This is a genomic window from Cryobacterium sp. Y50 (assembly GCF_002929805.1).
GTDB lineage: Bacteria > Actinomycetota > Actinomycetes > Actinomycetales > Microbacteriaceae > Cryobacterium.
Map to the genome: position 1 here is coordinate 1 of NZ_PJJM01000076.1, position 57,408 is coordinate 57,408.

A 57,408-nucleotide genomic window follows, 5' to 3' on the forward strand; every position below is an offset into this window, starting at 1 on the left:
GGCCGAGGCCTCGGCGGAAGAACTGGCGACCGTGTATTCCGAACGGTGGGAGATCGAGTCGGTGTTTGACGAGTTGAAAACCCACCAACGCGGCCCGCGCATGGTAATGCGATCCAAATCCCCCGACCTGGTCAAACAGGAAATCTGGGGCCACCTGTGCTGCCACTACGCGATCCGCACGCTCATGGTCGAGGCCGCCCAGCACGCGCACCGAGACCCTGACCGAGTTTCTTTCATTGCCGCACTCCGAATCGCCCGCCGCTCAGTCGGTCAGGGCGCTTTTTCCCCCTCCGCAGCCTGACCACGCCACAGCAGTCTGGCGTCATGCGGTCCGCGCCCTCGTCCGGAGACTGAATCCTCCACGCCGACGACGATCAAACCCTCGCGTCATCAAACGCAAAGTCTCGAAATGGCCCGCCAAACGCCTCCACCACGCCCACTGGCCACAACCCACTCACGAGCCAGAAATCACCATTCAACTACTTAACTGAACAGTATTGAGGCTTAGCCCCGCGACGACAAAGTCGAGCATAAAAAATAGTTTATTAGGGCACGGCACATACTTGCTAATCCGATGACGCCGGGGTGGTGCGTCGCGGTGGGTGACGATGGGGTGTCAGATGGTTGTCGATATCAGCGGCATCATCGTGGCGAACACCGATGGTCGCGGACGAATGCGCGGGACGGGGTCGTCACGTTGATCCTGGCCGGGCTGGTCGGCAAAGTGCTGTCGACCGCGACATCCTCAACACGAGGTGGCCCTTTCCCCCGGTCGGGTGTGGTATTCAGGAGCTACTGGTGTGACCCCGCCGTGCCCGCTGCTCGCTGCAATGGTTCTGCGGCGGGCGGACACGACCGAGGTGATCGGGACCAACCTGGCGGCGAAGGTCCGCAACGATGGGTACCGCACGATCGTGGTCCGGTTATCAGAAGAGGGCGTGCAGCACGCCTACCGAGCCGATCCTGACATCCTGAACCGCGACGTAGGTGCACCTGGCCACGACGTTAGTGACTTAAGTGGTTGAAAAAGGGAGGTCCTCCGGTGCTTAGCGGAGATGTTCAACGTCTCACTTCGCAACGGAGGTCCTCAGGTCACACATTAATGCCAGGTTGAACCCTTCGAGGAAGGGCTCTTCTGGTCGAAAGGATGTTGGGGGGCGTCCGGTCGCGCACGTCGCCAAGGAACTCGGCATCTCTTGGCAGGGTACGGTCGACGGGCTCGCAGCTCGTGAGGATGCCTGGTGATGAGGTCGAGCTTGGAAACGATCGTGTGCGGACAGTGTCCGAAGTTGACTGCAGGAGTGTCCGCAGTCGGCTGCACGACTCAGAGGTTGCGTAGTCGTTGTCTGGTGAAGCGACGACCCACGATAGCGAGGGGGTGTTGACACTGTCTTGACAAGTTCGCGTCTGCGGCGAATCGCCTGTTCGCCTGCGGAGTCACTCCCGATCAGCAACCACTGTGTACACTCGACCTGTACGACAGGGGAGCGCCGTGAAAGGGCGCTGAGAGTGCGCAAGCAGACCCTCGAACCTGAACTGGTTAGCACCGGCGGAGGAAGTCGTGTGGTGACCGTTCGCTTGTGAACATCCACCTATGCGTTCGCGCATGCGATTGCACCCGCCGGACATCCTCCCCTGTCGACGCGCCCTGCCAAGGACGGCAGCGCACAATCTGACAGAGGAGATGCTCATGACCGACGTTCACCGATTTGCACCCGGCATCGCCACCATCACCGTCGATCCGAACGGCCACATCGTGAACCTCCGCGCCGCGGTGGCTGAGGCGTGGGACGCCGCCGTCGACCACCGCTTCGTCAGGGAGCTCTCCGCCGGCACGATTGACGACGAGGTCCTCATCGGCTACCTCGTGCAGGACCATCAGTTCTTCGACACCTTCCTCTCCATGCTCGGAGCCTGTGTCGCGTACGCGGACGAGGTGCCCGCCAAACTGCGTTTCGCCCGCCAGCTTGGCATGCTCGCGTCGGACGAGGAGGGCTACTTCCAGCAGTCCTTCGACGAGCTCGGAGTTCCTAAATCCGAACGCACCGCACCTGAACTCACTCCCACCACTATCGCGTTCAGGCAGGCGATGACCGAGGCGACCCGATCACAGTCGTACCCTCACCTGCTCGTTCTCCTCGTCATCGCCGAATGGCTCTACCTCGATTGGGGGGAGCGCGAGGCGCAGATGCCCGAACGCTTCGTCCACCGTGAGTGGATCGACCTCCACCGCGGCAGCGACTTCCAGGAATGGGTGCAGTTCCTCGTCGACGAGCTGGATCGCGTCTTCCCCCAGGATTCTGCCGAGCGGGACCGCCTCACCGCGGTGTGGGAGTACGTCGTCGATCTCGAACTCGCCTTTTTCGACACCGCTTACGCGTGAGGCGCGGGTAGGTGACGGTCGTGGTCCCGTCATCGGACTGAACGATCAGCGGAGATCGCGTGACCGAACCTGCACGCTTCTGCCCGGCGTACCGCCAGCGCCTACCTTGCATCGGGGGCCATCAACAGACCACGCTCAGGAACCCGGTCCTCATCGACGGCTTCGGCGTGCAACGGACTATGGAATAACATGCCAGTCGTCCACACGGGTACGGAGACGCCGGGAGATCAAACTCCGGTGCACACTATGTCGAACGCGCAAGTCACCCGTGCAGACGACTTCGGACATTCACAGCTGCCTGGTGAGACGACACCATGGCGAGGGCCCTGCGGCGGCGAAAAACGCCACAACGGAGCCGGGCGCCGGTAACAGCCCGTTAGGACCGTCCGAGGCGCGACCTTTTGTGCGTGGCCGGAGCCGAGGGCACGGTGCAGCTGTTAGGCTGATGAGCGACGCGGGGTGCTGTGCTGGCACGGCTGAGATCACACCCGTTGAACCTGATCTAGGTCGTACTAGCGAAGGGAACGTCGCCGATGTCGGCACCTTCTTCCGTCTCTGCTGTCCCATTCGACTCTGCCGTTGTGGGCGAGGCCTTGGCCGTGATGCGCGGGCACGCCCTGCTGGTGCAGTGCCTGCGCAACGTCGCCGCCGTACGGGCCCCGCGCACCGGCTCCCTCCTAGAAGGCCACGCGCCGGGCCAAGACCTGGCTCACCACCACCCTGCGGGTCGCTGACGCGCTTTACATCGGCCACGGACCCGGCCCCGTGCACCACTGCCACGACATCTGGAAAGACGAGAACGATTGGAAGGACAGCGAACGATGATCAGCCCACACACCACCATGCCCGACACGATCCGCGACCACGACGACACCGGCGTTTTCAGTGCCGTGGCATGGCGCCGAACGGCCACGGTCCGCGAGGCGATCGATGCGCTGCCGTTGCTGCACCAGCTGACCGACGCGACCTTGGCGGAAGAGACGTTCCGGCACTACCTTGCCCAGGACGCGCTCTACCTGGCCGACTACGGCCGGGTCCTGGCTGCGGCGGCCGCTCAGGCCAACGCGTCGGAGGAGATGGCGTTCTGGGCGCAGGCCGCGCGGGAGGTGGTCGAGGTCGAGCGGCAGCTGCACGCCGCCCATGTCACCGACCTCAACGCTGCCGAGCCCTCACCGACCACGGTTGCCTACACCTCCTACCTGTTGAGCCTCGCCACATTGGGAAGCTACCCGGTCCTCGCGGCGGGGATCCTGCCCTGCTTCTGGATCTACGACGACGTCGGCACCCGGCTGAAGGCCACCGTCGGTGACCTGAGCACGCACCCGTACGGGGACTGGATCGCCACCTACGGCGATCCTGACTTCACCGCCGCTACCGATACCGCCCGCGACATCGTGGACCACCTCGCCGACCAGGCCGACCCCGACACAGTGGCGCGCATGCACACCGCGTTCCACCGAGCCACTCAGTACGAGTGGATGTTCTGGGACGCTGCTCACCGGCAGGAGACCTGGCCCATCTGAGGTCAATCTTCTGTGCGCCCATGGGAATGCGCTCCGGCTCACCATGTTCCTTCGAGAGCTGGCCGTCGCCTGGAGTCTCCTACCGCCCCGACGGTGTTGCCCGAACGGTCGTAGTCCGGCCGCGGGCTGATAAGGGTGCACGGTGCGCGCTGGCAGGTGCTCGGCCCGAGAATCGCCAGCGCTTTCAGATACCACCTGCCCCGAAAGAGGCGCGTCCTGTCAATCGATGAGTCCGGTGTCGTCTGAGAGGGCGTCAGTGAGGGTTAGGGTCACGCAGCCTCAAACCTCCTCCCATCATTATCGTCAGGGTTGGGTGAGGCCAGTAGCTAATAGTAAGTCCGCCGTGTGACGTAGGGCGAGAATCAGGAATCATCACTATGTCCAGTCCGTCTGTGATCGCCGTGCGCGACGATAGTCCTATGAGTTGTCCCGGTCCCCGAGCTGGTGGTCCGACCTCGAGAAGGTCGTTCACCCCTGCGCAGAAGCTTGCGTACCTGGCCGCGTATGACGCGGCCATCAAGGACCATGAGGGCGGCGCGTATCTGCGCACCGAGGGGTTGTATTCGTCGCAGATCACGGAGTGGCGAAAGCTTCGTGATGCGGGTGTTCTTGCGGGGAAGAAGCCCGAGGAGAAGATTGGCCGGTTAACTCCGGAGCAAGCTGAAATCGCCCGGCTGCGCCGCCAGTTGAGCAAGACCGAGCAGCGCCTGGAAACGACGGGGGTGGCGTTGGAGATCATGTCAAAAATGCACGAGCTACTCGAAAGTCTTTCGAAGAGCTCGCGGGACGAAACACCGTGCGCGTTGCCGTAATGATCGCCTACCGCGAACTGGTCAGCCGAGGGATCTCGACTCGCGTCGCCGCCGACTTGGTCGGTATCCCTCGGGCAACAGCGACCCGAAAACGACGAATCCCGGTGGTCGGGCCGGCGCCGATTCCGGCGAACAAGATCGGTGACAGCGACCGTCGGCAGATTCTCGACGTCGTCAACTCGAAGCCGTTCGTTGACCTGCCGCCGATCCAGATCTACGCCCAGCTGTTGGACGCGGGCACGTACTTGTGCTCAATATCAACGATGTATCGGGTATTGAACGAGAACAAGCAGGTCAAGGACCGCCGCATCATCTATGTAGGTGGCTACACTCCGAGTGTCCTCACAAGGCCGACCCTGGTCAACATTCAACGACTCGATAGTGCCCGTCTACATTCCCAGCAGATACCCACCGACAGTTAACCTGGTGCTTACCTTGGGGGCGAAGGATGAAGTCATGATCACCATGACAGCCCTCGTGCGCCCCATCGAATCACTTTGCAGCTTCCCGGTACTTGGTCAGAATCTTCGCCGGCACTACGAACACACTTTGTTGTTCACGGATCAAATGTTTGTCATCTTCCCCGGCCTCGGAGCGGTCCTCGTGACCGAGCACGCCAACAACTATCGCTTCGATATCGTGGGAAATGATCAAGCAATTGCCGATCATCGCGTCATGAAGCTTGAGGCCTATGTTCTGAACGAAACGGGCGGCCAGCGCATCCGGTTTGACTGGGCCCAAGCAGCCCACGTCCCTGTTCTCTTCCGTTAGCCCATCACCTCGCGCGAAAGACTAACCGCCATCGCACCATCGACAACAATTTTAACGCATCAAGTCGTTAAACCGTAGGGCACACTGCCCACAAACGGGACCTTCAGCGAGGCGCACCCCAATGGCCTTTCGAGCGCGTGAGCTCCTCAAGGAGACTCACCGTTTTCTCATTAGCGTCTCGAATCCGGCGAAGTGCGCCAATCAGGCTGATACTCGCAAACAGGACGATCAAAATGAGAATAAGTTCTGCCCAGTACATCCCGGCAGCGCCCGAGCGGCCGGCATCAAGGACACCGCTACGCGCTCTGGAAAAACCCGGAGAATATCGCGATGCTCAGCCTCGGAGGTCACAAATCAGCTTGTCGCGGCCGCCGACAAGGCGCCTATGTCAATATGACGGGCGTGGAAATGAAGGCCATCGCTATGGCAGCTGTGATGGTCGTGGGAGGCGCACGTGTTGTCGGCTGCACAGCGTCGAAACTTCCTGTCGCAGTCGCCAATCGATTCGCGGTAGCGTGTTTCATGGGTGGCGACGCGACCTTGGCGACTCTCGTCAACACAATCGCATCCATCGCTAACAACGGCAGCTACGCAAACACCACCTGCTATCAAACGCTGATTACTAGCTCGCAACCGTTCGTGGCGACGTCCGCAAGTAACTGCAGTTAGGTGAGCGCATGATCACAAGAATCGCAATGATTCCGGGCATTCTGGTTGTCGGTGGGCTCGCGTATTTCCTTGATCTCGACGTCTTGGTCACGATGGGAATCGGTCTGCTCATCGCGATCGTTGTCCTGTCGGCTGACGCCGTCAGGGACCGCCGGCAACGGGCAGAGCACACATAGCGCGAGATTCGGGCAGGACGGCTTCGACTTGCCGAAATTGCTCTGTTTTCGGAAAGCTCCGCCAGGGAGGTTGCGCAGGTCGGCCTGTCTGTCATCACCCGGAAGCCGAACCCCTAACGGAACGCTTTCAGTGGTTGAGAAGTTCGTGCGAGAGGACGACGGTGGCGAACTCGTCGTGAAGATTGATCGCGGTTACTCGGGAAAGTTCCGCCGCGCTGATCATTCCGCCTTCGAGGTCTGTCCTGTCAAATGTGTGAGTTGCATCTACAGCAAAGTAGACGGTGTATCCCAGGTTTCCGCCAATGCGTGCTGTTGTTTCGCAGCAGTGATTGGTGGTGATGCCGCAGATCACTATGGTCGAGATAGCATTTTCTCGAAGCCAGGAGTCAAGATCGGGTGTGCCGTGAAAACTCGAGTTGACCGTTTTCTGGACCAATAGATCTGGAATGCCGGACATGTAGCTTTTCAGCGCATGGCCGGGGTTGTTGGGGTGAAGGGGGGGGAGAGCGGATTGGAGGAATCGTGTTGCACGAAGACGACCGGTCGCGAAAGCCTGTGCCACTCGTTCACTAACGCGGCGATGTTCTGATCACAGTCCGCGTTGTTTCGGGATCCCCACCATTCGACTTGGTCAAATCCTTGCTGAGCGTCAACGACGATCAGGGCGGTGTGATCATCGATCGATCGAGGGTGGGTGGATCACGATTTATGGCTCCTTATTGCTTTCAGATCAATGACCAAAATGGTTGATCCCAAGACACAATGTAGGACCGGGACCAATTCAGCATCCCATGACGGCTGCACTGCGCATGTTCGCGGCCAGCAGTTGGGCGCAGACGCTATCCCCAAAGCCGGAACTCCAATACTCCAGAGCGATTGACACAGCCGGCGGCACGCCGGTCACTCAAAGCTCCCGCATGAGGAACGCTAAACGAGACAGGGTGTTGGCCATCGAGTCAGACGATCCGCATGCGAGAAACGAACGACATTCGATCAAACACGAGAGCGCGCAGGCCCGTCTTCAGACGGTGCATCGTGAGAGTTCGCGCTTTAGCTAAAGGCGTTGGACCAGTGACGAGGCGAGAAACGCCGAGCCGGTGATCGCCAGCACGGCTCGAGTCGTGTTTGCAGGACTCCAACCTGCGTCGAAAGACCGCCATGCGTCAGCGGCGTCCCCCTCGGATGGCCTGATCCGGGCCAGCGCGTTGTTCCGCGGCACGTTAAACAGGATTGTCGTGACGAAGGACGCCACTGTTAGGCCTGCGCCGATGACGCGAACGGGAACTATTCCGGCGCTATTGCCCTGGAACATAGCAATGACGGCTGTCGCGCACGCGGCCAGGGCGCCCCCGAAGAAGACGATCATGAATGGGGCATGGACGGCTTTTTCGTTGACCCGTTGCATTACGGCCACGGCCTCAGAGGCGGAACGCAGGCGCAGGGCCGGAGACACAATTGTGGTGAACGTGAAGTAGACCCCTCCGGTGACACCAGCCCCGACCGCCGCTGCGACCGTCACGGCGGTTCCGAACAGTTCCATCATGAGTGAGCCGCTGATCCTTCGTCCCACAGCCCCGTCGCGGCAACACGCCGCGCATAAAGCGCGAAGTCGGTCGAAGGCCGGCCGAGTGCCCTTTCCAGGTCCTCGGTCAGCGATGCATTGCGACCATCGAGCACTTCCTGGAACAAGTCGGCGAGCGGTTCTGCTTCAGGAGCGGGAATGCCGTCCAAAGCGACATCCGCTACGAACTCCGCCGGGGTGCTCGGCTGGTAGCAAATCTGTCGCCCGGTCGCAGCGGACAGCTCGGCCGCGACGTCGGCCATTGACAGGAGTCGCGGTCCGGTGATCTCGTAAACGCGACCGGCGTGTCCCTCGTCGGTCAGCGCGGCGGTTGCCAGATCGGCCAGGTCATCAAGATCGACGAACGGTTCCCGCACGGCGCCAGCTGGAAGTACCAAGCGGCCTCGTTGTACCGGCCCGAGCAGAAAATGCTCGCTGAAATTCTGGGCGAACCACGACGATCGCACGATCGTCCAATCGATGCCGGACTGCTGGATCGCACGCTCGCTGGCGCGTGCGCCCTGTTCGCCGCGGCCCGACAGGAGGACCAACCGGCGCACCTTGTGAGCGCGTGCTCGGTCTGCGAACTGCGCGATGAGGTCCGAGACGCCAGGGAAGGCGAGGTCTGGGGAGTAGCAGACATATGCCGCGTAGGTGCCGCTCAGTGCGGCCGGTACCGCCGAGAACAAGAACTGGTGAATTCGTCATATCCATAGCCAACACGGCGGTATGTAGATTGTGAATGGCTGAGGGAGTTGATTACATTCGTGATGGTCTACTGTGAGGGTGTGGATGCACTCACTCATCTCCTCAGCGGCCCGCACGCGCAACGGGCGTTTGCGTTGCGCGTCGTCATGGACCAGCCATGGTCGATCGATGTTCAGGATCGCGCGCCACTGACTCTCATAGCGATACTGTCCGGCGAAGCATCTCTGGTCACCGAGCGGGCGCAGGTCAGCCTGAAACCCGGGGATATCGCCATCGTGCGCGGACCGGAACCGTATCGTCTTGCAGACGACCCCGAACGCGAAGGGCTTATCGTCATTCACCCCGGACAGGTCTGTACGACTCAGGGCGGCGAACACGTCAGCTTCAGCATGGCGCAAGGGGTGCGCACCTGGGGCAACTCGCCCACAGGGACTACGACCATGCTGATTGGCACGTAGGGCCGCGACGAAATCTCCGTTGACGCGCCCGGACAGGGCGGCGTAGTCGACCGACTCCTCGACGTCCTGCTCGTGCACGCGCTGCGCGGCTGGGCACGTGAACACCCAGAATCCGCGTCCGGGTGGCTCGCCGCGGGCCGTGACCGTCTCGTGTCTAATGCCCTGACGCTCCTGCATGATTCACCCGGCGCGCCCTGGACCATCGAATCGCTCGCCCAACACTTATCCGTCTCGCGAGCCTGCTGCCGCGCGTGGTCGCGGCGCGCGGGTTCGAGGATGCGCAGGACATCGCGGCGGTGCTGCAAGCGAGGGTCGCAACGATCGTCTCGCGGGATACCGGCGCCGGTCGCACGCGCCGGACGCCGCGCCTCGTCGCCGGGCTCATCCCTCGTGCGATCGGGCCGATGGATGCTGCCATGCACCAGGCGTTGGTCCAGCGCGCCGACCTGATCGAGTCGCGAGCGGCCGCAGTGCTCGACCAGGCGTTGCTCGCGGGAGAGCCCTGGACTCGAGCTCTTGGGCCGGAGTCGCGCGGTTCGGCCGACGCCGCGTGGCACCAAAGCGGATGCACCGTCGCGGCCTACCGAGAACGCTACGGCATCACCGGCGCTAAGCCGCTCGGCGCTGTCTCGGACTCAACCGCTCAGAAACTCGATGCCGTCCGTGCGCGTGCCGCTCTCGAGGCGGCGAAGGGACTCTCCTCGGACCGTCGCGCCTACGATTTACCGCGGCAGACTCGCGCTAGCCAAGCCACGGTTTGGACATCCAGACGATGAGCATGGCTGGCGAGCTGGCGTCGAGAGGGGCCAAAGCGATGCTGGACTTTGACCAGGAACAGCCAGCTGTTTGGCAGTCATTTCTCCCTAGCCGGGAATCACTGATCAGCCGGCGAACACCTCTCGGAGGCCGTGCGCCCAGGCGTCTGCGCGGCAAAGCACAACCGCGCTGGTGATCGGGGCCTCCAGCTCGACGACTCCACGGCCATGTGCCGAACCGTCTCGCGTGTCAACCCACTCGCCTTCGGGCACGTAGACCGACCAACGGTCGACTCCCGGCGCGACGACGGGCGCTACCAGGAGGTCATTTCCGAGGGTCCACTGCAGCGGATAATTCCACACCTCGGCGTCGCCGGGCGAGTCAAAGTACAGCGGGCGCATCAGCGGAGCACCCGTCGCGATTGTGATGCGCGTCTGTTCGGCTAAGTACGGTCGCAGGCGTTCCCGCAGCTCCACTATGGAGCGGGTCACGGGGATGATCCGTTCATCGCCCGTGCGCTCAGCTATGTTCCAAGGCGTGCGGTCCACTGAGGGTTTCCTGTGGTGGTTGAACTCGGAGTGGTACTGCATGATCGGCACGAACGCAGATGCAGCCATGGCCCGCAGGTACAGTTCGGCATCCGGGATCTCACCCGAGAATCCGGCGATGTCCCAGCCCCAGTAGACGATTCCGGAGGCCGCGGCCGAGAGCCCAGCCAGCATCGACCAGCGAAACGCTTCCCAGGTGGAGTTCTCGTCGCCCGCCCAGAATGCGCCATGCGCCTGGGACCCCGTGAAACCGGCGCGGCTGAACGTGACCGGAGCCTTGCCCGAGGAGCGCAGGAGGTCACCGTAGGCCTTGGCATAATGCACAGGGAACAGGTTGTTCTTCTCGTCGCCGCGGCGACCGTCGAGGTAGACGAGCTCGTCCCCCCACGCGTGCTCACCGCCATCCGTTTTGAATCCGTCAATACCGACCTCGTCGACGAGATAGCGCCGCTTTTCCGTCCACCATTTCGCGGCGCGCTCGTCAGTCAGGTCGGGCATCAGGGACAGCGGGAACCACCATCCGCGGTTGCGGTATGGGCGCGTTGCGCCCGCAGTATCGGGCTGGGTGATCACGACGTTCTGGCCGATCGCCGACCGTGCGTCCGCGCTCGCCTGACCGCGCGGATGCGGGTGCAGCTTGACGAGTGGAATCTGCCACAGGTGCACACGAACGCCTTCGTTATGAAGCGTGTCGACCATTCCCTTCGGGTCGGGCCAAGCTCCCTCCGCTGCAAAGCTGAAGTCCGCGAGGCGATGCGGAGCGCCGTCTTCATTCACCTCATAGGTGGAATCGCGAAACGCCGTGAAGGTGCTTTCGTCGCTCCACGCTTCGATGACGACGGAGCCGACAGGGATCCGATGTTTACGGTGCAGGGCGACCTGTCGCTCGACCTCTGCCTGCGTGTTCCATTCATTGCCGCTCGCCCAGAGCGAGAAGACCCAATCCGGGAGTTCCTCCGCGGTTCCTGTCTCGGCGAGGAACTGGGAGAGTACGTCGGTGGGTGCGCCGGAGAAGAGCGAGAGGTCGACGACAGTCGCGTTGGCTGATGGGGTGTCGACTGCAACTTCGACGGCGAGGAGGTCGGGTTCGGTCGCCCCGATGTCGAACCACACCCGGCGGCTCGTTCGAACGTGGAAACCCCACCCGTCCCCGCCGATCACGTGCGCAAACGGCATCGGCAGGTAGGTCTTTCGCTCTGCGCCCTGGCTCTGGTACTGCTCAAAGACGACCGAGTCGAGGCACTTACCGCGGTGTTCGGTGGCATCGAACCGCTCGCCGAAACCGGTGACATGCTCGGTGTCGGCGAGTGGCAAGGTGAACCGCGCCCGGGTGATCCGCTCACCATCGTCGAACACGCGGATGTTCTGCGGTGTGATGTTTCCGGCTCCGCCGGACACGGCGACGGTCCCGGGCGCGTCGCGCCACGCGCCAACCCGGGCGCCGAAAGATCGGGTGTTCCCGGGCATGCCGGTGTCTGAGGTTCCGGTGAACTTATAATCGATGTGGTCCCCAGCCCCGAGGCCCTCGACGAGCACAGACCAGCCCCCGTGAGCGCGAGACAGCCGTGCTTGAGCGGATGCGAGATGTCCGCCGTCGACGGTGCGGCCACGTGAGGAGTTGGCGGTGGGAGACAGGTTCAGCTGGCGTAGCCTTCGGTGGCCATCCGCAGCTGTGATGCCGAGCGTGCAGCTCACAGCGGTGATGTCGGATGACGCACGAACACCGAGTCGCAAGGGCTCCCCGGCAACCGGGGCGAACGGCTCGCGCTGGTCGGTGTCGCTCGAGTACGGGTGGCCAGACCCTCCCGGGGTATGCCGGATCATGACTGCGCTTCTGCATCGTGCGTTGCCAGCTCAGCTTCGAGCCGCAGGAACATCGCGTGGCTCCACAGGAGCGGAGTGGCCACCGGTCCCCACTTGTCGATCCAGAATTGCTCGAACTCGGGGTGCAGCAGGTGGCCGCCGACCTGCTCCGGGAGGCGTCCGTCGGGAAGCGCGGTCGCCGCGGCCCAGTCAAGTGCGCGATGTGCCCCGGGCACATCGCCTCGCTCAAACAGGCAGAGGCCAAGAAAACAGGTGAGCAGCGGCCAACGACCGCCGCCGAAGAAGGTGTCGTCGGTGAAGCGATGCAGGCCGCCGTCAACCTCAAGCTGATAGCGAACCGCCTCGATTGTGCGCGCGGCGAGCTCGGTCGACGGGTCGATGAACCCGAGAGGCGCAATGATGGCGAGGTTGCTCGCATCGACCGCCGGGTCGTCGAGCCATTTCACCAGATGGCCATCATGTGTGCCGCGTTCGTCGATGAGCTGCCGAATACCGCGCACGGCCTCGGCAGACGCGTCGGCCAGGGCAGGCGAGAGCAGCCCGGAGGCGATCCCCGCCTCGAGGCCGGCTCCGACGCACCCGAGGGTGGAGACGTGGAGGCGTTCCGGGTGTTCTTCCCACCAGTCCCAGCATGCGCGGTTCCAGGAGCTTGCGAGGTACTCACAGCTTGTGACGATTGCGTCCGCCCACGGCTCGACCGAGAGAGTGTGTCGGGTGGCGTGCGCGAGAACCGACCACACCCACGTTCCGTAGCCGTCCAGCTGAAAATTGCCCCATTCTTCCGCGCCGACGGTGCCGTCGAAGTGGAACCGTGCCGGCATCATGTGTTCCCCGGCCATGGCATTCGCCCCGCCCGCCCGCCCGACGATTTCGGTGACCGTCGGGCGGTACCGGCTGAGGATGCCGGAGCACCAATCGAAGAACCGACTTGCGGAATCGACTTGCCCCGCCGCTGACATCCCGTCGGCGATGAATGCGCCATCGCGAAACCAGCTGTAACCGGTGTACGCGGAAAACTCAGGCGAGGCCGGATAGGCACCGCTTGGCCGCTGCAGGCTGGAGATGATGGTGATCGACGTATCGACGATGAATCTGTGATCAGTGGGCGGGGCAAGTGTCATGAGAGCTCCAGGAACGATGATGAAGGGTGATCGGGGGCGGCGTCGGTCAGCCGATGACGGCGTCAACCCGTTCCGCGGCGGCAGCGATAGCCTCGTCGACGCTCTTGCGGCCGGCGGCTGCTTCGGTCAACTCTTCGGTGACGATGTCTTGCATTTCCGTCTGTCCGTCGGTGACGATCGGCGGGAGTGCCACGTCCTCGAGGGCGTCGAACACCGCTTGGCGGTTTGCGGGGGCACCCTTTTCGAGGTACGGAGCGAGGAGTGAATCATCGGAGACAGGGGGGAGTTCCCAGCCGGCATTGAGACGTGTTTCGACCATCGTGCTGGAGGAGGTGAGGAATTCGGCGAAGGCCTGCGCCGCGACCTTCTCCTCGGAGCTCGACGACACGGCGATGGCGTTCGAGAACATCGCGCTCGCGTTCTGTGCGTCACCGGGTTCGACGGCCACGTCCCAGGTGAACGAAGCGTCAGCCAGGGCGCCGAACATCCAGATTCCGGAGTGCCACATGGCGAGCTTGCCATCGAGGAACAGGCTGCTGTCGAAGTCCGGAGTGCCGGCGCCCTGCTCGGGAGTGGGCATCACGGTGCCGCTCTTGCCGACGAGCCATTCGGCCGCTGAGATGCCCTCCGGCGAATCGAAGGCCACGGACTTTCCGTCGTTGGCGAGGAAGTCCCCGCCGGCCTGGGCAACGGCCTTGTAATACTCATAGAAGCTGATCGGCTGATAGTCGCCGTATACGCCGGCCGCGGTGTCAGCCAGTTGGTCCGCGGCCGCTTTTTCGTCCTCCCACGTCCAGTCCGAGGTGGGGTAGCTGAGACCTGCTGCGTCGAACAGGTCGGCGTTGTAATAGAGAACCACGTTTGAGAATGAACTGGGAAGTGCGTATTGAGCCCCGTCGGACGAGTAGGCGTCGGCAAGTGACGTGCGGTACACGCTCGTGTCGACCTCCTCGAGCGGGGCGATCACCCCGTCGCGTACATAGGCGCCGAAGTTCGCGTACTCGATGTCGAACACGTCGGCTTGGGTTCCGGCCGCAAGATCTGTCTGCAGGGTGGTGAAGTAGTCGGCGTAGGGGAGGGTGGTGACGTTGACGGTGATTCCGGGGTTCTCGGTCTCGAAGGCGGCAACGATGGCGTCGAGGTTCTCTTCGTTACCGCCATTGGAGATGAAGTTGGAATAGTTGATGGTGACGGCGCCGGAGGCCGCGTCGGACCCCTCGGCGGAACATCCGGCAAGGGCGATGGCGACGGCCGCGGCGGCGGTGAGCGCGGCGAACTGTGTGAGGCGGGACATGCTGGGTAATCTCCTTTGATTAGCGGTGATGCGGTTATTTGATTCCGGTATTGGCTACGCCCTGAATGACGTAGCGCTGGGCGAAGATGTAAATCAGCACCATGGGGATCACGCTGATGACCGAACCAGCCATAAGCACGTCCCACTGGGTCGTGTACTGGCCCTGCAGCCCAGCAAGGGCGATGGGCAGGGTCTGTAATTCAGGGGTGCGGAGCACAATGAGTGGCCAGAGGAAGCTGTTCCAGCTGCCCATGAAGGCGAACACCGAGAGGGTCGCGACGGCCGGCCCGACCAGCGGCAGAACGATCGTGCCGAAGATGCGGAAGTGCCCGGCGCCGTCGATCTTGGCGGCCTCGTCCAGCTCGCGCGGCACGGCGTTCATGGCCTGTCGGAGCAGGAAGACACCGAAGGCTGATGCGACTCCGGGCAGCAGCACGCCGACGTGCGTGTTGAGGAGTCCGAGCATCTTGATCTCGATGAACAAAGGTACGATGAGCACCTGGACGGGGATCATCATCGTGGCCAGGTAGATCGCGAAAACGACGTTGCTGCCGCGAAACGGCAGCCGGCTGAAACCGTAGGCGGCGAGTGAACCGGTAACGAGTTGGGCCGCCGTCGTCGCGACCGCGAGCCCGAGGCTGTTGGCCATCACCTGCAGGAACGGGGTGTTCCCGAACAGTTCGGCGTAGGCCGCCAGCGAGGGATCGTCGGGGATGAGCTGCGGCGTTGCGGCGAGCCCGGCGCCACTGGAGATCGAAGTGATGATCGTCCAGAGAAATGGAAAGAACATCGCTGCGGCGCCGATCGAAACCGCGATGGTGAGCGCCAGAACTGAACGCTTACGCATAGTTCACCCACTTTTTCTGGCCACGAATTTGAATGAGAGTGACGGCCAGAACCACGATAAAGAGCATCCAGGAAAGAGCGGATGCCTCGCCGGCGCGGCCGTAGCGGAAGGTCAGGTCGTACACCTGTTGAACAACCACTTGGCTGGCACCCGCTGGGCCGCCTCCGGTCATTGCGTACACCTGATCAAAGACTTGAAATCCGTTGATCAGGGAGATGACGATCACGAAGAATGTCGACGGCGACAGCATGGGAAGTGTGATCGACACGAGCTTGCGCCAGCGACCTGCGCCGTCCACGGTCGCAGCCTCGTACAGGTCGGCGGGAATCGCTTGGAGCCCGGCGAGCAAGATCACCATGACGAATCCGAGATCCTTCCACGCCGACGCGAGGATGATCGAGGGCATCGCCCACTGGGGGTCGGTCCACCAGCCAGGGCCGTCGATTCCGACGAGACCGAGCACATAGTTCACGACGCCATACTCCGGATTGAGCAGCCAGCGCCAGACGAGCGCGACGACGATCCAGCTCGTGACGACCGGGAGAAAGTAGATTCCACGCAGGAAAGCTCGAGCGGGCATGCGCGAATTGAGAGCGAGGGCGATCGTGAGGCCGCCGATGTACACGAGCGGGAGGTACCCCACGATGTAATATGCCGTGTTCAGGAAGGCACGGTGGGTGTCGGGGTCGACGGCGAGCGACGCGTAGTTGTTCAACCCCACCCACTTCATCGCTCCGATGAGGTTCCACTCGTGCAGGCTCACCCAGAGGGCCCCGAACATGGGGACGAGGGTGAACAGTGCCAGCGGAATGGCGCTGGGGAGAAGGAAGGCCGATATGACGAGCGCGTAGCGAATTCGTGTCCCGCGCTTGGCCCGGCGTGGAGCACGAAGCTGTGCGGGCCCGATGACGATTGGCGTCGGATGCGAGGTTGTCGCGCTGGGTGGCGGCTGAAGAGTAATCATACTTTCTCCACAGTGCCTTCCGCCATGACGTCATCGGGGCCGGGACGCGTGCCACCCTCATCGATAACGGACGCGTTCAACCGCTGCCGCACGAGCTTGCCTTGGCCGCCCGTGCTGCCCGAGACGTCGAACGGGGTGGCGAAAACGAGTGCCGCTGCCCCCTGCGCCCATCGATCGTCCTGCCAAGACTCGACGACCACGTCGATGTTGCGCTTCGCGTTGAGCAGCGAGGCGCGGAACGACGGCTCAAAGCCGAAGGCCCAGTGCGGCCACGCTGTGACACCCTCGCCGAGCAGCAGCACGGCTCCGGGGTCGAGAAGATTCACCACCCCGGCGAGCGCCCTGCCGAGGAGGTGACCGGCATCGCCAAAGACTTTCTGGGCGACGGTGTTGCCTGCATTCGCCTCGGCGAGCAGGGACGCCATTCCGGAGAGGCGCCCGATTACGCCGAGCGTACGCGCCTGCACAACGAGGGCTGACTCTCCGATGATCGCCTCCAGGCACCCGCGATTGCCGCACTGGCAGAGCGGGCCGTCCTCGACCGTCGGGATGTGGCCAATCTCGCCTGCAGCGCCCGTTTGCCCCCGCAAGACCGCCCCGTTGAAAACAAGGCCACTGCCGATGCCGGTGCCGATCGTGACCACGAGGAAGGACGAGACGGTGCGGCCTTCTCCATACAGCAGCTCGGCCATACTCAGCGCCGTCACGTTGTTGTCTATCAGAACGGGCAATTCGAGTGAATCGCGCAGTGCGGCACCGAGTTCGACGTGGTGCCATCCAAGCTGCGTCGAATCGACGATTCCCTGGCCTTGGTCGTCTACCGTTCCCGGGAGGCCGACGCCGATGCCGAGAAGAGGCCGTCTGCTTGCGTTTGCGATGAACCGACGGAGTAAATCAACGAGAACTGGAATTGCATCGGCGGATGCCGCGGCAAAAGGCTCTATGGCACTTCGCACGACGGAACCGTCGATGCTGGCCTCGACGAACGCGACGTGGTCTGCCGCAATCTTCACGCCGATGGAATGACCGGCCGTGGAGGCGAGACCCAGCAAGCGTCCGGGACGACCTCCGTGAGACGCGGTCGTCTCCAACTCCACGATCAGTCCGTCGGTGATGAGTCGACGGGTGAGCTGGGTCACGAGAGCGGGAGAGACGTCGAGCGCCCGAGCGAGTTCTGCGCGAGACGCCGAGCCCTGCGCACCCAGCCTGGTGAGGATAGCCGAGCGCCGCTCGTCGGCCGCTCGCGAAATTCGTGTGCTCATCACAACCCCTTTATTCATATATAAAGAAACATACTTTGCCTGCTTACGCAACCAAGAACTGTATATTCATGGGAGGAATCGTGAAATCATCGCCCAACCTGTTGTTGACAGGAGAGCCAAACACCGACTATGACTTGTCTTTATACACATCTGAACAAAGGGGTTCGAGCATGTCGTCTTTCGGGCAACACGCCACCCGTCCATCCGCTGAACCGAGGTTTCGCTCACGGATCCTCACCGCGGTGATGCTGGTCATCGCCCTGAGCGCGGGGGTGTTCGCAGTCCCGCCGGCCCAGGCGGCTGGGGGCCTGGATGGGGTGTTCCATGCGCCGTTTGGCAACGACGAGCTCTATTCCTCCCAGCTGACTGAGCGGGCGCCGCGAGACCCGATGGCGGGTCAGGCCGTGCGAATTAACGCCACAACATGGCCGATTGCCCCCGGCCAATCGGTCTGGGTGACCTGGAGCCGGAACGGCGTGGAACAGTCTCCTGTCGGAGCCCAGTTCTCGTACAACACAGGCAATAACAGCTACTGGAACATCGCCCTCGGCAGCTTCGACCGCGACGACCTCATAACCTATTCCGTCAACGCCGACGTGAACGGAGGGGGCCAAAAGAGCACAGCACCGTTCTCCTTCGCGACGACGTCATGGAGCCAGGTCACCAACGTCACCTCGGTCGTTGACAACGGCACTTCCGTCGACCTGGTGACCGGCGACAGCGCGGGGGACTTTACCCCTCGCGTGCGCTACGCCTTCCCGCGGCCCGATGGCTTCGACACTCAGATCGCCCCGACGGGAGGTGGGCTCACCCTCGTAGGGACCGCCCCGTATCAGGTCAGCCAGAATGCGACGACCGTGACCATCGCCACCGCGGGGCTGCAGCTCAAGATTCAGAAGTCCCCGTACCGGCTCGCGGTGTACCAAGCCGATGGAACGACACTCATCACGCGCCAGTATGATCCGGCGCAGTTCCGCAACATCGGCTGGGCGAGCGACGGCACATCAACCGTCACGAAGATCGAGGACCACCTGCTCAGTCCGACCGGTGAGCGGTTCGAGGGATTCGGCGAGCGCTACGACCGGCTCGACCACCGCGGCTCCGACGTGCTGAACTACGTCTACAACCAGTATCAGGATCAGGGGTCCAGCAAGCGCACATACCTGGCGGTTCCCTATTTCACGAATTCCGCCGGCTACGGGATACACGTACCGAGTACCCGAAACGCGATCTTCAACCTGGCCACCTCTCGCTCCGACATGGCGGGATTCACCGTCGATACGTCAGGCGCGCTCGATTCGACACTTACGTACCAGTTCTTCACGGGTACCCCCGCGGAGATGCTCAACGACTACACGGCATCGACAGTGCGCCCAGCACTCCCGCCGAAGTGGGCATTCGGGCTGTGGATGTCGGCCAACGAATGGAACACCCAAGCCAAGGTTGAGGCCGAGTTCGCCAAGGTAGCCCAGACCGAGATCCCCCACACCGCGATTGTGCTCGAACAATGGAGCGATGAGGCCACGTTCTACCTGTGGAAGGGAGCAAACTACACGTCCAAGCCAGGGAGCGAGAAATTCTCGTCGTCGGATCTGTCGTTCCCGGCCAACGGTCCATGGACTGACCCGAAGGCGATGATCGATCAGGCACATGAACAGGGAATCAAGGTACTGCTCTGGCAGATCCCCGTGCTCAAGGAGAACTTCAGCACCAACCCGGCCACGGCGCCGCAGCAGCACATCAACGATACGGCGCACGCCACCGAGCAGGGGTTCGTTGCGAAAAACAGCGACGGCACTCCGTACCGAATCCCCTCCGGCCAGTGGTTCGGCGACAGCCTGATTCCCGACTACACCAGCGACGCGGCAACCCAATGGTGGATGTCCAAGCGTGACTATCTCGTCGACGAGATGGGAGTCGACGGGTTCAAGACCGACGGCAGTGAGGCCGTCTTCGGCCGGGACGTGCAATTCGCTGACGGCCGGACCGGCGATGAGATGCACAACGCTTACCCCAACGAGTACACCGGGGCCTATGCCGACTACGTCTCCGACAAGGTCGGATCGGAAGGGGCGCTCTTCAGCCGCGCTGGAACATCCGGGGCACAAGGGAACTCGATTTTCTGGGCCGGGGACCAGGCATCGTCGTTCGGAGCATTCCAGGAGGCGGTTCGCGCCGGTCAAAGCGCGGGGCAAAGCGGTATTCCGTTCTGGTCGTGGGACCTCGCCGGCTTCACCGGTTCGTTTCCTACCGCAGAGCTCTACCTGCGCTCCGCAGCCCAGGCCACCTTTTCACCCGTGATGCAGTACCACTCCGAGAAGGCTGACCCGGCACCGTCGGAGGCCCGCACACCCTGGAATGTACAGGCGCGGACCGGTGACTCGTCAGTGGTTTCGACTTTCGCCAAATTCGCCAATGTGCGAATGAATCTCCTGCCGTACACCTACACCGAGGCATCGAACTCCGCAGCGACCGGTGCGCCGATGATGCAGGCGATGGCGTACGCGTACCCGGGTGACAGCGAGGCGGCGGCCCGAGATCAGCAGTACCTCTTCGGGCGAAACCTGCTGGTCGCTCCGATCACCACGGCAGGCGCCACTACCAAGGAGCTCTACCTTCCCGCCGGCGAGTGGTATGACCTGTGGAATGGCGGTCGGGCGCTGGGCGGAACGAAGTCCTATAGCGCCGGATTGGACACGATCCCCGTGTATGCGAAGGCGGGCGCAGTGCTCCCGCTCAACCTCAACGCCGATTATGAACTCGGCGGAACCATCGGCAACTCGGTCAACGACTATACGAATCTGACCTTCCGCGTGTATCCGTCGTCTGTTGCCAGTTCCTACGGCTACTTCGACGACTCGGCGGGAGCCACCAAGCAGATCACGCAGGTCGCCGATCGGGTCGCGAACACCGTCACGGTCGGCCTGCCCGCGCTCGAGACAGCGAGCACGATCCAGGTCTCGGGCACCAAGCCGTCGGGAGTGAGCAGTGGCGGCGCAGCGGTCACACCCGTAGCTTCGGTTACAGCTCTCTGGTCTGCTTCCGAGGGCTGGTTCTGGGACGCCGAGCAACAGCTCACTCTCGTCAAAACGACAGCTGCGGCATCCGCTCGCACGATCACTCTCGCCGGCGTCGATAAGGCCGCGCATGAGGCCGAGTTCGGAGTCGGCACGGCTGTCACGACGAATACCGATCACGCTGGCTTCACCGGCACCGGATTCGTCGACGGGTTCTCGACAGTGGGCGACTCCGTCGAGGTCGACGTCTGGGCCGAAACAACAGCGAGCCACTCCATCGTGCTGCGCTACGCCAACGGATCAGGCTCGAACGCGACACGCACAATCTACCGAAACGGCATAGCCGTCGGTACGATCACCCTCCCTCCGACCGCCACGTGGGATACCTGGGCCACCGCGAGTCTGCCGGTGTCCCTCACCGTCGGTGTGCAGAAGATCACAGTCGGCTTCGCCACCGGAAACGCGACCGGCATCAACCTCGACAGCATCGGAATCTCACGATGACGCACCAGACGGTCGAGACCACGCGAACCAGAAATGTCACCCGCATAACCCGCTTCCTGGCGATCGGAACCGTGATCGCCATCGCCCTCACCGGAATCGGCATAACGGAGGCGACCCAGTCAGCCGCTGCCGCGGGGGTTCAGCGCGTCGAATTTGTCTCCGGATCCAGCTACCTCATCGTTGAATTGCTCGACGACGATCTCGCGCACTTCGAGATTGCCGCCACGGGTTCGTCGCCGGGAACCGCGACCGCCCTGTTCACGACCGATCAGGTTTCGAAGAACGACTACAACGGCCCGACGACCTACTCCCGCTCGGGCAATGTGCTCACTACCGGAGCGATGTCCGTGTCGGTGGATGCGACGACGCTGTGCTCGACGGTGACCGACACAACCCGCACTCCCGCGCTCGTGCTGCACACTGTTTGCCCCCGCAATCTCGGCCAGGCATGGAAGGGCTTGTCCATTACAAAATCATCAATTCAGAATGCCTACGGACTCGGCGCTCAATTCTTCATGGGTGGAAGCGCCGACGGCGATTGGGTCGGCCGGTCGCGCACCCCCGGCGGTGAATTCGGCAACGCCATGGTGTTCGACAGCGATAACGGCCCGGTAGCGAATACGCAGATTCCCGTGTTGTTCGCCGTCGGCGCTGCAAGCGCCAACTACGGGATGCTGATCGACCACGTGTACAAGCAAGAATGGAATTTACAGGGCGATCCATGGACTATGGATACATTCGGCGATCAGATTCGCTGGTTCACCATGACAGGTGCGGACCTGCCCGCCCTCCGTAAGGACTACCTTGAGCTAACCGGACGACCGCCGGTACCTCCCAAGAAGGCGCTCGGGTTGTGGGCGTCTGAGTTCGGCTACGACGACTGGAACGAGGTCGATCAGACCCTTGCCGGACTTCGAAACGCGGACTTCCCAGTGGACGGGGTCATGCTGGATCTGCAATGGTTCGGCGGTGTCACGGCAGGGTCGGACTCCACACGTATGGGAAGCCTGACCTGGGACGACGCGAAGTTTCCGAATGCTGCGGCGAAAATCGCGGATCTTGCTGCGACGCAGGGCGTGGGGGTGATTCCGATCGAGGAAAGCTACGTCGGTCGGGCGCTGCCGGAACATCAGGATCTCCAGAATCGCGGTTACCCGGTTCGTGCGGGTTGCGCCACGTGCGCGCCGGTCTACCTGACCTCCAACGCGTGGTGGGGCACCGGCGGGATGATCGACTGGACGAACGAGGAGGCATCCGCTTACTGGCATGACCAAAAGCGCCAGCCGCTTGTCGACCAGGGGATCACCGGGCACTGGCTCGATCTCGGAGAGCCGGAGATGTACGACGCCGGCGACTGGACGGCCGGTGTACTCCCCGGTAAACACGCGCACGCCGACTACCACAACGTGTACGGGCTCAAATGGGCACAGAGCATCTCCGACGGGTACGCCCGCAATGGTGAGACGGCCAGGCCTTTTCTCCTCACCCGCACCGGGGCGGCCGGCATCCAGCGTTTCGGCACGGCGATGTGGTCGGCCGACATCGGGTCGACGTTTGCCGCGCTCGCCGCGCAGCAGAATGTGCAGATGCACATGGCGATGTCCGGAATCGACTACTACGGGTCTGACATCGGGGGTTTTCGCCGTGAGATGGCGGGCGGGAACGTCGATGAGCTACACACCCAGTGGTTTGCCAACAGCGCCTGGTTCGACACCCCGGTTCGCCCGCATACCGAGAACCTGTGCAACTGTCTTGAGGTCACCCCCGACAGCATTGGCGATGTCGCCAGCAATCGGGAGAATATTCGCCAGCGGTACGAGCTTGCTCCGTACTACTATTCTCTGGCTCACCGGGCGAACCTTTTCGGCGAACCGATGGTGCCGCCGCTCGTATTCAACTACCAGAATGACCAGAATGTGCGCGAAATGGGGCACCAGAAGATGATCGGCAAGGACATCATCGTGGGCGTGGTGGCTGGAGCGGGGGAGCGGCAACGGAATATGTACCTCCCGGCCGGAGAGTGGGTCGACTATCACTCGAACGAGATCACGACGAGCACCGGTCAATGGGTCGAGAATGTGCCGCTCTACCGCGAGGGAGTATTCACGCTCCCCGCCTATGTGCGGTCCGGGGCCATCATTCCCAAGGCTTTTGTCGACTCGGAGACGATGAACATCATGGGCGCGCGGTCAGACGGGACCACCCGCGACGAACTGATCGCCAGAGTTTACGCGTCATCGACGCCGTCCGCGTTCACTACTTACGACGATGACGGAAGCTCCACGGCCTATGAAAACGGCGCCGTGCGCAAGACCGTGCTCTCCCAGCAGCGGTCAGGATCGATCGCAACTGTGACTGTGGGCGCAGCTACGGGCACCTTCGCCGGGGCGCCCAGCTCGCGCGCCACGGTCGTCGAACTCGTCGTCGGCGATACGCAGGCCTCCACGGTCACGCTCGGTGGCCAGCAGCTCACCCGCCGTGCCAACAAGGCGGCATTCGATGCGGCGGGCGCTGGTTGGTACAACGCCGGCGGCAACCTCGTCGTTGCAAAGGCCGTCGCCTCGTCAGTGACAGCATCGAAAACGTTCGCGTTCACCCTCGGCGAGCCGACGGCGAAGGCGCTCTTCCAATGCACGAACGGGACGACCACATCGGGCCAGTCGGTCTATGCCGCGGGCAATATCCCGCAGCTTGGATCGTGGAACGCCTCGGGTGCGGCCAAACTCGATGCGATGGCTTACCCAACGTGGACTCGGGCGATCGATGACCTCCCGCCGAACACCGTCATCGAGTGGAAGTGCATCACGCGTGCCGAGGCAGGCTATCCCGCGACCGCCGATCGATGGCAGTCCGGCGCCCATAATAGTTTCACAACGCCCGCGTCGGGAGGGAACGCGACGTCCAGCGGGAGGTTGTGAGTCTACGCAGAGGCAAGTGATGCCCGGCGTGCGATGGGCGCCCGAACACGGTTTGGGCGGATCTGACACTAACGGCCGTTAGCGGTCCCCTCCACGCAGGTGGGGTTGGCTTGCGGTCCCAACTCCGGGGCGTCTGGTCTCTGAGTCAGCCCGCGTTGGCCAGGTCTAGTTGCACTCGGCTCGTCCTGAGGTCGGAGCTGATGGTGTCGACGTGCTTCGGGCGCGCGTTGAGCGCAACGACCTGATCGAATCGCGTCAGAGCACTACCGAGGCGATGGCGGATGCCGCCTACGCGGCGTGGCGCGCGGACATCCTCTCGGGCAAGTCGACCGTGCTGATCAGCGACTCGAACGAGGCCGTCGCAGCGCTGCACGTGCGCGCTCGCACCGAGCTGATTCTGGAGGGTCGGGTCGACGCGCTGCGCGAGGTCACCCTGCACGACGGAACCCGCGCCGCCGTCGGTGACACGGTCATCACCCGCCGGAACGATCGGCGGCTCTATGCGTCGCACAGCTGGGTGCGCAACGGCGACCGGTGGAACGTGATCCGCGTGCACCGGAACGGTTCGCTCGAGGTGCGGCGGCAGAGTGGGCGGCGGCGCAACACGGTGCTGCTGCCCGCGTCGTACGTCAGTCAGCACGTCGAGCGGGGCTACGCGGTCACCTCACACCGGGCGCAGGGAATCACGACCGACACCGCGCACGTCGTCGTCGCACCGAGCATGCCGCGCGAGAACCTCTATGTCGCGATGACGCGGGGACGCGAGGCGAACACCGCCTACGTTGCCGTCGACCGCCCCGATGTCGCCCATGTGGGGCCGCGACCTGGTGACGATACGGACGTGACGGCGCGCAACATCCTCTGTGGCATTTTTGCAGCACGTCGGCGCCGAGCTGTCAGCGCACGAGACTCTGGCGGCCGAGCAGGATGCGTGGGGATCGGTCGCACAACTCGCGGCGGCCGCGCAACACGACCGGTGGGCTTCTCTCGTGCGCGCGAGCGGACTGTCGCCTTCGCAGGTTTTAGATGTTGTCAACTCAGATGCCTTCGGCCCGTTGACCGCAGAGCTGCGGCGCGCTGAGGCGCACTTTGTCGACGTGGCGACGCTGCTGCCGCGAGTGGTTGCGGCGCGCGGGTTCGAGGATGCGCAGGACATCGCCGCTGTCTTGCAAGCCCGAGTCGCAGCCGTCGTGTTGCGGGACAATGGAGCCGGTCGCTCGCGGCGGACGCCGCGGCTCGTCGCCGGGCTGATCCCTCGTGCGATCGGGCCGATGGATGCTGCCCTGCACCACGCGTTGGCTGAGCGCGCCGACCTGATCGAGTTGCGCGCGGCCGCTGTGCTCGACCAGGCGTTGCTAGCGGGGGAGCCATGGACTCGAGCGCTCGGCGTCGCGCCGCGCGGTTCGGCCGCTAGCACGTGGCACCACAACGGATGCGCGATCGCGGCCTACCGCGACAGGTACGCCATCATCGGTGCGAAGCCGCTCGGCGCTATACCACAGTCGACGGCCCAGAGGCTTGACGCATCGCGGGCACACGCCGCGCTCGTTGAAGCCCAGCGAGTGGCTGATGTTCACTCCTTCGATGCACACGGACCGACTGTCATTACAGGTCTTCCACCTGCAGGCATCCGGATCTAAAATATTTCTTGGCAACCTCTATAACGCGCCATCGCTCGTTGTGATGAAATGACTTTCAGTCCCTACAGGTTCTTGTTGCCGAACATCTGAAAGGCCGCGCCATGTTCGAATTCATTTTGGCCGCCACGGCCCGCAGCTACTTTTTCGTGCGCTGGTTCATGCCGACCGCCATTGTGATCGACGCGATCAACACGCGGCGTGGGCTGAAGTGGGGTGTGCCGGCGATGCTGCTCGCCGTTCCGTATGTGATTGCAGCCATCTATTGCCGATCGCAGGTCGAAGCTGGTGGGCCAGGTTGGCTGAACCTGCTCGTGATCTTGTGTCTCTGGAACACGTTTAAGTTTCTGTTGATCGGGCCGATCAGCCTGCTGAAGTTGATGATGGTGCGCGTTCGAGAAGTCATGGGCCGTCGGCGCATGACCGGGGCGCTTCTCGCTGACGGCGTCCAGCACGTCGACGAGCCAGTGCTCGTGTCGAGACACGGCTGACGCCACGACACAGCCGGCCGCAACCTGCAGAATGACATCGCGTACTGCTTGGAGCCCGTCGCCGGGATCGGAGACGAGGATGCCAAGCGGCTCCGAGTCATGGTCGGGCGTGTGATCACAAATCCGACGGCGCATCGCTCTGAACTGCTTGGTTTGGTCATCGAGCTGGCCCCGCCGCCTGCCGAATAGTCGCGATCATGAACGCCTCGTCCGATGAGAACAAAGCGCCGGTAGAACAGCCGTCTGACCCAGACGCGGAGAAGCGGCGCCAGTATATGGCGGCGAATCGCGACCGGATCCGCGAGCTGAATCGGCTCTGGCGTTCGCAACACCTCGACCGGGCTCGTGAGCTCAATCGTGACTCGATGCGTCGGGCCGCGGCTCGCCGGCATCGTGAGGCGGACGTGCGGGCGCGAGGGAGGGAGCGTGCGAAGCGCTGGCGTGAGGAACATCCGGAGCGCAGGCGTGAGTATCAGCAGCGGTGGGTTGCAGAGAATCGCGGGAAGGTGCGTGAGTACTACAACCGCTACTACGAAGCTCATCGCGACGAGGTGAACTCCCGTGTCGCGGCCAGGCGGGATGCGGACCCCGAGCGCACGAAGCAGATTACCCGGCAGTGGGCCGAGCGCAACAAGGAACGGCGTGCCGACTTGCAGCGCAACCGGCGCAGCGACCCGGAGATCTACCAGTCCGAGCTGGAGGCCAACGCTGCCGCGCGTCGCCTCAAGCGCAGCCTGAATCGGGCCGGGCTCCCGCCGAAGCTTTTGCACGCGACGACTGCGGCCGAGCGCCGGACGAACGAGCGCGAAGCCGATGCCTATTTCAACGATCCATCGCGGCCCGAGCATCTGCGGCAGTTCACGGTCTTCGCCGAATCACTCACCGAGCACATGCTTAAGAATGGCGCCCGCATGCGGGAGTTCGCCGACGCTTACGTGGAGACCAGAGCACGCACGGGACTCCCGCCTGTTCCGGTGGAGAACATCGTTTACGCCCGAGCTGTCGAGATTGTCGCAGACCGGATGAGCCGGGTCGACTTCCTGACCAGCCGCGACGTCGCTGCGGCCGTGCGAGCTACGAAAGCCGAGGTCCGGCGCGAGGAGCGGCAGCGGCAGTTCGACGGACTCGTAAAGGGCGTCATAGCGGAGGTGCACCGCTATAGGGGCCGGTACGTCGTCGCCTCGACGATGGAGAACCAGGCGAGGGTGCAACGCGGTAAACCGCGTGCGTCAGTCGAGAAGCTGGTGGTTCAGCTTGCAATGCAGGAAGTCGTCGAGCGCGTGCCCACGGGCCTGCTGACGATCGAAGATGCCCACAGTGCTGCCCGCGTCGCGACGCTTCGGTCTGGTGTGGTTTTCAGGTCCGGCCAAGGCGGGGCAGTAGATCGCTCTCACCGACCGCCACTGGGATAGCACTTCACCTTTAGGTCCAGCCAATAAGTGGGTTTAGCCTCCCGATCGTCTCGAACGGGAGATGAACTGGCGGCCTCGAAAATTCAGGTTTGCACTGCGCGGCACGCCAGATGGAGCGCCAATCGCGCCTCGGGATCTGCCATGTCCACCCCGAGCAACTCCTGAACCCGTTGGATGCGAGTCGATACGGTGTTGCGATGCAGACCTAGCGCTGTTGCTGTCGCGGCGATCCTGGACTCGTTATCCAGGTAGGCCGACAGCGTGGATAGGAGTTCGTCGCTGCTCTCGCGCAGGGGCGCGAGGAGTGATTCTGCCGCGGGCACGAATGTGTCGTTGCGTGTCCAGGCGAGGAGAAGTTGTTCAAGCCCGAGTCCATCGACGCGCACGAACCACCCCGTCGCGGATCGGTTGACTGCAATGCGGGCGGCATCGGCTGCTTCGCTCAACGAAGCTGCGAGACCATTTGGTCCGTTTTCCATCGAGCCGACACCGGTCGCAACGTTGAACAGGCGACGAGCGCCAACGTGCAGTTCCCGGAGTGCGGCGATGTGCGTCTCGATCTGCTGCGGCGTCGGCATTTCCGTGAAAGTATGCCAGCCGCTGATACCGCGGCCGCTCGTGGTGGCATGTGCGTGAAAAGCGACGGTGCCGAGGTTTCGAGTGACGAAGCGCAGCAGCTGGAGAGTGTCGAGCCGGGTCCGCCCGATGATGCGAAACGCGAGGTGATAGCCGGTTGTGCTCCAACCGCGTTCCAACATGCGGCGCTCGACATCGCGGTCGGGGGTTCCGCTGAGGTCGAGAAAATCGCGAAGCAAGCCCGACGAGACCGAGGTGTCGCTCAGGGCTGCTACTTCATCGATGAGGATGCGCGCCGCGACGGCTGGCATGGCTACCTCGGCGGCGACAGCAAGGGCACGGAGCTGAGGGTCGCTGAGGCCATCACCGAAGAAGGCGATGCGTAGACCCTCGCGACTGGGACTGTCTACGCGAACGGATGCCGCGGTGCCACCACCAACGCGCGTGACGTCCAGCCACGGGGCGAAATCGATCGCAGTGTGCACTGACGGGTCGAGGTGTCCGCCCGCCTCGAGCAGCACCGTCTCAGAATCGATCAGAGCGATACCGTGGCCCACACTCGAGGACAGGTGTCGCAGGAGGTCGGGCAGGGCCTCGACATGATGTTCGATGGATTGCGCGACCTTGCGTACATAGCTGAGGGTGAGGGCGTCGTGGGCCTCCAGCAGGTGCCAGCACGCCTTCGCGAGCATCATCGGCCTGTCCACGTTAAGTAGGGTGAGGTTGAGGCGCGCTGCGAGGGCGCGAGTGCCGGTACCGAATCCGTCGGCTTCCTGCACGGCGAGGGCACGAAAGCCACGGTCGGCCCTTCGCCGGATCAGGGCATCCTGCTGCCACGGTGTGCCCGGAGGCGGTGTCGTCAGAACGGCGAGTAGTCCCTCACCGTCTGCCGGCAGCTCGGACTCGGTCGCTTCGATGACGACATCGGTCAGCTCCGTGTCCTCTGGGCCCGCGACAATTCTGAGGCCGCCATTCGAAGGATTCGCGAGAAGGGCGCTCAGCCACAGTTGTTCCTTCATACGCCACCGTCCAGTTCAGCCAGTCCGTAGGCCGATGGCACCACGTGTCGTATCCGCTCCGCGGAGCCGGACCACCAATCGGGCCCGGGCAGCCCAATGATGGTGATATTTCGGGCGATAGTGAGGTCGGTCACCTGCAGGATGTCGCGTGAGATCGCGTCGAGCACCACGATGATGGTCGGCGTGGATGCTTGCAGGAGACCGTCGGTAATGAACGCGAGTGACTCGGAGCGGGTGATGATGCGGTGTATCTCGCCAGCCTCTCCATCGACCAGAACCGCGCTCACGTGCGGATCGTTGGCATCCAAGTCGATCGCCATGATTCGACCCTGCCCAAGCACCCGACCACCGAGCACCTCGGCCAGCTCTGATAGGGGCGCGTCTGCAGCGGCTTCGAACGCTGTACCAAGGTGAAGGGCCCGGGCGATGCTGCCATGGATGGCATGCTCAGCGAGGTCACCGACAGTGAATCCCGCGAAAACGGCGCCACCGGCGCCACCTGCTTGAATAACGGCAGAGCGAATCACTCGCTCAAGATCGATTGGGCGATCAGTTTGCACGAGCAGCACCCCGCCCACGCCGGTGTCGCACGTCGCGAAGACACCCGGCACCCGGTCCACGAGAAGTGACATCTGGTCGAGATCAGGTACCGCGCGACCGGTGAGGTCGGCGTCGACCACCCTGTGTTTACTGGCGAACACCAGTGAGGTGAGGCCGTTGAGTCCGCCACCCTCGAGGGAACAGACAATTGGTATGCGGTCGCCGAGCCACCTTTCAGCTGCATGGATGAGGGGTGCGAACGGGGCCTCGCCAGGCAGGCGCTCGCCGAGGAGCATCGTCGAACCTACGAACGCGGCGCCGAGACACGGCAGCGCCGGGTCGAGATCAGCGAGGTCATAGAGGGTGATGGGCCAGGCCGAGGCATCAGCTAAGGCCAGTTCCAGCAGTGTCGTGGTTCCGCCGCCGCCCGAGCCGAGCAGTGAGAACCCGCGGGCGATCGCAGATAACTTCGCGTGCTCGAGAATTCTCACCATTCGCCAAGCTTAGGCGCGGGACTCCACTGGCACGAAAGGGTCAGTGAGGCCGAAGGCGGTCGGTCCGAACGCGGCGAGTGCTTCTGGCGTGCGCATCATTTCGGGTGTGGAGATTCCGAGAACTCGAACTCGCTGGCCGTACCGTAGCCCCTCGGTAGTGATTGGCTCGGCGGTCTCATGGTCGACGACGCAGATAAGATCGGGGACGATGGCTACGACTTCGCCGCCGCGACGGGCGATGAGATTCTCGTTCTGGAACACGATTTCAAGCGTCTCAGGATTTGCCTGATCAAGCGCCGAGATCACAGCCCGGCCCTTGGCAAAGCCGTCGGTGGTGCGACGATCGACGTCGGTGACTTTGCCTACGAAAAGCTCCCTCATGTTCGAGTACAGCGTCGGTGCTAACGTCTCACCGATAGCGTCGAAGGGCGAGCGGTGTTCCTCACGAGCCAAACGGATGGCACGGCCAAGATTGAGCGCCATCGATAAAGTGCGTGGAACCGCAGTGCGCTTTACGTCTGCTCCGCTCATGGCATATTCGGCGATGTGGCCAACGCCACCGAGACGGATCGTGATGCCGCGAGCGAGCCATTCCATCTGCCGGTCGTCGTCACCCGTGTCGATGATTACTCGTTCCCCGCGCTCACCGGCGAGGGCCAGGGGGGAACCGTGAACACCGTAGACAGCAAAGGTCTCCATCGAAAGTTCAGGGAACGCGCGGCCCATTCCGTCTGCGTCAACGACGGGAAGCCCCGTCTCTGCGGCGACGATGAGCGGGATCATCGAGTTGATTCCGCCGCATTCGATTGGCATCGTCGCATCCGCTCTCCTGCCGAGGTGCTCTTCCAAGGTGCGTAGTGCGAGCGTGGGTTCTGTGCCGGCCGGGATCTTCTCGATCATCACGGTCGGAGCACCCATTTGCGCGGTCGGAATGACGAAGAGGTCGTCAGCGATTTCATCGGGGTCGAGGATCGTGATCGAGCGGTCATCGAGTACCTGTTTGACGAGCATCAGACCGATGTAAGGGTCGCCGCCGCCGCCGGTTCCGAGGAGCGTCGCACCGCGCGCGAGGTCGGGGAGGTCGGCTGCTGTTAGCTGCCAGCTCATAGCACTGCCTCGACATGCGTGACGGTGCCGTCGAAGCCGTGGGGCGGCACGTCATAGCCAAAGTAGCCGGGACCTACCATGGCAAGTGCTTCGGTCGAGTGCCATCGTGGGTCGCTTGGGGCGCTGATAACTCGCACTCGCTGGCCGTAACGCAAACCTTCCGTCGTGATCGGTTCACCCGAGTCGTGCTCGACCACCATGATGAGGTCTGGTGTGGTTACGAGCGTGCGTCCGTCGGTTTCGGCGATGAGGTGTTCGTTCTGAAATGACAGAGTGAGGGTGGTGTCCGTTCCTTCAATGCGCGCGCGACCACGCGCGAATCCCGAAGTGGTGTTGCGCTGAACATCGACTACCTTGCCGGCGAAGAGCTCGCGGCCGCGGAGCAGGTCGACGATTCGCTCTACCGGGTCTGATTTCTCCTCGCGGGCGGCCGTAATGCCACGGCCGATTTCGACGCACTGCGTGAGCGAGCCGGGTACCAGCGATTCGCGTGCTTGAACGCCGGACATCGGGAAACCCGAGATCATCACCGAGCAGCCCATCTCCACGCAGGCGACCCGGGCGATGCGCTCGGTCCAGTTGTTGCTGATGGTCTGGAGCACGCCGACGTTTCCCTTTTCATCGCTGAATGCGAGCGGTGACGCGTTGATTCCGTACAGGGTCGGAAGGACCATCTGCAGCTCAGGAAAAGCCCGGCCCATGCCGTCGGCGTCGAGCAGAGGAAGCCCGAGGGCCGCCGCAGCTGCGATCGGGATCGTGGAGTTCACACCTCCGATTTCAGCGCAGGCGATGTGCGTGACCGGGCGGCCGAGGTGCGTGCCGAGAGCGAGTACGGGCGAGATGACCTCGTCGAGACTCGGAAGCTTCTCGACCATTACGGTGGGTGCTCCCATCATCGCAACGGTGAGCACGACTGCGTCGGCGGGCAGCTCATCCAGGCTGACGACGGATACGTCGCCGTATTTTCGAAGGGCCGCGGTGGCGAGCAGCGCACCGATGTAGGGGTCGCCACCGCCGCCCGTCCCGAGTACTGCGGCGCCGCGAGCGAGGTCCGTGATCTCCGTTGGAGTGATCGTCCAGCTCACAGTGTTCCTCCCATGTCGAGGTCGCCGACGGCCTTCGCACGGATGCGAGTGGCGTTACCAGGCAGATAGGGGATCGGCACTTCGTCGAAGTCGACGATGACAACTGACTGGGGAGAAGCGCCAGCAGAAATGGCCTTATCTACAGCTTCGGCGCGTACTTCTGCGAGGGTTTCCTCTCTTCGTCCCGGTTCGATCGAGTAAACCTTGTCGATCTCGCCGCCAACCTGTGCAATGGATGCACCGATCGCGTTCGCGACCGCGTAGTTCTCAGGGAGGTGCACGGCACCAAATAGGGGTAATTCGTCTGGCAGCAAGATAGAACCTCCGCCCACTGCCACAACAGGGATGGGCTCGGGGGACGTGCGCATGCGATCGACTGCCTCGGTGATTCGGTCAGTAATGCGGTCGAGCACTCGCTGCACGAGCGCGGGATCAAGGTGAGCGACCTTGGAAGGGTCGCCGATATCGGCGCGCCCGGCTGCCACGGCTATGTCCGTAGCTGTGAGCGTTGAACCGCCGAAGACCAGCGCTTCGGTGGTGAGTTTATAACCGACCGACTCGGGCCCGACCTCGCCGGTTTCGGTATTGACGATGCTGCCACCGCCAATGGCGAGCGAGAGCACGTCAGGCATCCTGAAGTTCGTCCGGATACCCGCGACCTTCACTTCATTGGCTGTTTCGCGCGGGAAACCATTGATAAGCAGGCCAATATCTGTCGTGGTGCCTCCCACGTCAACGACGGCACAGGATCCCAGCCCGCTGGTAAGGGCGGCCCCTCGCATCGAGTTGGTTGGTCCAGAGGCAAACGTCGCTACGGGGTAAAGACGCACGTAGTCCTCGTCCATCAGCGTGCCATCGTTCTGGCTCAGGAAGATCGGCGCCTCGATGCCCTGCTTCCGCACCGCGGCAGAAAGGCCGTCGATGATTTCTGCCGCCAACTCACGTAGCGCAGCATTGATGATCGTCGCATTCTCGCGTTCGAGCAGGCCAATTCGGCCGATCTCGTGGGAGAGCGATATAGCAACGTCTGGGCCCATCTCCTCGGCAATGATCGCAGCGGCCTGGACCTCAAGATCGTGGTTGACCGGGCTGAACACGGCAGAGATCGCAACTGAACGGATGCCGTGGGCCTTCATATCTGCTGCATGTTCCCTTAGCTCAGCAGGGTTAAGCGGCGAGATCGGCCGGCCATCGAATTCATAACCGCCGTGTGCGAGGTAGCTGCGGGCGTCGAGCGCTTCGATTAGTGTCTCCGGCCAGTCCACTAGGGGTGGCAGAGCCTTTGTTGCGGGTAGTCCTAGGCGGAGCGCTGCGGTCGGTGCGAGTCCCTTGGCCTGAACGAGTGCGTTGATGAAATGTGTTGTGCCAATCATCACAGCTTCGATCTGGTTCCCCTCGAAGTGGTGGCCAGCGCGGAGATTTTCGAGAGCCCGGACGATACCGTCCGTGACATCCGGAGTTGTGGAGTGTTTCACGCCTACGAGGGTGCGCGTGCCGTCCATGAGAACTGCGTCGGTGTTTGTTCCGCCAACGTCGATGCCGATGTGCATGTGAGTATGGTGTCGCTTTCGTTTGGAGTGATTAGCGCGTGAGCTCGGGGACAGGCTGTTGCGCCTGGATGGTCCGGACGGAGCCGACGCCACGAACCCAGCCGAGCTTGCCCGCGATGATGTAGAGCACCATTGATGTGAGCAGCGCGAGAATTGGCGGGATGCCCCACGTCACGAAGTAGCCGATCCCCGCGGAGACGACCCAGATGATGATTGTCGCCGGTACGATTCGCGGCGCCGACGTCGGCAGTGTTCCCGCCTCGCGGGTTGCGTCGAGATCGCCGCGCCACTTCTTCACGACGAAGTACTCAGCCACCATGATGCCTGCGATCGGCGGGAACGCGACGCCCAGGATGATGAGGAAGCCTGTGAACTGCGACAGGATGCCTGCTGCGGCGAGGATGGATCCGACGACGCCCAATACGACGGTGATTGTGACCCGGTTCAGATTCTTGTTGAACGTTGTGGAGATGAAGTTGATCAGTCCAAGGCTCGACGAGTAGAGGTTCCAGTCGTTGATCTTGAGCGTGCCGGTGATGACGATGATGAGGCCGATGAATCCGATCGAGGATGTGACGATCGCGACGATGTTGCCGGAAGCAGCTGCGTGAGCGAGCAGCACGCCCGCGAGCCCGATCACGAATTCTCCGAGGCTGACGCCCACAACGGTCTGCTTGATAACGTCGGCCCGTGAGCGGTTGAACCGAGTCATGTCAGCTGTGATGATCGCGCCGACGATGAGGCCGCCGGCGACGATGCCGGTGCCGGCCCATACGCTCATCGTCGGCCCGGGGGCGGGTGACGTGACGAGGCTGATCAAGGAATGATTACTGAGTTCGCTAATGACCGACCAGCCCACGAGGATCAGGAAGAGCGGCACGGTGATGTTCGCGAGCATTTGCATTCCCTTGAACCCGAACGCGACAATCGCCGTGACGGCGAGTCCGAAAATGAGGCTCCAGCCCCAGGCCGGCATCACACCCGGCATGAGCACGTCGAGAGACTCGGCGGAGATGGCGCTCTGGATGCCAAACCAGCCAATGAGGCTGATTTCGATTGCGAGCCCAACAAGTGAGGCACCGATCTCGCCGAAACCCGTCCAGCGGGCGAGAAGTGCGGTGTTGAGTCCCTCTTTCTGTCCGATGATGCCGACGACGCACATGATCACCTCGAGGATGATCGAGCCGAGAATGAGCGCGAGTGCCGCATTGGCGAAGGTCATGCTGTAGCCGAGGGTGGCTCCGAGGAGAAATTGCGAGAGCGCGGAGACTTGACCGAATCGCTGAACCGCGATTCCAAACCAAGGTTTCTGTGCAGCTGGGGTGACGCGGGAAAGGGCGAAATCGTCGGCATGAGCGGTGGGAGCCATGAGAATCCTTCTGGAAGCCGGAGATGATGTTGAGATCACGCTAGTCGGCGGCCTGCACCTACTCCCTGTGCGAAGTGCACGAGTACAAAACATATTTCAGCAGACTGCACATTTCGAAGACAGCCCAGCTGCGCGCAGCTGATCCGCGGGATTCTGCCCCCGTCACAGGCCGGTGATACCCTCCCGACGACTATCAAGTTGTTCAGTGTCGTGCGGATGTCCAATTAGATTCAGTCCTCGGTGCGCGGCGCGGCGCTCGCATCCGAATCGTCATCGACGCGCATGGCCGCCTGGATGCGTCGACGGAGTTCGAGCCACTGCTCGGCGGGGCCTTGCAGGGTGTGGTCGGCATTCGACGACGGATGCCACTCGGGCACCACCTGCGGGGACCAAGAGACATCGACGGTCACGAAGTCGACGATGCAGTGCGTGGCCGGCGTGTAAACGCGACGGCGCGCATCCATTGTCTCGACCGTCACGAGCACGCTGGTGCGGCCGGTGTGCAGGATGCGGGCGTGCACCTCCACGAGATTGCCCGGGCGATCGGGCGGGTGAAATGAACGTTGCCCACGTAGGCTGTGACGCAGCACGAGGCGCTCCAGCCGACCGCACAGGAGTGGGCCGAGCCCGGTGGACGATGCGTTGGAAGCCAGTACTCAACGCCTTCGCCATCACCGTTCGAGACCGCTGGCCGAACGCAGAATCCTACTTATGAAAAACGCCGGAAACACCGTTACCGGGATACTCCCCTCCTCGGGTTCGGTTGTTGTGCAAGACGCGCGTTGAGTGGGCAGTTCGGCCTCATGCTGGTGCCGCATGGTGCCCGCGTCATGTACCTATCGACCGCGGACACCAAATCCACACCTGCTTTCGTTACGTCGTGAGCACCGGGTCCGCTGGCGCGGCTAGCAGCCCCATGACCCAACATGAATGCAGGATTCGGCGGGGGTGGGAAGCCATAGTGCCCGACTACCGGCGCCCATCCTGCAATTGAGCGCGCGGATAAGCTCGGCACCCCTAGCTTCGAGATCCTGTCTCGATCACGAGCCGCGCTTTACGATCTGCTCGCTCCACCGCCCGTAGGTGGCGAGGTCGCGCAGGAGGCGGTCGGCGAAGGCGGGCTGAAGGCTGCGGGTGGTTCGCACCAGTTCGGCGGCTGTCGCGTACTCGGTCATGGCTCTGGCCGGCTTGTCCGTGCGCAGCCAGCGGTCGGCGGCCGTCAGGTTCTTGACCAAGTCCTTGGCGATCTTCTGCGGTACGCAGCCCTCGGATGCAGCGGTGATGGTGCGGCCGGACCAAGCACCGGCTTCGCGGACCGCGGCTATAAGGTCACTGTGGGGTGTTCGGGCATCCGTTCGGAAGACGCCTTCTGTCAGCGCGCCGGCCTGGGGTGCCGACAGCTGGTTATAGGCGAACAGCGCTGCGCCGTCACTGCCTGCGTCACGCACGGCCTGCACCTGGGCGAGCAGCACATCGGGGGTCGAGCCGCGGAAGGGGCCGTAGGTGGCGGTGTAGAGCAGGTTATCGGTGCCGACGATTCCGCGCATGAGTGCCGTCTCCTCGGCCACTGATTCTGCGGTGGTGCCGAAGGACATTCCGGTCAACACGTCAACATAGCCCGCCTTTACCCAGTCGGCCCAGTTCTGGAACTTCTTGGCCAAGCCGTCGGCCGGGTTGGGGAAGACTGCGGCGGAGATCTCAGCGTCTGGTGCCACCCGCCGCTGAAGGTCGCGTACCTCGGCAACGAACGAGGTCACTTGGGCTTCGCGCCAGGCGTCCCAGGCCTTCCACAGGGCGTCGGCGGGGGTCAGGGCGTAGGGATCGATGCCGTGTTCGGCCGCGAAGGCCTTCCTGGCATGGTCGCTGTAGGAGAATGATGCGGTTTCCCAGGGCTCGGAGACGGGGTAGCGAATGTAGTCCAGGTGCAGGCCGTCGACGTCGTAGTCGGTGAGGATCTCCTCGAACAGGGTCTTCACATACTGGCGCGGCTCCGGCATCGATGGATCGACGAAGTAGTAGCCGGCCTCCTGGGACGACGGCTGTGGGCCGACCTTGCCCACGTCCTCCCGCTCTACCGCAGCCCACTCTGGGTGGGCGGTCAGCACCGGGCCGGGGCCGTCACTCGCCGAATCGACGCCAACGAAGAACGTGTGCACCCACGGGTGCAGTTCGATCCCGCGGCGGTGCGACTCCTCCACCCACACCTTGAGCGGGTCGAAGCCCACCATCTCAGGTCGCTGCGGCGCGATACCGTATTCGGCGGCGACAGCACTCGGGTAGATCGTGAAGCCTTGCCATACGGTTTCTAGGAAGACCATGTTGAAGCCGGAGGTGTCGATGGCGTCCAGGGTGGCGCTGATCTGTTCGGGGGTGGTCTCGGTGGGCCGCACCCACAGGCCGCGACCCTCCACGGGCAAAGACTCGGCCGTGCGGTAGAGCGCGAGGTTGGCGCTTTCCTTGGCCGCGACGGCCCAGACCATCGCGCCATCCTGATCTCCGGCGGCGATGGCAGCCGAGGCCTTGGCAAGCTGAGTTTCAGCCTCGGTGGCCGCCGAGCTGGCGCCTGGGAGATCTGCGATGAGGCAGCTATCGGTGGCACCGGTGATGGCGCGGTCGGCCTCGGCGAACGCCTGCTCGGCACCGTAGAGGTAGGTGTCGGCATCGATGGTGAGGGTGACAATCCCGCCGGAGATGCTCACACGGGCGCCGAGCACAGCGTTGCTGGAGAGCCAGGCGCCGCGGCCGCCATGCCCGGAGAGTACGATGCCGTCGGCCGTGATTGCTCGGTTGCCACCGCCCCGGGCGATCACGCGGTCACCCGAGACGCTCACCTCGAAGCCGAAGTCGTTCGTGCCGGTGGTGGTCTGGCCAAAGGCCGGGGTGTAAAGGATGAGCTGCTCAGTGCCGCGGCAGCCGGGATAGCAATTGCCAGTGCCGGGATCCACGGCCGCCGGGTTCGTCGCTGCGGTGGGATCGGTGGCGTCGAGGGGGCTCGTGACCGTGCGGAGTGTCAGGTCTGCGATCGTGACGAGGTCGCCGACGCGCACGTGGTCGCGCAGGAACAGTCGCACGTCCGGGGTTCCACCTGGGGAGGCGGACAGCACCACACCATTGGTCGGAATCTTGTTGTTCCCCGGGTTTGAGCAGGACGTGAAGGCCGTGCAGACATCCAGGACCAGGTAGGAGCCTGCGGTCTCGGTCTTCTGGAGCACGGCTTCGCCGCCGAAGGAGTTGGTCTTGGTCTGGGCGCCGAAGTCGGGCGTGTAGAGCGCGAACAGGCCGCTGGTGCGGCTGGATGGGTCGATGGCACCGATCGATTGCACGCTTCCGTCGGCGGCGGTCGCCCGTGGGCCGGTTGGCGGCGCAGCGGAGGCATCCGCTGGCGCTGCGACTAGCGGCACCAGCAGCGCCATGGCGAGGGCCATGGCCAGGGTGGCCGATCGAGCGCCAAGCCAGGCGAATCGGCGGCTGCCGATCGCCTGGTGGGCGAGACTGATAGGTCGTGTGCGCATTCTGGACTCCAATGTCTTGCAGTAGCGGATTTTCGGCGCCAGGTATTTCGGGCCGGGTCGTCGGGCGGTTCACGTCCGGGGCGAGGGGCCTCCCGTCCTGAGGATTAGCGTCTGGACGGAGAAAGGGCCGAGTTCGACAGCGAGCGTTCCGTCGGCCGCGACGGGGAATGCCGCGAGCACGGTCTCGTCGATTCGCGCGCGTTCCACTGTGCCCACACCGGTCGGTAGAGTGACGGTGGCCGTGCGGGCCAACGGCGTCGGGTTGCCGATTCGCAGCACGGTGCCGTGCCCGGCCGTGGTTTCGTCGAGGGGCTTCCATGTCGAGACCAGGGCATTCGTCACCCGAGGGGTGTTCCCGGCAGCCGACCGGGCCGCGGGTGGGGTGGCAGCTGGTCGAAGTGCGTAGGCCAGTAGTGGTACCCGGTGCCGGGCGGCGGCCATAGGGAGGGTGATCGATCCGCTCTCGGCGCCGTGCCCGAATATGACGGCGAGGTGGGCAGTGAGCACTCCGTGGCACTGCGCTTCCGGCACCGGGAGCATCGGGCCGGCGCCGGTGGTGCGGGTGCGCAGGTCGAACCGGGACATCCACCCCACGGCGCGCAGCAGCGTGACGGCGAGCACGTTCGAACCGTCGGTGGAACTGGCCTGAAGCTCCGGCAGGCCACGGGTGAGCACCGCGACCGCGACGCCTCCCGTCCCCGCGCTCGCCCATGAGTGCACGGGCGCGACGCCGTGTTCGGCCTCCAGCCCGCGCTCGGTGGGCAGCGCGCCGAGGTCGGGCCCGATCGGCCGGGTGATCGCGGACCAGTGCTGGTCGGCGGTCCACAGGGTGGCCGCCGGGTCGAGTGGAACCTCGAACCTGAGCCGATGGTCGTCGACCCGGTTGTCAACCGCGACAGTCCAGTCGAGCCGGTCGGTGGCGGCCCAATGTTCGATCGCGACGGTGAGCGGCACCGGAATGCAGCGAGAGCTGCGGGATTCCCGGTCTTCGGCCAGAGCCTCAGGTAGAAGCATCGAAGCCTTGATTAGGATGCGGGTGCGCACCTCGGTCTGGGTAACCGTCACTGACGTGGTGGTCGGGTGCACGACCAAGTCGACGGCGGGAGGGTCGTAGTTGTAGCTGTCGCCGCGGTCGCCGTTGGACACCAGCAGGCCGACCTTGTCATGACGCACACCGGTTGCCCGGTCGTGAACGCTCAGGGATGCGTCGGCGTTGGCCGAGATCAGAAAGCGGCCGGATTCGATCGCCGCGGGCTGGGACGCCCCGGGTTGGGATACCGGGGTCTGGGTTGCCGGGGCCTGGGATGCTGCGGCATTGCTCGTCGGCAGCTGGGCAGTGGCGGCCGCGTCGCCGAGTTCTGCGGTGTAGGCGCGCCAGCCGAAGGCCGGTACGTCGGCGGCCCGGAACGCGACCCGGTGGATGGCGCACTCCCGGGAGTCCGGCATCAGGTCGAGGTCGGCCTCGAAGACCGTTTCGATTCGGGTGGACTCGACCTCGAATGATATCGGGGCGCCATCGGTGGTGCGCAGCGCGGTAATGCCGCGGGCGGCATCCGTTGCCAGCTCCACCACCACGGCGCCGCTCGTGTCGTCTCCCTGTCCGCTGAGCACGACGAGGTCGATCCGGTCGACCGGTGGAGTGCCGTAGCGGCGGGTGTCGAGGCCCTCGGCGAGAAGGAACCTCTGCACGAGCAACTCGCCGGTCTCCTTCGCCCGTTCGGCGCGAACCGTGGTGGCGCGGTGCACCTCGTCGATGCTGCAGCCGCAGATGGAGTCGTGCGGTGCGTTTTTGATCACGAGGTCCCAGGCGTGGTCGAGCAGGCCGGCCAGAGAGCGAGGCTGCGAGCCGGCCGAGGTGAAGCCATTGGCCGAGGCTGACCCACCGGCGAGCTGGGCGCGCTGAGGCCGGGCACGCTGGAGCTCAGCCAGCTGGAGCCGGGCGAGTTGCGGCTCCACAAAGCGCTCGAGCAGGGTCTGAACCCTCTCGTTGGCGAGCTTCACGTAGGTGCGTGCCGACAGGGTGCCCGGCAGCAGGAAGGTGAGGCGATTCCCGAGGGTGCGAAGTTCGCCATTGACGACGGCCAGCGGAGCGGCATCCGTACCGGGTGTACCGCGCCTCGCCAGCTCGAAGAAGGCTTCCAGGGTTGTCTCGACCAGGGCCACTCCGGAGCCAGCGGTCGCTCCCGTTCGCCTGGAGGGGGGGCGGGGGACCACGTGGTCGCCGCCGTTCAGCAGCAGCCACGGGCCCTCCGGCAGCCGGGTCCGTTCGGCGTCGACGTAGTCGCGGAGGAGACCGCCGCTGGTGTCGGCGGCCCAGAGCACCTCGGTCTGGTGGTACGACTGGTTGACCGTGAACACCTCGCTGCCGTCGGGGGAGCGCCAGCGGAAGCGGCCGAGCTCGGGCGGGGCCCCGCGCCAGACCAGAGCGGTGTCCATGCCAAAACCGGCGAGCAGTCGCGGCAGGTCGGCCGGATGCCCGAACGCGTCGGGCGAATAGCCCACGGTGGAGAGCCGGCCGATCCGGTTGCCCCAGCGGCGGGCGCGGAACAGGTTGCGCACCAGGTTTTCAGCCGATACCAGCTGGTTGTCGGCGAGCACGTGCCACGGACCCACGGTGAGCCGGCCGGCGACGATCAGGTCCGACAAGCGCGGCTCAAGGTCGGGCCGTATCTCGAGCACATCGGCCAGCACGACGGTCTGGCCGTCGAGGTGGAAGGATGCGTACGTATCGTCGTCGAGCGCGTCGCAGACCCGCTCCACCAGCTCGACCAGGCGACCGCGGTAGCCATCGAAGCCGCGGTACCACTCGCGGTCCCAGTGCACGTGGGAGATGACGTGGCAGAGGTCCCTGCCGGTGGTCGTGGATGATGCGGACGTGCCCGCTGGGGGGACGGATGCCCTCGACGCGCCGGATTCAGTCAAGGCGGTGGCCCTGCTTCGTGCGTAGGTCGGCGGTCTGGAGCACAAAGCCCGCAGTGATCACCTGCGGGCGGGTGATCGCCGAGCCGATCACCACGGCTGAGGCACCGCGCTCCAGAGCGTCGCGCGCCTCGGCGGGGGTGGAGATGCGTCCTTCGGCCAGCACCGGGATGTCGAGTGCGGCCACTAACTCGGCCACGAGGTCGAGGTCGGGTCCCGGACCCTGGCGGCTGTAGGGGGTGTAGCCGGAGAGCGTCGTCGATACCAGGTCCGCTCCGGCGACCTCGGCGGAGCGTCCCTCGTCGACCGTCGACACGTCGGCCAGCACGACTGTCGGTCCGTTGGCCTTCAACCGGCTGATGGTCTCGGCCAGGGTCAGGCCGTCGGGCCGGGGCCTCGCGGTGCCGTCGAGCGCCACGACGTCGGCGCCGCACTCGAGGACCTCCTGGGCTGCGGCGAGAGTGGGGGTGATGTAGACATCCGTTTCGCCAATCTTCCACAGACCGATGATGGGCAAGGTCGTGGCTGCCCGCACGGCACGGATGTCGCCCGGCCCCTCGATTCGGAGCCCGCTGGCTCCGCCCGCGATCGCGCTTAGCGCCATCGCGATCATGTGGTCCGGGCCGTAGAGCGGATCGCCCGGCCGGGCCTGGCAGGAGACTATGAGCTGTCCGCGCAGGCGATCGATCAACTCCGGCGAGGTGGCACTGTTGGGCTGGGGGGTGTGGTCAGACATGCTGGATCTCCGTCTGGGTTAGGGCTGGTTCGGAAGGGAAGGCCTTAGTGCCGCGCCAGCTGATCGGTGCGCCGTTCAGCTGGAGTTCAGCCTGAACCCGCCCGACCAGTGCCGGGTCACGGATGATGTGGCATGGGCTTTGCTGCAGCCGCGCGCTCATGGCGGCAAGGGTTCCGGCGGCTTCGCCGATCGCCCACTCGGCCGGGTGCACCCGGTAGGCGGCGGCGGCGATCTGGGTGGCGGCCAAATTCTTGGCGCCCATCACGAGGTTCTCCGGGGCGATGCCCGCGTCGGGCACGAGCGCACGTGCGGGCAGCTGGAACGGTGCCGTTTCGCGGTAGACGCTTCGGGGATACCCGACCCGCGGATGCAGATCGGCGTGATACCAGGCAATGCCGAGCGAGTCGGCGATCTCGGGTGCTGGGTGTGAGGGCGCTGCCGGCAAGAGGTCGGCGACCGTGATCGGCTTAGCGTTGGCCAGGCGACGGGACTCCCGACCATAGGGCGCAGTTGCGAGCCCATCGGGTGTACCGCTGAGTTCAGGGGCGAGCCGCAGCTCCGGGTAGCCGCGGCCGGTGCCGAACGGGCCCGCGCCGTCGCCCGGATCGCGGGGGACCTCGGTGCGCAGCCAGTACACGAAGGCGAGGGTGAGCGCGCGTGCGGCCGGGCCGGCGTGTGCAGGGTCGCCGATCAGGCCGGAGTCCCGATAGTCGTTGCCGGCCCAGTTAATGACGGCGGCCTCGGTTGCCCCCGCGACTGCTCCCGAACCTGTAGTGCGGATGCGTCGGTAGGCCCAGAACGACGGTAGTCCGGTGGGGCCGATACTGAAGAAGCGATAGTGCGCGACGGTATCGGCATCCGCGTCGTTGTCTGTGCCGGGCAGGTCGAGCGAGAACGGCTGCGCGTCGCGCAGTACGGCGTAGCCTGGCGGGGCAGCCCCGACCGGCTGAGGGTGGGTCTCCCGGACGAGGATCGCGGCCCAAGTGCAGGACTGTTCGGCCAGCGGGTCGGCGGCTCCCCGCACGGCATCCGGTTCGCCGAAGGCGTCGCTGCCTTCCGAACCGATCACCCAGCGGGTGCCGGTCAGTGGCAGGAGATCGCCGAGTTCGGTCGCGTCGACGAACACGTCCGCGCGAACGATCAGGTACGGACCTGTCTCGGGTCGAAGTCGAACCGCGGCGATCGGGGCTCTGGGGTGGGCGGCGGCGCCGGCTGCGTCCACGGCGGCTACCGGCCGGGCGTTCCGCACGATGCGGATCCGGCCAGCCTCGATGTGCGGGCGGAGCATGGCTTCGAGCACGTCGAGGCCGACCAGCGGTTCGAAGCAGAGGCGGCTAACCCAGCCCTCGCCCGGATTGGTGGCACCGCCGCTCCTCGCGCGCACCAATTCGCGGAACCGGCGATAGCGGGCCGTCACCCCCGCCGATTCGACCAGCGGATGCTCGTCGAGCGGCGCGGTCAATTGGGCAGTGACCTGGCCGCCGATCATCGGTTCCTGCGCAGTGAGGATCACGGTTGCCCCGGCGTCGGCCGCCGCCAGCGCCGCAGCGATGCCGCCGAGGCCCCCGCCGATCACGGCCACGTCACTTGCCAGATCGGAATTGCTCGCCGGCTCAGGTGCCGGTGCCGGGTCGAGGTCAGGGACGAGGTCGAGGTCAGAGGCGACATCGGGACTTCCCGCGGCTTCTCGTGTTGACATCAGTCGACCACCGTCAGGCGCAGGTCGATCTCGAAGGTGCGATGCCAGGGCAGCGTGAGGCTGGAGGGCTCGATCCGCACCCGGTCTAGCCCCGGGCGGGCGGTGAGCACTGCGGCAAGCCGGGTCTCGGCGTTCCGCAGAACGAGGCTGCCGGTGTCGGGCTCGGCAACGTGGTCATGCCGGGTTCGGGGTGAGCCGAGCTCAGTGCGGACCCGGTCCCGTTCGATCGACATCCAGCCGTAGTCCTCGACCACACGGCGGGCGACGGCGATCTGCAGCGCACCGGCGTCGAGCGTGCCGGACTCTCGGCCAGCCCACCCGGCCACAAGCTGGGCCGCGACGGTCCCCACCGTGTTGCCCGCAGTGTTCCAGGCCGCGAAGCCGCTGAGCCCCCGCCAGGCATCGGCCGCGTCGAGCGCGGCCACGAGAGCCGGGTCGGCACCGTTGGGCCGGGCCACGTCGGCTAGGCCGACGAGAGCGGTGCTCGTGACGGCGCGGGTGACGAGCGCGGCCGTCAGCTCCGCCTGGCGCGGGTCAGTGGGGGCGTCGGGTGCCATGGCCCAGTCGGCGGCCGGGCTGCGGGGAAACTCCGGCGGGTGCACGACCAGTATCGCGTCGCAGCGTGCGGCGGAGGTCCCAAAAAGTTCTGCACCATTGCTCCCGTCGAGGAACACCGCGCGCCCGCCGGCCGCCTCGACCTGCCGTCGGATGGTCTCCCTCACCGGCGAGGATTCGTAGGGGGCGACCCGGTTCAGCGACTCCGGGTCGGAGCACGAGATGCCGATCGTCGGCGCACGCACGCCGCGCACCGCGAGACAGGCGCGGGCCACGAGCACCGCGCCGATTTCGTCCGCGCCGGGCTGCACGAATACCTTGTCGCCGAGTTGGCACCGGTTGACCCAGTCATCGAGGGCATGCTGATCAGCCGCCGAGAGCGACTGCTCGGCGGCGTCGTCGATCCCGACGACGAGCCGGTCGATGTCGCCGTGCGCCGCGAATTCGATCGCCGTGAGGGCAAGGGTGTGCTGGCGCAGCCGGCGCCCGATCCAGTCGGCCCTGACGGTCGCGGGAACCGCGGCCCGGGCTTCGGCCACCCCGGTGCCGGTTGCGAGCGCCGCCGACAACCGATGCAGCGCCGGCCCGTGCGGATCCCAGTACTCCGGCTCCTCCATTGCGTCTGCGGAGTCCGGGGTGCGGGGCACCAGCGTCGAGGCGAAGACTGGGCAACCCGGTTGCCGCAAGACGCTCCAGCGCTCCGCGACCTCGGCGGCGCTCTCGCGTCCGATCCGAGACGGGATCAGCCCGCCGAAACCGAGGCCTTCGAGCGAGACGACCGCGAAGGACGCCTCCTGCCGGGAGGCGATGAGCCAGTCGGTGAGGCCTGCCGTGTCACCGTGGTGACGGATACGGGGCAGCAGCGCGGTCGGCGGCAGGGCGCAATCGATTCCAGCGATGCGGGCGATGTCGGAGGGAAGGCTCGTGCAGACTGGACGTTCGTCCAGCGGCACTAGCACGATCCCGGTCACGGGGTGCCATTTTCGGGGAACGGAACAGGCCGAGCGAGCCGGGCAGCACCGATCGCAACGGCGCCGGCACCGAGTAATCCGGGCTCGATTCGGAGCGGGCCGATTGCCGGGATGATCGTTCGAGCAGCCGCCCGTCGAACGCGGCCCAGCCAGTCGGCGCCGAGGCCGGTCACGCCCCCGCCGATCACGATCAGCTCGGGGTCGAGCAAGTTAGCCACGGAGCCGATGGCGGAGCCCACGGCATCCGCCCCGGTGTTGAGGATGCCGCGGGCCAGGGCGTCGCCTTCGGCCGCTGCCGCCGCGACGGCCCGGAGGTCGTCGGCCGTACCGCCGACCCGATGGTAGGCCGCCGTCATGGCCGGGCCGGACGCGATCGACTCGAGGTGCCCGTCGCGCCCGCAGGGGCAGGGCAGGCCCCCCGCGCCGGCCACGACGATGTGTCCGAGGTGGCCGGCCGCGGAGTGCGCTCCGGTGTGGAGCCGACCGTCGATGACGAGGCCGCCGCCGATTCCGGTGCCGACCATCACGCCGAGCACCTGGGTGCTGCCCGCGGCGACACTGTGCACGGTTTCGGCCCAGATAAATGCCTGCACGTCATTGACCACGATCACGGAGAGGCCCGGGAATGCGATCTGGAAGGCCCGGCGGATGTCGGTTCCCGCCCAGCCGACGAGGGCTGACGTGGCTGAGAGCACGGTTCCCGTGGCTCTATCGATCACGCCGGCCGAGCCGATTCCGACGGAATCGATCGGCCGGGCGCCAGCGGGGAGTTCGGCCAGAGCGAGCCCGGCGAGCCGGAGTGCGGTGCCCAGAATGGCCGTCGGCCCGCCGGATGCCGGGGTCGGCGCCTCAAACGTGCGGGCGGCACGGCCGAAATCGTCCACGAGTGCCGCCAAGGTCTTCGTGCCCCCGATGTCCACTCCGAGCGAGTAGGCCGGTGTCGGAGTCATGATCATCGGTGCCGTTCTCGCTTCACCGTGATCCGGTAGTCGTAGCGGTCGGCCCGGTAAAGGCTAATGGCGAATTCCACTTCGCGTCCTTCGCCGTCCGCGGTCACGCGGGTCACTGACATCGCCGGCGACTGCGCCGGCACGTCAAGCAGTGCGGCCTGAACCGCGTCAAGCACGGTGGCCTGGATGGTCTGGGTGGCGATTTCGGGCGCCCGGCCGATGCTGTCGAGATAGTCGTAGACGGATGGTGTCGTGTCCAGCGAGAAATCCTCCGGCAGCACGTCGCCGGGGATCCAGACGCGCTCCAGGCACATCGGTACTCCGTCGGCGGTGCGCACGCGTTCCAGGTGCACCACGGCTGCGCCGGGGGAGATCCTGAGGATGCTGGCGAGGTTCACGTCAGCCTCGACCCGGGTCAGGCTGGCGGAAATGGATCCAGGTTCCATCCGGCGCGACCGGATGTCCTCGCTGAAGGAGGTGAGCGTGAGCGACTTAGTGATCTTCGCCGCGTCGGCGACGAAGCTGCCTGCGCCGTGCACCCGGTAGATCAGGCCGTCGTCGACGAGCCGTGTCAGGGCCTCGCGAACGGTCATCCGAGACACACCGTAGGTGGTCATCAGATCGCGTTCGCTCGGCAGGGCAGTGTGGGCGGGCATCCCGGCCAGGATCAACTGCTGCAGCTCCGAACGGAGCTGAGCATACTTGGGAACGTTCATCCTTTGAGACCTCCTTCGCCGACACCGTGGAAGAACCAGCGTTGCAGCGAGAAGAAGAGCACGAGCAGCGGTATGACGGCGATCATGGTGCCAGCCGCGACCACCCGCTGGTTGCTGGTGAACGTACCGGAAAGGTACTGGATGCCAACGGTGAGAGTGTAGTTCGCCGGGTCCTTGAGGATCACCAGCGGCCAGAGGAAGTCGTCCCACGCGAAGACGAAGGCGAAGATGGCGACGACCACGAGCGAGCCCTGCACCGAAGGCAGGGCCACCCGGATGAACCGCTGCCAGTCGGATGCGCCGTCGATCATGGCTGCCTCCTCGATTTCGCGGGGCAGGGCCAGGAACGCGGTGCGCATGATCAGGACCGACAGGCCGGTCACGGCCGTGGGCAGGATCACCCCGAGCAGGCTGTCGACGAGTCCGAGCGACCGGGAGGTGAGGAACACCGAGACCATGATCACTTCGAAGGGGATGATGATCGTGGCCAGGAAGATCACGTCGGCGAGCGTGCTGCCGCGAAAGCGCATCCGTGCCAGCACGTAACCGGCCAGGGACGCCAGCACACAGTTCAAGAGTGCGGACGAGGTGGCCACTATGAGGGAGTTGCCGAGGTAACGGAAGACCGGGATCGTGTCGGCGACCATGCCATAGTTTTCGAAGGTCGGCGACGTCGGGAAGGGGTTGGCGGTGTAGATGGATTCGCTGGAACCCTTGATCGAGGTGCCGAACTGCCAGATGAACGGCCCCACCAGGAGCACGAAGACGAAGGCGAGCAGCGCGTAGCGGATGGTGTATTCGATCGCTTTGCGGCGTGTGCCCCCACTGCGACGCTTGGGAGCCGGCGGGCGCGCCGTTATCCGGCGCGAGAGGGTGGTGCTCATCGCATTTGGTCCGTTCGCTGGGAGCGCAGATAAAGGATGGAGAAACCGATGGTGAGTAGGAACAGCGCGAGACTCATCGCAGAGGCATAGCCGATCTCACCGCTGAGGCCGAGTCCCACTTCCCGGATCGTGTAGACCAAGCTTCTGGCCTGACCTCCCGGGCCGGCCGTGCCGTTGCTGATCACGAAGATTTCGGCGAACACCTTCATCGCGGCGATGGAGCCGAGCAGGCCGACCAGCAGCATGGTGGGGCGCACGCCCGGCATAGTGATCGACCAGAAGCGGCGGGCTCCGCCGGCGCCGTCGACTTGGGCGGCCTCGTGCAGTTCCTTGGGCACGTTGCCGAGGGCGGCGAGGTAGATCACCATGTAGTAGCCGAGCCCCTTCCAGACGGTGACCATCATGCAACTGAGCAGCAGCAGGGTCGTGTCGGTGAGAAACGGCAGGGGCTCCTGGATCACCCGCAGCGATTGGAGCAGGCCGTTCACAGCGCCGTCAGACGAGAGCAGCCAAGTCCAGATCAGTCCGACGACGACCATGGAGGCCACCACCGGGGAGTAGAAGACGGAACGGAAGAATCCGATTCCGGGGATGTTGCGCTCGACCAGCACGGCCAGCAGGAGCGGGAGAACCATCAGGAGTGGAACTACGACGATCACGTAGAGCACGGTGTTGCGGGTGGAGATCCAGAACTGTGGGCTGTTCGCGAGGGCGATGTAGTTGTCGACGCCGTTGAAGCTCCCGCCTCCGAGGGTGGTGGAGTTGGTGAACGACAGCACGATCGTGTTCAGGAATGGGCTGATTGTAAAGGTGAGAGCCACGACGAGCGCCGGCGCCAGGAACAGCCACGGCAGCCATTTGTACTGTGGTTTCATGTTTGACGCGCTTTCATGTGCGGTGTTTTCGGGTCTCTGAGCCGGTGCGGTGATCGCGTAATCCGGTGGTGCTGGCCGGGGTTATCCATGGTGGGATGCCCCGGCCAGCGTGCCTGGCTATCTGCTACTTGCCGGTGATGGCGTTCGACTCTTCGACAGCCTGATCCAGCGCCTCGGCCGGAGTTAGATCGCCGTTCATGGCGAGCTGTACCTTGCCGATGACGATGGCCTTGATCCGGTCGTCGAACTGCACCGGCACGATATTCTGCGCGTCGGTCAGTTGCTCGGCGGCGATTCGGCGGGCCTTCGACTCGACAGAGCCGTCAGAGTCGTCCATGAAATAAGGGTCGTCCAGGGCCTCGGTCACCGATGGGAAGATCGTGACGATTTTCGAGAAGGCGAGCTGCTTCTCCGCGTTGGTCATGAACTCGGCGAACGCCAGCGCGGTTGCCTTGTTCTTGCTGCTCTTCGGCACGAGGAGACCCATGACCGACACGTTCGTCGGGCCACCCTCGCTCGTGATCTGCGGACCGACATCCGTTGTTTCGGCAATGTCAGGAGCGTTCTCCTCGATAATCGAGAGGAAGTTCGCACCTGACGGGAACAGGGCGATCTGGCCGGCCTGATAGGCCTCGGTCTCCTTGGCGTGGTCCTGGGTGAGTGAATCGGACGGGAAGACCCCAGTCTGGTACAGCTCGGCGAGCTCGGCGACGTAGGATTCGGCGACGGGAGTGTTGAAGGTCCACTCCGTGCCGGCGTCGTTCATGAGCGGTACGCCCATTCGGCCGAGATCGGTGATGAACCGGTTCTCGAGGGCGGGGTGCATTCCGGTGAAGCCAGCGCTCGCGCCGGACTCGGCCAGCGTACGGGCATCGTCGAACAGCTCGGCGTAGGTGGTCGGCGGGGCCGCGGGGTCAAGACCCGCGGCCTCGAACATCGAGGCGTTGTACATGGTCACCTCGGATGAGAGGTACCAGGGGAATCCGAACGAGCCGTCCTCGCCGGGCACCTGGAAGGCGTCCCAGGCTCCGGCCACGTACTTCTCGCGTAGTTCGGGCACGGCCTCGTCGAGATTGACGAAGGCACCCTGAACCTCAAGCGGCTGAGCGAAGTTCGGGTTGAGGTTGATGACGTCTGGCAGGGTTCCGGCCTGGGCGTCGGTGGAGATTTTCTCCTGCGCACCCTGGAAGGGAATGTCGATCCACTTCACTGTGGTTTCCGGGTTGGCCTTCTCGAAGTCGGCGATGACGCCCTCGATGTAGTCCGTGAACGTGGGCTTCAGCTGAAGGGTGGAGAAGGTGATCTCGCCCTTGACCTGGCCGTCCGTGGGGCTGGAATCCTCGTTGCCGGACGGCCCCGAGCCGAGCCCGCAGCCGGTGAGGCCGATGGTCAGCACTCCGGCGAGGCCCAGGGCGATCATGGGTAGCTTCTTCATTGACAGTACTCCCGTAATTTCTCTAGCGTCTGGTGTCTAACGTCTGGTGCGGACCGTCACTGGTTCGTACCACTTTGGTTAGCCTGAACCCAAATAGGACCAACGTCAAGGACAATACGCAAATTGGTCTGAACCAGTTGGCCGTAGTCTTCTTGTGGTCGTGAGCCCGACTTCACACATTCGTGCGTTTCGATGCCAAACTTTCTCCCAGAATCGTACGAGCACGCCTCGGATGTGGTTGCGGTTCGGGGCGCTTTACGAGTTCGCGCAAGCCATCGTCGTTGGCGGCGATTGCGGTTGCGAGCCGGTCTCATCGGCGGCGATGACCGGGTCAGCGTGCTGGAGTTAGGCCGGTGGAGACGTTCTCATTCGATCGTTCGTAGTCCCTTTTGCGAAGCAAACACGCGCTGATCCCTTACCCCCGCAAAGACAGAGGATCGGCGGGTGAGGTGGCGTCGATGCCACCTCGACATGGAGTCGGTGTCCGAAAATCGTGGACGTCAGCAGGATAGCGATTGAGCCATCGCGTCGCGGCTGCAGAATGAAGTCGTACATGATTGATCGTGATTGAAAACAATATATGAGAGTCAGAATCAATCACGATGAAGGGTAAATGTTCAATGGCTGAAGTCATCAGTTACCATGCCCGGGCGACGACAGCGTCAGACGCCCAAAAGTCCAGTTGAGTATCGGCCGACCGTCGATTCCGCGCGACCTCGACAGGGCCCTCCTGGTTGATCTATCTGGAGCAATGGGTGAGAACACTCTGAGCGACGCCGTCAGAGTGGAGGTTCGAGCTGACTTCTGGGACGCCGTCGACCGCGCTTGACGCATTTTCGGATAGGACGCGTCACGGCGACGGGTAGAGTGGAGCGACTTGCGCGCGCGACGACATTCTCCGTCAGGATGTCGCCATCACAGCGCTCGTGGACGACCACATCAATCAGTTGTTCGTCACGTCTCCCGATTGAGTATCGAAAGTTACGCCGATCCCGGTGGCGTCGTCGATAATTGTCAGGCGGTAATTTTCGCCGCTCGTGCTCCGCGTGTATGTAGCTGTGGTGCCGGCCGACAGGGGAGCGAGTTTGTCCCCCTCCTCGATCATCACCATGTTGTTCTCGTCGATGTACAGGGCACTCGGCCAAGGTTCCTCGGGCAGTCTCAAACTCTTAATGACGGAGGTAACGGTGCCAGCGGTCATCTTCATAGTTGACTGCGCCTCCTCAAGGGAGAGTGCGGCTGACTCCACCGGTACACGTGCGACGGAACTTGGCATAACGTCCTCTACGGCGGAACCGACTTCGGGTGAGACAAAGCCATCCACAGTATTCATGAATGGCTGAGTCAGTCCGGTCAGCGAAGTCGAACTGGGTATCGGAGGTAGGACATTCGGTTCGTAGTAGAACGCGAGGCTCCATATAGAAAGGAGAATTCCTGTTACACCGAGAATTCCACCGATCAAGGGCAGTAGGCGGACTCGTTGCACGGCCTTCTCTGCGAAGATGAGCGGCTCGAATAGCAAACATCACTGCTGTGAGGCCGGCAGTTGTGAAGGCGAATCCGCGGAACCCGGGGCTGGCGTCAGGATGCGCCAGCGGCAGGAGCGTGGCAAAAAGCCCCAGAGCGACTGCCAGTAGGCCGATCACGTTGCTCGACCGAGCCTTTGGCATTGTGGTCGCATACGCACGGGCAGATCGAGTAGTGACGCTGGCTGACGGTTCATCCCAGTACCCCGGCGGGTTCCAGTCTCTCGGACCCTGCCGCATGTAGAATCCCCACGATTACCACCCCCGACGAACGACAGGCTAGCAGTGCGTGGGAAGCGCGGCGGATACTCCGTTTGCGCCGGCGAGGACTACGGATCGTTCTTTGGGCGCACAGAGCTACCGCCGCATCGTTTCTTTTGCCTGGAACGGGGTCAGTGCGACGCCGTCGCCGCATGACGTGACCAAAAACGCACCATAAACCCCAATATCTGACCAGATTCAGGCCGTATCTCGCCGTACAGCGCATACACTAAACCCCATGAGAACCGCGGAATTCCGCGGAAGTCTGCCCCGTATGCAGGTGCGCACGACGACCGAGACGACTATCATTTGTTCTTGGTTCGAGTCCAGGTACCCCAGCACTAGCCCCTGAGTTTCCGCGGAAACCAGGGGCATTTCTTGTTTCCAGACACACCGTTCACGGCCCGAAGTGCCACTTTGGGTGCCAAAAACGATTCCCAGCCGCCATTTTGGCGACAACGATGGCGGTTAGCCCGGCCAACTACGCGTTGCTGCGTACGAGGTCGGAATGCCGCGTCGCACCTCATTGTCATGACCGATGATGACGCACAAATAATGACCGGGCAGCAGGTCGCCGACCTGTTGCAAGTCTCACCCCGCACGCTCGAAGAGTGGCGCCAGACTCGAACCGGACCACCGTATCGACGCATGGGCCGCCACGTGAGATACATGCGACGCGAGGTTCTCGCCTGGTTCGAGGCTTTGGCCATGCATGCCTAGGCGGCGAATGCGCGCGGGCGAAGTCGGCACCATCCGCATCGTCGTCTTGGCGAACGGACAGGTGCAGGCGCATGCACGGATGCGGGACGAGTTCGGGACGCTCCATCGGCTGAAAGGAACACGTGCCACCGAGGTGGAGGCCCGCCGGGCACTTGATGACCAGGCCGGCCTGCTCCGAAATGGCATCACAGGGCTGTCTTTGACTGCGTACTCGACGATTGCGGAGGCCGCGATGGTCTTCTTAGACGACAAGCGGCGGTCCGGAACGGTCGAGATCTCCACCATCGAGACGTACGAGTTCAGCGTCAACAACGTCATCATTCCCGAGTGTGGGGATCTGCTCCTGACCGACCTCACCGTGTTGCGTTGCAACCGGATTCTGCAGCACATTCGCGAGACTAAATCCTTATCGGCAGCTCGCAAGGCTCGCAGCATGTTCTCGCAGATTTGCGCCACTGGAATCGAACATGGTGTGCTCGCTTTCAACCCCGTTCGCGACGCCCGCGCCCTGCCGGTGGCGCCTAAGAAGGAATCGGCCCTCACCCCTGAGCAATTGGAAATCGTGCGCGCCCTCATGCGATCCTGGCGGTCTGAGAGAGACCATTTCGGCCCGCGCCCCAACGCACGCCTGCTGGAGAATGCCATGTGGATCATGGTGGGCACTAGCGCTCGCCTAGGGGAGGTACTTGCCCTCCGTCGATGCGATGTCGACGTGACCGCGAACCCGCCCACCGTGCTCATCGCGAGCACAATCACTCAGACTCGCGCCGAGGGACTGCGCAGGAAGCCTTCTCCGAAACGATCCCGGCAGAAGCGGCGCATTGCCCTGCCGAGTTTCGCGGCGACCGCAGTCCGCCGGCAACTGTCAGAGGCGAGCCGAGACAGGGAGGCTTATCTCTTTGCAACGAAGACGGGCGAACCACGCAGCGTCAGCAATGTTGAACGGTTGCTCCGCACTTTCGTCGCCGACAACGAGAAGACACTGGAAGGCGCTGGGATCAACGTGGGGGAATTTACCACCCACATCTTTCGACGCACAGCGGCCACGCACATTGAAGCTGTTGCGGGCATCACACTCGCGTCGCGGCTCCTCGGACACTCGAATGAGCAGGTCACCCGTGCCAGCTACGTTGTCACTGCCGAACTGGTCGACCCCATCACTGCACAGATTATGGACGAGGCTCTAGAAGGGCTCCTATAAGCCGATCTCTCGCTACCAGTGACTCTGGCATCAAATGTATGCACATTAGGATTAAAAGACCGTTCCAGCCGTCTCCCCGTCCGAGTCTTGGAACATTCCCTTCGCTAATTAAAATAAGTCCACGCATGCTCTAAGCAGTTATCGCCTTGCAACTATCGGCTCCCAAGGCTGACGACATTGTTGCCTTCGCCGGCGGAGGGTATCTCACCCTTGGTGATGCCGAGGCCTACCCCCGCGTCATGAACGAAGCTCGTTGGTTACAATTTCGCTCCGTGGTGAGAGGCGCGACGTCACAGTCCACGCAACGACGTCAGTACCGCCGCGTACGCGTCGTCGCGGTGGCCTGTCTCGTCGTGGCAGTAGCACTGGTGATACCGCTACTCATTTCGGTAAATTAATGAAGGCCGTTCAAAGTTGGCGTTCCAGAGCGTTCCGCCACTTCTTCTTCTTCGTATGGTTGGTTCGGATGCAGCCTCCGTTGCCGCAAGTTTGCGGGGTGTCTGCAAGCCCTTCACTGATTCGCCACTCCGAGGACAATTGCCCTCGGAGTTCAAGGTCGAGCCGTCCAGTTTCTCGCCACCAATTCCACTCTGGGTGACAACATCAACATCGCGCTCGTTTTGCTGGGCGTGTCGGTGGTGGCATGTGAAAACAGCCTTCGGTCCGTGGGTCTTGGCGTCCACGATCTTGGCATCGGCGTGAGTAGCACTTTTGCTGCCGTCGTCTTCCTGACTCAGTCTCAACTCGAGGGGTGGGCCTATGTTCGCATTTGACACGGCGGTCGTAGGGCGCTTGAACGGCGCTTTTTAATTTACGTCCGGTAGACAGCATCTTGAATCTCTTGCAGGTCATCGATTCCGCCAGCGAGAACTCTGGCCAATTCGGGCCGACATGGGCCGCTTGGCCGACCAGCGAGGGTGTACCACGCCGACGATCGCTGGCACGGTTACGTCCGCCCGTGCGTAGCTTGCTGGCGCGGACTTCGGCACACCCCGCTTGCTGAAACATCGGCCCCTCCGAATACGTCACCAAATACTGAACCCTGCCTCAAGAGGGTGTTGTGCAGAGAGGTCCCCGTTGGTCGCGGCAGCCAACCGTAGTCGGGCGTCGTATTTGCAAGGTTTGGCCTTGCCCCCGTTGGGTGGACACCTCACAAGAGAGAATGTTCACATGTGAAAGACACGCAGGGAGTTCACTCCTGAGTACAAAGACGAGGCCGTGAAGCTCGTGATCAACACCGGCAGGGCGATTGCCACCGTGGCCCGCGAGCTCGGCATCAACGAAGCATCGCTGGGCCGGTGGGTCAGCGCTTTCAAGGCCCGAAATGACACCGGCGAGACCGGAGTCACGGAGTCGGAACGGGCTGAGTTACTTCGGTTGCGGAAAGAGAACGCGGACCTGAAACTTGATCGGGCGTTTCTAAAAAAAGCGTCCATCTTCTTCGCCCAGGAAGCGTCGGATACGAGCGTAAAGCGTTCGAACTGATGCTGGCGGAGAAGACCAATTTCACCATCACCCGCATGGTTCGCCTGCTCGAGGTGTCCCGATCGGGATACTACGTCTGGCTCGACCGGAAGCCATCGGACCGCATGATTCGGCAGGACGGCCTCGAGCAGAAAGTGGCGTGGTTTCACGGTGACTCCGACGAGGTTTACGGTTCGCCGAGGATCCTCGCGGACCTCCGTGCTGACGGGGAAACCATCTCGCGCAAGACCGTCGCCAAGATCATGCAACGCCTCGGATTGGTGGGCATCTGCCCGAAGAAGTGGAAGACCACCACGATCATTGACCACGCCGACGCTTACCCTGTCGATGCGGTCAAACGGGAATGGGACACCGGGGCGCTGAACCAGGTCTGGGTCGGTGACATCACCTATCTGAGGACTTGGGAGGGATGGGTCTACTTGGCGACCGTGATCGACGCTCACAGCCGCCGGGTGATCGGCTGGGCCATCGCCGCTCACATGCGGACCGACCTGATCGAGGACGCCCTGATGATGGCCATGGCACTGCGCGGAGACAGGCCGGCGCACGTCATTTTCCACAGCGACCGCGGCACCCAAGGCGGATTCAACTGGTCGTCGCAACACTCCGATCATGGAGGTATTCGATGGGGCGTCCCGCAGGTTGGATGAAGGAGTTAACGGGTAGGTCCCCGATGAAGTCGCCTGGTGCGCCGTCGCATCGGCGGGAGATTGAGCGAGCGTTCTGGGGCGAGGTCGCGCGCGGGCTCTCGAGCAAGAATGCGGCAACGGCCGTTGGCGTGTCGCCGGCAGTCGGCGCCCGGTGGTTCCGGCATCGTGGTGGTATGTCTCCCTTCACGCTCGCCCCATTGACTGGTCGCTATCTCTCGTTTGCTGAGCGTGAGGAAATCGCGTTGTTGCGGGTTCAGGGCACGAGTGTGCGTGGTATTGCCCGGTCGATGGGCAGGTCTGCGTCGACGATATCGCGCGAGTTGCGCCGCAACGCTGCCACCCGTGGGGGAAAGCTGGAGTATCGGGCCTCTGTCGCGTAGTGGAAGTCGGACCTTGTGGCGCAACGACCGAAGACGGTGAAGCTTCTGGCCAATGACCGGCTGCGCGATTACGTCCAAGACCGTCTCTCGGGGGCAGTCAAAGACGCCAACGGTGTGCCCATCTCCGGACCGGCGACACAGATGTGGAAGGGGCGCAACAAGCCCCACCGCCAAGATCGACGCTGGGCGACGGTGTGGAGTCCGGAACAGATCGCTGGTCGCCTCCGCATCGACTATCCCCACGATCTGTCGATGCGGATCTCCCACGAGGCGATCTACCAGGCGCTGTATGTCCAATCTCGGGGCGCACTCACCCGCGATCTTGTCGCCAATCTGCGAACAGGGCGGTCGTTGCGGGTCCCGCGCTCCAGGGCGCGGCACCGGCCCGGTGGCCACGTCACCGCCGACGTGATGATCGACAAACGGCCGGAGGAGGTCGCTGCACGAGAGGTCCCCGGGCATTGGGAATCTCAATGTCTTTGTCAAGCGGTTTTGAGCATCGGGATCTCGGCTGGTTCCTGGTAGAGGGTGTGGTCG

General features: G+C 63.8%; 46 protein-coding genes, 2 pseudogenes and 2 riboswitches. Of the genes and pseudogenes, 21 read left to right on the forward strand and 27 right to left on the reverse strand.

Going from position 1 to position 57,408, the window contains the following annotated elements:
- From CXY73_RS05145 to CXY73_RS21855, 8 genes are all read left to right on the forward strand, one after another.
- Positions 1 to 301: transposase (locus CXY73_RS05145; RefSeq protein WP_146071632.1), on the forward strand; the 301-nt coding region annotated here is incomplete at its 5' end.
- A 1,170-nt stretch (positions 302 to 1,471) separates the two neighbouring features.
- Positions 1,472 to 1,575, forward strand: a riboswitch (TPP riboswitch).
- Positions 1,576 to 1,690: 115 nt separating this feature from the next.
- Positions 1,691 to 2,383, forward strand: coding sequence for a TenA family protein (locus CXY73_RS05160; RefSeq protein ID WP_104177079.1), 693 nt, complete (start codon positions 1,691 to 1,693; stop codon positions 2,381 to 2,383).
- Positions 2,384 to 2,828: 445 nt separating this feature from the next.
- Positions 2,829 to 2,925, forward strand: a riboswitch (TPP riboswitch).
- Positions 2,917 to 3,117 carry a hypothetical protein gene (locus tag CXY73_RS22610; protein ID WP_233198152.1) on the forward strand — a complete coding sequence of 67 codons (201 nt, stop codon included), beginning with the start codon at positions 2,917 to 2,919 and terminating at the stop codon, positions 3,115 to 3,117. Its footprint overlaps the riboswitch before it by 9 nt.
- Positions 3,118 to 3,204: 87 nt before the next feature.
- Entirely contained in the window at positions 3,205 to 3,906 is a 702-nt protein-coding gene (locus CXY73_RS05170; RefSeq protein WP_104177035.1) for a TenA family protein, read from the forward strand.
- Between the two features lie 377 nt (positions 3,907 to 4,283).
- Entirely contained in the window at positions 4,284 to 4,718 is a 435-nt protein-coding gene (locus tag CXY73_RS05175) for a hypothetical protein (protein ID WP_104177036.1), read from the forward strand.
- Positions 4,703 to 5,140: a hypothetical protein gene (locus CXY73_RS05180; protein WP_146071634.1), complete on the forward strand. Its 438-nt coding sequence runs from the start codon at positions 4,703 to 4,705 to the stop codon at positions 5,138 to 5,140. The genes CXY73_RS05175 and CXY73_RS05180 overlap by 16 nt, the downstream gene beginning before the upstream one ends.
- A 34-nt stretch (positions 5,141 to 5,174) precedes the next feature.
- Positions 5,175 to 5,489 (forward strand): hypothetical protein, encoded by a 315-nt coding sequence (locus CXY73_RS05185; RefSeq protein WP_104177038.1) that lies wholly within the window; start codon positions 5,175 to 5,177, stop codon positions 5,487 to 5,489.
- Positions 5,490 to 6,166: 677 nt separating this feature from the next.
- Positions 6,167 to 6,334: a hypothetical protein gene (locus CXY73_RS21855; RefSeq protein WP_158254031.1), complete on the forward strand. Its 168-nt coding sequence runs from the start codon at positions 6,167 to 6,169 to the stop codon at positions 6,332 to 6,334.
- Positions 6,335 to 6,461: 127 nt separating this feature from the next.
- On the opposite strand, the gene CXY73_RS05195 is transcribed toward CXY73_RS21855, so the two are convergent.
- The 3 genes from CXY73_RS05195 to CXY73_RS05210 all read right to left on the reverse strand — a co-directional run bounded on the left by CXY73_RS05195 (position 6,462) and on the right by CXY73_RS05210 (position 8,584).
- Complete coding sequence (locus tag CXY73_RS05195) at positions 6,462 to 6,896, reverse strand: isochorismatase family protein (protein WP_255411360.1); 435 nt, start codon at positions 6,894 to 6,896, stop codon at positions 6,462 to 6,464.
- 492 nt (positions 6,897 to 7,388) lie between these two features.
- The gene (locus tag CXY73_RS05205; protein ID WP_104177041.1) at positions 7,389 to 7,877 is read right to left on the reverse strand and encodes a DUF1772 domain-containing protein; all 489 of its coding nucleotides are present in this window, start codon (positions 7,875 to 7,877) and stop codon (positions 7,389 to 7,391) included.
- Positions 7,874 to 8,584, reverse strand: coding sequence for an NmrA family NAD(P)-binding protein (locus CXY73_RS05210; protein WP_104177042.1), 711 nt, complete (start codon positions 8,582 to 8,584; stop codon positions 7,874 to 7,876). The genes CXY73_RS05205 and CXY73_RS05210 overlap by 4 nt, the downstream gene beginning before the upstream one ends.
- A 66-nt stretch (positions 8,585 to 8,650) precedes the next feature.
- Here CXY73_RS05210 and CXY73_RS05215 point away from each other — a divergent pair, with 66 nt between their 5' ends.
- Both CXY73_RS05215 and CXY73_RS21860 read left to right on the forward strand, forming a co-directional pair.
- Complete coding sequence (locus tag CXY73_RS05215; RefSeq protein ID WP_146071636.1) at positions 8,651 to 9,061, forward strand: cupin domain-containing protein; 411 nt, start codon at positions 8,651 to 8,653, stop codon at positions 9,059 to 9,061.
- Between the two features lie 251 nt (positions 9,062 to 9,312).
- On the forward strand, positions 9,313 to 9,837 hold the full coding sequence (locus CXY73_RS21860) for a hypothetical protein (RefSeq protein ID WP_104177044.1): 525 nt from the start codon (positions 9,313 to 9,315) through the stop codon (positions 9,835 to 9,837).
- Positions 9,838 to 9,942: 105 nt separating this feature from the next.
- On the opposite strand, the gene CXY73_RS05225 is transcribed toward CXY73_RS21860, so the two are convergent.
- Genes CXY73_RS05225 through CXY73_RS05250 form a run of 6 tightly spaced genes read right to left on the reverse strand, consistent with a single transcriptional unit; the run spans position 9,943 to position 17,677 of the window.
- A complete protein-coding gene (locus tag CXY73_RS05225; protein WP_104177045.1) occupies positions 9,943 to 12,189 on the reverse strand; it encodes a TIM-barrel domain-containing protein in 2,247 nt (748 codons plus the stop codon).
- Positions 12,186 to 13,310: a glycoside hydrolase family 15 protein gene (locus CXY73_RS05230; protein WP_104177046.1), complete on the reverse strand. Its 1,125-nt coding sequence runs from the start codon at positions 13,308 to 13,310 to the stop codon at positions 12,186 to 12,188. The genes CXY73_RS05225 and CXY73_RS05230 overlap by 4 nt, the downstream gene beginning before the upstream one ends.
- 46 nt (positions 13,311 to 13,356) lie before the next feature.
- The gene (locus CXY73_RS05235) at positions 13,357 to 14,604 is read right to left on the reverse strand and encodes a sugar ABC transporter substrate-binding protein (RefSeq protein ID WP_104177047.1); all 1,248 of its coding nucleotides are present in this window, start codon (positions 14,602 to 14,604) and stop codon (positions 13,357 to 13,359) included.
- Between the two features lie 34 nt (positions 14,605 to 14,638).
- A complete protein-coding gene (locus tag CXY73_RS05240) occupies positions 14,639 to 15,451 on the reverse strand; it encodes a carbohydrate ABC transporter permease (RefSeq protein WP_104177048.1) in 813 nt (270 codons plus the stop codon).
- On the reverse strand, positions 15,444 to 16,415 hold the full coding sequence (locus CXY73_RS05245; RefSeq protein ID WP_104177049.1) for a carbohydrate ABC transporter permease: 972 nt from the start codon (positions 16,413 to 16,415) through the stop codon (positions 15,444 to 15,446). The genes CXY73_RS05240 and CXY73_RS05245 overlap by 8 nt, the downstream gene beginning before the upstream one ends.
- Positions 16,412 to 17,677, reverse strand: coding sequence for an ROK family transcriptional regulator (locus tag CXY73_RS05250; RefSeq protein WP_104177050.1), 1,266 nt, complete (start codon positions 17,675 to 17,677; stop codon positions 16,412 to 16,414). Before CXY73_RS05250 ends, CXY73_RS05245 begins: the two co-directional genes overlap by 4 nt.
- 170 nt (positions 17,678 to 17,847) lie before the next feature.
- On the opposite strand from CXY73_RS05250, the gene CXY73_RS05255 reads away from it, so the two are divergent.
- From CXY73_RS05255 to CXY73_RS05280, 6 genes are all read left to right on the forward strand, one after another.
- Positions 17,848 to 21,198, forward strand: a complete 3,351-nt coding sequence (locus tag CXY73_RS05255; RefSeq protein WP_104177051.1) for a TIM-barrel domain-containing protein — start codon at positions 17,848 to 17,850, stop codon at positions 21,196 to 21,198.
- Positions 21,195 to 24,116 (forward strand): TIM-barrel domain-containing protein, encoded by a 2,922-nt coding sequence (locus tag CXY73_RS05260; RefSeq protein WP_104177052.1) that lies wholly within the window; start codon positions 21,195 to 21,197, stop codon positions 24,114 to 24,116. Before CXY73_RS05255 ends, CXY73_RS05260 begins: the two co-directional genes overlap by 4 nt.
- Before the next feature lie 211 nt (positions 24,117 to 24,327).
- Complete coding sequence (locus CXY73_RS05265; RefSeq protein WP_146071637.1) at positions 24,328 to 25,197, forward strand: hypothetical protein; 870 nt, start codon at positions 24,328 to 24,330, stop codon at positions 25,195 to 25,197.
- On the forward strand, positions 25,172 to 25,756 hold the full coding sequence (locus tag CXY73_RS05270; protein WP_104177054.1) for a hypothetical protein: 585 nt from the start codon (positions 25,172 to 25,174) through the stop codon (positions 25,754 to 25,756). Before CXY73_RS05265 ends, CXY73_RS05270 begins: the two co-directional genes overlap by 26 nt.
- A 101-nt stretch (positions 25,757 to 25,857) precedes the next feature.
- The gene (locus CXY73_RS05275) at positions 25,858 to 26,244 is read left to right on the forward strand and encodes a sulfate permease (RefSeq protein WP_199185291.1); all 387 of its coding nucleotides are present in this window, start codon (positions 25,858 to 25,860) and stop codon (positions 26,242 to 26,244) included.
- Between the two features lie 197 nt (positions 26,245 to 26,441).
- Positions 26,442 to 27,656, forward strand: coding sequence for a hypothetical protein (locus CXY73_RS05280; RefSeq protein ID WP_104177055.1), 1,215 nt, complete (start codon positions 26,442 to 26,444; stop codon positions 27,654 to 27,656).
- 83 nt (positions 27,657 to 27,739) lie between these two features.
- Here the strand turns inward: CXY73_RS05280 and CXY73_RS05285 are convergent, their stop codons facing one another.
- The 18 genes from CXY73_RS05285 to CXY73_RS21425 form a co-directional block, all read right to left on the reverse strand.
- Positions 27,740 to 29,251, reverse strand: a complete 1,512-nt coding sequence (locus CXY73_RS05285) for a CdaR family transcriptional regulator (RefSeq protein ID WP_104177056.1) — start codon at positions 29,249 to 29,251, stop codon at positions 27,740 to 27,742.
- Positions 29,248 to 30,285, reverse strand: coding sequence for a DUF917 family protein (locus CXY73_RS05290; RefSeq protein WP_104177057.1), 1,038 nt, complete (start codon positions 30,283 to 30,285; stop codon positions 29,248 to 29,250). Before CXY73_RS05290 ends, CXY73_RS05285 begins: the two co-directional genes overlap by 4 nt.
- Positions 30,286 to 30,294: 9 nt before the next feature.
- Positions 30,295 to 31,392: a DUF917 domain-containing protein gene (locus CXY73_RS05295; RefSeq protein WP_104177058.1), complete on the reverse strand. Its 1,098-nt coding sequence runs from the start codon at positions 31,390 to 31,392 to the stop codon at positions 30,295 to 30,297.
- Positions 31,389 to 32,477 carry a DUF917 domain-containing protein gene (locus CXY73_RS05300; RefSeq protein ID WP_104177059.1) on the reverse strand — a complete coding sequence of 363 codons (1,089 nt, stop codon included), beginning with the start codon at positions 32,475 to 32,477 and terminating at the stop codon, positions 31,389 to 31,391. The genes CXY73_RS05295 and CXY73_RS05300 overlap by 4 nt, the downstream gene beginning before the upstream one ends.
- A complete protein-coding gene (locus tag CXY73_RS05305) occupies positions 32,474 to 34,027 on the reverse strand; it encodes a hydantoinase/oxoprolinase N-terminal domain-containing protein (protein WP_104177060.1) in 1,554 nt (517 codons plus the stop codon). Before CXY73_RS05305 ends, CXY73_RS05300 begins: the two co-directional genes overlap by 4 nt.
- 31 nt (positions 34,028 to 34,058) lie before the next feature.
- Positions 34,059 to 35,396, reverse strand: a complete 1,338-nt coding sequence (locus CXY73_RS05310; RefSeq protein ID WP_104177061.1) for a cytosine permease — start codon at positions 35,394 to 35,396, stop codon at positions 34,059 to 34,061.
- A 230-nt stretch (positions 35,397 to 35,626) separates the two neighbouring features.
- A complete protein-coding gene (locus CXY73_RS05315) occupies positions 35,627 to 35,986 on the reverse strand; it encodes a hotdog domain-containing protein (protein ID WP_369831212.1) in 360 nt (119 codons plus the stop codon).
- Positions 35,987 to 36,436: 450 nt separating this feature from the next.
- Positions 36,437 to 38,908, reverse strand: coding sequence for a glycoside hydrolase family 10 protein (locus tag CXY73_RS05320; protein WP_104177063.1), 2,472 nt, complete (start codon positions 38,906 to 38,908; stop codon positions 36,437 to 36,439).
- Between the two features lie 69 nt (positions 38,909 to 38,977).
- Positions 38,978 to 41,830, reverse strand: coding sequence for a glycoside hydrolase family 38 C-terminal domain-containing protein (locus CXY73_RS05325; RefSeq protein ID WP_158254033.1), 2,853 nt, complete (start codon positions 41,828 to 41,830; stop codon positions 38,978 to 38,980).
- Positions 41,823 to 42,563 (reverse strand): N-acetylmannosamine-6-phosphate 2-epimerase, encoded by a 741-nt coding sequence (locus CXY73_RS05330; protein WP_104177065.1) that lies wholly within the window; start codon positions 42,561 to 42,563, stop codon positions 41,823 to 41,825. Before CXY73_RS05330 ends, CXY73_RS05325 begins: the two co-directional genes overlap by 8 nt.
- Positions 42,556 to 44,262 (reverse strand): FAD-dependent oxidoreductase, encoded by a 1,707-nt coding sequence (locus CXY73_RS05335; RefSeq protein WP_104177066.1) that lies wholly within the window; start codon positions 44,260 to 44,262, stop codon positions 42,556 to 42,558. Before CXY73_RS05335 ends, CXY73_RS05330 begins: the two co-directional genes overlap by 8 nt.
- Positions 44,262 to 45,788, reverse strand: a complete 1,527-nt coding sequence (locus tag CXY73_RS05340) for a DUF4127 family protein (protein WP_158254034.1) — start codon at positions 45,786 to 45,788, stop codon at positions 44,262 to 44,264. Before CXY73_RS05340 ends, CXY73_RS05335 begins: the two co-directional genes overlap by 1 nt.
- Entirely contained in the window at positions 45,785 to 46,738 is a 954-nt protein-coding gene (locus tag CXY73_RS05345) for an ROK family protein (protein ID WP_104177080.1), read from the reverse strand. The genes CXY73_RS05340 and CXY73_RS05345 overlap by 4 nt, the downstream gene beginning before the upstream one ends.
- 2 nt (positions 46,739 to 46,740) lie before the next feature.
- On the reverse strand, positions 46,741 to 47,454 hold the full coding sequence (locus tag CXY73_RS05350; protein ID WP_104177068.1) for a GntR family transcriptional regulator: 714 nt from the start codon (positions 47,452 to 47,454) through the stop codon (positions 46,741 to 46,743).
- Complete coding sequence (locus CXY73_RS05355) at positions 47,451 to 48,338, reverse strand: carbohydrate ABC transporter permease (protein ID WP_104177069.1); 888 nt, start codon at positions 48,336 to 48,338, stop codon at positions 47,451 to 47,453. Before CXY73_RS05355 ends, CXY73_RS05350 begins: the two co-directional genes overlap by 4 nt.
- The gene (locus CXY73_RS05360) at positions 48,335 to 49,213 is read right to left on the reverse strand and encodes a carbohydrate ABC transporter permease (RefSeq protein WP_104177070.1); all 879 of its coding nucleotides are present in this window, start codon (positions 49,211 to 49,213) and stop codon (positions 48,335 to 48,337) included. The genes CXY73_RS05355 and CXY73_RS05360 overlap by 4 nt, the downstream gene beginning before the upstream one ends.
- Before the next feature lie 124 nt (positions 49,214 to 49,337).
- Positions 49,338 to 50,648 (reverse strand): ABC transporter substrate-binding protein, encoded by a 1,311-nt coding sequence (locus CXY73_RS05365; RefSeq protein ID WP_104177071.1) that lies wholly within the window; start codon positions 50,646 to 50,648, stop codon positions 49,338 to 49,340.
- Positions 50,649 to 51,591: 943 nt separating this feature from the next.
- Positions 51,592 to 51,924 (reverse strand): hypothetical protein, encoded by a 333-nt coding sequence (locus CXY73_RS21425; RefSeq protein ID WP_146071638.1) that lies wholly within the window; start codon positions 51,922 to 51,924, stop codon positions 51,592 to 51,594.
- A 1,042-nt stretch (positions 51,925 to 52,966) separates the two neighbouring features.
- Here CXY73_RS21425 and CXY73_RS05375 point away from each other — a divergent pair.
- From CXY73_RS05375 to CXY73_RS05400, 5 genes and pseudogenes are all read left to right on the forward strand, one after another.
- Positions 52,967 to 53,155 (forward strand): AlpA family transcriptional regulator, encoded by a 189-nt coding sequence (locus tag CXY73_RS05375; RefSeq protein ID WP_104177073.1) that lies wholly within the window; start codon positions 52,967 to 52,969, stop codon positions 53,153 to 53,155.
- A gap of 7 nt (positions 53,156 to 53,162) precedes the next feature.
- Positions 53,163 to 54,356 carry a tyrosine-type recombinase/integrase gene (locus CXY73_RS05380; protein WP_233198153.1) on the forward strand — a complete coding sequence of 398 codons (1,194 nt, stop codon included), beginning with the start codon at positions 53,163 to 53,165 and terminating at the stop codon, positions 54,354 to 54,356.
- 1,188 nt (positions 54,357 to 55,544) lie between these two features.
- Positions 55,545 to 55,841, forward strand: a pseudogene (locus CXY73_RS05385) (transposase); the annotation flags it as partial.
- Entirely contained in the window at positions 55,838 to 56,491 is a 654-nt protein-coding gene (locus CXY73_RS05390) for an IS3 family transposase (protein ID WP_233198154.1), read from the forward strand. The pseudogene CXY73_RS05385 and the gene CXY73_RS05390, both read left to right, overlap by 4 nt.
- Positions 56,488 to 57,351: pseudogene (locus tag CXY73_RS05400) on the forward strand (transposase); the annotation flags it as partial. The gene CXY73_RS05390 and the pseudogene CXY73_RS05400, both read left to right, overlap by 4 nt.
- Positions 57,352 to 57,408 lie beyond the last annotated feature (57 nt).

Coding starts and splice junctions, on each gene's coding strand:
- CXY73_RS05160 (WP_104177079.1), top strand. CDS start 1,691: ATGACCGACGTTCACCGATTTGCACCCGGCATCGCCACCATCACCGTC.
- CXY73_RS22610 (WP_233198152.1), top strand. CDS start 2,917: ATGTCGGCACCTTCTTCCGTCTCTGCTGTCCCATTCGACTCTGCCGTT.
- CXY73_RS05170 (WP_104177035.1), top strand. CDS start 3,205: ATGATCAGCCCACACACCACCATGCCCGACACGATCCGCGACCACGAC.
- CXY73_RS05175 (WP_104177036.1), top strand. CDS start 4,284: ATGTCCAGTCCGTCTGTGATCGCCGTGCGCGACGATAGTCCTATGAGT.
- CXY73_RS05185 (WP_104177038.1), top strand. CDS start 5,175: ATGATCACCATGACAGCCCTCGTGCGCCCCATCGAATCACTTTGCAGC.
- CXY73_RS21855 (WP_158254031.1), top strand. CDS start 6,167: ATGATCACAAGAATCGCAATGATTCCGGGCATTCTGGTTGTCGGTGGG.
- CXY73_RS05205 (WP_104177041.1), bottom strand. CDS start 7,877: ATGATGGAACTGTTCGGAACCGCCGTGACGGTCGCAGCGGCGGTCGGG.
- CXY73_RS05225 (WP_104177045.1), bottom strand. CDS start 12,189: ATGATCCGGCATACCCCGGGAGGGTCTGGCCACCCGTACTCGAGCGAC.
- CXY73_RS05230 (WP_104177046.1), bottom strand. CDS start 13,310: ATGACACTTGCCCCGCCCACTGATCACAGATTCATCGTCGATACGTCG.
- CXY73_RS05235 (WP_104177047.1), bottom strand. CDS start 14,604: ATGTCCCGCCTCACACAGTTCGCCGCGCTCACCGCCGCCGCGGCCGTC.
- CXY73_RS05240 (WP_104177048.1), bottom strand. CDS start 15,451: ATGCGTAAGCGTTCAGTTCTGGCGCTCACCATCGCGGTTTCGATCGGC.
- CXY73_RS05245 (WP_104177049.1), bottom strand. CDS start 16,415: ATGATTACTCTTCAGCCGCCACCCAGCGCGACAACCTCGCATCCGACG.
- CXY73_RS05250 (WP_104177050.1), bottom strand. CDS start 17,677: ATGAGCACACGAATTTCGCGAGCGGCCGACGAGCGGCGCTCGGCTATC.
- CXY73_RS05255 (WP_104177051.1), top strand. CDS start 17,848: ATGTCGTCTTTCGGGCAACACGCCACCCGTCCATCCGCTGAACCGAGG.
- CXY73_RS05260 (WP_104177052.1), top strand. CDS start 21,195: ATGACGCACCAGACGGTCGAGACCACGCGAACCAGAAATGTCACCCGC.
- CXY73_RS05275 (WP_199185291.1), top strand. CDS start 25,858: ATGTTCGAATTCATTTTGGCCGCCACGGCCCGCAGCTACTTTTTCGTG.
- CXY73_RS05280 (WP_104177055.1), top strand. CDS start 26,442: ATGAACGCCTCGTCCGATGAGAACAAAGCGCCGGTAGAACAGCCGTCT.
- CXY73_RS05285 (WP_104177056.1), bottom strand. CDS start 29,251: ATGAAGGAACAACTGTGGCTGAGCGCCCTTCTCGCGAATCCTTCGAAT.
- CXY73_RS05290 (WP_104177057.1), bottom strand. CDS start 30,285: ATGGTGAGAATTCTCGAGCACGCGAAGTTATCTGCGATCGCCCGCGGG.
- CXY73_RS05295 (WP_104177058.1), bottom strand. CDS start 31,392: ATGAGCTGGCAGCTAACAGCAGCCGACCTCCCCGACCTCGCGCGCGGT.
- CXY73_RS05305 (WP_104177060.1), bottom strand. CDS start 34,027: ATGCACATCGGCATCGACGTTGGCGGAACAAACACCGACGCAGTTCTC.
- CXY73_RS05310 (WP_104177061.1), bottom strand. CDS start 35,396: ATGGCTCCCACCGCTCATGCCGACGATTTCGCCCTTTCCCGCGTCACC.
- CXY73_RS05320 (WP_104177063.1), bottom strand. CDS start 38,908: ATGCGCACACGACCTATCAGTCTCGCCCACCAGGCGATCGGCAGCCGC.
- CXY73_RS05330 (WP_104177065.1), bottom strand. CDS start 42,563: ATGTCTGACCACACCCCCCAGCCCAACAGTGCCACCTCGCCGGAGTTG.
- CXY73_RS05335 (WP_104177066.1), bottom strand. CDS start 44,262: ATGTCAACACGAGAAGCCGCGGGAAGTCCCGATGTCGCCTCTGACCTC.
- CXY73_RS05345 (WP_104177080.1), bottom strand. CDS start 46,738: ATGACTCCGACACCGGCCTACTCGCTCGGAGTGGACATCGGGGGCACG.
- CXY73_RS05350 (WP_104177068.1), bottom strand. CDS start 47,454: ATGAACGTTCCCAAGTATGCTCAGCTCCGTTCGGAGCTGCAGCAGTTG.
- CXY73_RS05355 (WP_104177069.1), bottom strand. CDS start 48,338: ATGAGCACCACCCTCTCGCGCCGGATAACGGCGCGCCCGCCGGCTCCC.
- CXY73_RS05360 (WP_104177070.1), bottom strand. CDS start 49,213: ATGAAACCACAGTACAAATGGCTGCCGTGGCTGTTCCTGGCGCCGGCG.
- CXY73_RS05365 (WP_104177071.1), bottom strand. CDS start 50,648: ATGAAGAAGCTACCCATGATCGCCCTGGGCCTCGCCGGAGTGCTGACC.
- CXY73_RS21425 (WP_146071638.1), bottom strand. CDS start 51,924: ATGCCAAGTTCCGTCGCACGTGTACCGGTGGAGTCAGCCGCACTCTCC.
- CXY73_RS05375 (WP_104177073.1), top strand. CDS start 52,967: ATGACCGATGATGACGCACAAATAATGACCGGGCAGCAGGTCGCCGAC.
- CXY73_RS05380 (WP_233198153.1), top strand. CDS start 53,163: ATGCGCGCGGGCGAAGTCGGCACCATCCGCATCGTCGTCTTGGCGAAC.